Annotated in this window: 49 protein-coding genes and 1 riboswitch (1 of these 50 running past the window's edge); of the genes, 17 read left to right on the forward strand and 32 right to left on the reverse strand. The window is 64.8% G+C overall.

Annotation, left to right across the window (positions count from 1 at the left end):
- Window positions 1-511: 511 nt before the first annotated feature.
- Entirely contained in the window at window positions 512-1321 is an 810-nt protein-coding gene (locus tag EEB11_RS08340) for a sulfite exporter TauE/SafE family protein (protein ID WP_135430202.1), read from the reverse strand.
- Between the two features lie 298 nt (window positions 1322-1619).
- The gene (locus EEB11_RS08345) at window positions 1620-2165 is read right to left on the reverse strand and encodes a YaeQ family protein (protein ID WP_135430204.1); all 546 of its coding nucleotides are present in this window, start codon (window positions 2163-2165) and stop codon (window positions 1620-1622) included.
- Window positions 2166-2421: 256 nt separating this feature from the next.
- Between EEB11_RS08345 and EEB11_RS08350 the strand changes: the two genes are divergently transcribed.
- The 4 genes from EEB11_RS08350 to EEB11_RS08365 are packed head-to-tail and all read left to right on the forward strand — an operon-like array spanning window position 2422 to window position 9144.
- A complete protein-coding gene (locus EEB11_RS08350; protein ID WP_135430206.1) occupies window positions 2422-3435 on the forward strand; it encodes an AAA family ATPase in 1014 nt (337 codons plus the stop codon).
- Window positions 3432-4301 carry a DUF58 domain-containing protein gene (locus EEB11_RS08355; RefSeq protein ID WP_245298830.1) on the forward strand — a complete coding sequence of 290 codons (870 nt, stop codon included), beginning with the start codon at window positions 3432-3434 and terminating at the stop codon, window positions 4299-4301. The genes EEB11_RS08350 and EEB11_RS08355 overlap by 4 nt, the downstream gene beginning before the upstream one ends.
- The gene (locus EEB11_RS08360; protein ID WP_135430208.1) at window positions 4301-7072 is read left to right on the forward strand and encodes a DUF4159 domain-containing protein; all 2772 of its coding nucleotides are present in this window, start codon (window positions 4301-4303) and stop codon (window positions 7070-7072) included. Before EEB11_RS08355 ends, EEB11_RS08360 begins: the two co-directional genes overlap by 1 nt.
- Entirely contained in the window at window positions 7072-9144 is a 2073-nt protein-coding gene (locus tag EEB11_RS08365) for a hypothetical protein (RefSeq protein WP_210134404.1), read from the forward strand. The genes EEB11_RS08360 and EEB11_RS08365 overlap by 1 nt, the downstream gene beginning before the upstream one ends.
- An 8-nt stretch (window positions 9145-9152) precedes the next feature.
- Here EEB11_RS08365 and EEB11_RS08370 read toward each other — a convergent pair whose 3' ends face one another.
- Window positions 9153-9842 carry a DUF599 domain-containing protein gene (locus tag EEB11_RS08370; protein ID WP_135430212.1) on the reverse strand — a complete coding sequence of 230 codons (690 nt, stop codon included), beginning with the start codon at window positions 9840-9842 and terminating at the stop codon, window positions 9153-9155.
- 121 nt (window positions 9843-9963) lie between these two features.
- Between EEB11_RS08370 and EEB11_RS08375 the strand changes: the two genes are divergently transcribed.
- The 3 genes from EEB11_RS08375 (at window position 9964) to glcF (ending at window position 13891) form a co-directional block, all read left to right on the forward strand.
- Entirely contained in the window at window positions 9964-11397 is a 1434-nt protein-coding gene (locus EEB11_RS08375; RefSeq protein ID WP_135430214.1) for an FAD-linked oxidase C-terminal domain-containing protein, read from the forward strand.
- Window positions 11398-11505: 108 nt separating this feature from the next.
- Window positions 11506-12591, forward strand: a complete 1086-nt coding sequence (locus EEB11_RS08380) for an FAD-binding protein (protein ID WP_135430216.1) — start codon at window positions 11506-11508, stop codon at window positions 12589-12591.
- A 1-nt stretch (window position 12592) separates the two neighbouring features.
- Window positions 12593-13891 carry a glycolate oxidase subunit GlcF gene (glcF, locus tag EEB11_RS08385; protein WP_135430218.1) on the forward strand — a complete coding sequence of 433 codons (1299 nt, stop codon included), beginning with the start codon at window positions 12593-12595 and terminating at the stop codon, window positions 13889-13891.
- Between the two features lie 52 nt (window positions 13892-13943).
- Here glcF and EEB11_RS08390 read toward each other — a convergent pair whose 3' ends face one another.
- Window positions 13944-14282: a hypothetical protein gene (locus EEB11_RS08390; protein WP_135430220.1), complete on the reverse strand. Its 339-nt coding sequence runs from the start codon at window positions 14280-14282 to the stop codon at window positions 13944-13946.
- A gap of 218 nt (window positions 14283-14500) precedes the next feature.
- Between EEB11_RS08390 and EEB11_RS08395 the strand changes: the two genes are divergently transcribed.
- Together EEB11_RS08395 and EEB11_RS08400 are read left to right on the forward strand one after the other, a co-directional pair.
- Entirely contained in the window at window positions 14501-15352 is an 852-nt protein-coding gene (locus EEB11_RS08395; protein WP_135430222.1) for a trypsin-like serine peptidase, read from the forward strand.
- Between the two features lie 163 nt (window positions 15353-15515).
- Entirely contained in the window at window positions 15516-15980 is a 465-nt protein-coding gene (locus EEB11_RS08400; protein ID WP_135430224.1) for an Hsp20 family protein, read from the forward strand.
- Between the two features lie 69 nt (window positions 15981-16049).
- Here the strand turns inward: EEB11_RS08400 and EEB11_RS08405 are convergent, their stop codons facing one another.
- From EEB11_RS08405 to EEB11_RS08440, 8 genes are all read right to left on the reverse strand, one after another.
- Complete coding sequence (locus EEB11_RS08405; RefSeq protein WP_135430226.1) at window positions 16050-18017, reverse strand: YfbK domain-containing protein; 1968 nt, start codon at window positions 18015-18017, stop codon at window positions 16050-16052.
- On the reverse strand, window positions 18014-18553 hold the full coding sequence (locus tag EEB11_RS08410) for an RNA polymerase sigma factor (protein WP_135430228.1): 540 nt from the start codon (window positions 18551-18553) through the stop codon (window positions 18014-18016). Before EEB11_RS08410 ends, EEB11_RS08405 begins: the two co-directional genes overlap by 4 nt.
- A 377-nt stretch (window positions 18554-18930) precedes the next feature.
- Window positions 18931-19512, reverse strand: coding sequence for a peptidoglycan-binding domain-containing protein (locus tag EEB11_RS08415; protein WP_135430230.1), 582 nt, complete (start codon window positions 19510-19512; stop codon window positions 18931-18933).
- A gap of 146 nt (window positions 19513-19658) precedes the next feature.
- On the reverse strand, window positions 19659-21230 hold the full coding sequence (locus EEB11_RS08420) for a 5-guanidino-2-oxopentanoate decarboxylase (RefSeq protein WP_135430232.1): 1572 nt from the start codon (window positions 21228-21230) through the stop codon (window positions 19659-19661).
- Between the two features lie 3 nt (window positions 21231-21233).
- On the reverse strand, window positions 21234-22409 hold the full coding sequence (locus tag EEB11_RS08425; RefSeq protein WP_135430234.1) for a pyridoxal phosphate-dependent aminotransferase: 1176 nt from the start codon (window positions 22407-22409) through the stop codon (window positions 21234-21236).
- On the reverse strand, window positions 22406-23056 hold the full coding sequence (locus EEB11_RS08430; RefSeq protein WP_135430236.1) for a TetR/AcrR family transcriptional regulator: 651 nt from the start codon (window positions 23054-23056) through the stop codon (window positions 22406-22408). Before EEB11_RS08430 ends, EEB11_RS08425 begins: the two co-directional genes overlap by 4 nt.
- Before the next feature lie 129 nt (window positions 23057-23185).
- The gene (locus tag EEB11_RS08435; protein WP_135430238.1) at window positions 23186-24097 is read right to left on the reverse strand and encodes a cation diffusion facilitator family transporter; all 912 of its coding nucleotides are present in this window, start codon (window positions 24095-24097) and stop codon (window positions 23186-23188) included.
- Between the two features lie 146 nt (window positions 24098-24243).
- On the reverse strand, window positions 24244-24915 hold the full coding sequence (locus EEB11_RS08440; protein WP_245298831.1) for an SH3 domain-containing protein: 672 nt from the start codon (window positions 24913-24915) through the stop codon (window positions 24244-24246).
- A 187-nt stretch (window positions 24916-25102) separates the two neighbouring features.
- Here EEB11_RS08440 and EEB11_RS08445 point away from each other — a divergent pair, with 187 nt between their 5' ends.
- Window positions 25103-26089, forward strand: a complete 987-nt coding sequence (locus EEB11_RS08445) for a 2-hydroxyacid dehydrogenase (protein WP_135430240.1) — start codon at window positions 25103-25105, stop codon at window positions 26087-26089.
- Between the two features lie 32 nt (window positions 26090-26121).
- Here the strand turns inward: EEB11_RS08445 and EEB11_RS08450 are convergent, their stop codons facing one another.
- The 14 genes from EEB11_RS08450 to EEB11_RS08515 form a co-directional block, all read right to left on the reverse strand.
- Entirely contained in the window at window positions 26122-27129 is a 1008-nt protein-coding gene (locus EEB11_RS08450) for an NAD-dependent epimerase/dehydratase family protein (RefSeq protein WP_135430242.1), read from the reverse strand.
- Window positions 27130-27196: 67 nt separating this feature from the next.
- Entirely contained in the window at window positions 27197-28087 is an 891-nt protein-coding gene (locus EEB11_RS08455) for a DMT family transporter (RefSeq protein ID WP_135430244.1), read from the reverse strand.
- A 95-nt stretch (window positions 28088-28182) separates the two neighbouring features.
- Complete coding sequence (locus EEB11_RS08460; RefSeq protein ID WP_135430760.1) at window positions 28183-29109, reverse strand: 2-hydroxyacid dehydrogenase; 927 nt, start codon at window positions 29107-29109, stop codon at window positions 28183-28185.
- A 3-nt stretch (window positions 29110-29112) separates the two neighbouring features.
- Window positions 29113-30252: a rod shape-determining protein RodA gene (gene rodA / locus EEB11_RS08465; protein ID WP_135430246.1), complete on the reverse strand. Its 1140-nt coding sequence runs from the start codon at window positions 30250-30252 to the stop codon at window positions 29113-29115.
- Window positions 30253-30262: 10 nt separating this feature from the next.
- Entirely contained in the window at window positions 30263-32206 is a 1944-nt protein-coding gene (gene mrdA / locus EEB11_RS08470) for a penicillin-binding protein 2 (RefSeq protein ID WP_135430248.1), read from the reverse strand.
- Between the two features lie 10 nt (window positions 32207-32216).
- The gene (locus EEB11_RS08475; protein ID WP_245298832.1) at window positions 32217-32756 is read right to left on the reverse strand and encodes a rod shape-determining protein MreD; all 540 of its coding nucleotides are present in this window, start codon (window positions 32754-32756) and stop codon (window positions 32217-32219) included.
- On the reverse strand, window positions 32749-33732 hold the full coding sequence (gene mreC, locus EEB11_RS08480; protein ID WP_135430250.1) for a rod shape-determining protein MreC: 984 nt from the start codon (window positions 33730-33732) through the stop codon (window positions 32749-32751). The genes EEB11_RS08475 and mreC overlap by 8 nt, the downstream gene beginning before the upstream one ends.
- 74 nt (window positions 33733-33806) lie before the next feature.
- Window positions 33807-34844, reverse strand: coding sequence for a rod shape-determining protein (locus EEB11_RS08485; RefSeq protein WP_103334429.1), 1038 nt, complete (start codon window positions 34842-34844; stop codon window positions 33807-33809).
- A gap of 284 nt (window positions 34845-35128) precedes the next feature.
- A complete protein-coding gene (locus tag EEB11_RS08490; RefSeq protein ID WP_135430252.1) occupies window positions 35129-35854 on the reverse strand; it encodes an SGNH/GDSL hydrolase family protein in 726 nt (241 codons plus the stop codon).
- 184 nt (window positions 35855-36038) lie between these two features.
- Window positions 36039-37616: a 2-isopropylmalate synthase gene (locus tag EEB11_RS08495; RefSeq protein WP_135430254.1), complete on the reverse strand. Its 1578-nt coding sequence runs from the start codon at window positions 37614-37616 to the stop codon at window positions 36039-36041.
- Window positions 37617-38016: 400 nt separating this feature from the next.
- Complete coding sequence (locus EEB11_RS08500) at window positions 38017-38745, reverse strand: energy-coupling factor transporter transmembrane component T (protein WP_135430256.1); 729 nt, start codon at window positions 38743-38745, stop codon at window positions 38017-38019.
- Complete coding sequence (locus EEB11_RS08505) at window positions 38739-40316, reverse strand: ABC transporter ATP-binding protein (protein ID WP_135430258.1); 1578 nt, start codon at window positions 40314-40316, stop codon at window positions 38739-38741. Before EEB11_RS08505 ends, EEB11_RS08500 begins: the two co-directional genes overlap by 7 nt.
- Window positions 40309-40893, reverse strand: coding sequence for an ECF transporter S component (locus EEB11_RS08510; protein ID WP_135430260.1), 585 nt, complete (start codon window positions 40891-40893; stop codon window positions 40309-40311). The genes EEB11_RS08505 and EEB11_RS08510 overlap by 8 nt, the downstream gene beginning before the upstream one ends.
- A 57-nt stretch (window positions 40894-40950) precedes the next feature.
- Entirely contained in the window at window positions 40951-41559 is a 609-nt protein-coding gene (locus EEB11_RS08515; protein ID WP_135430262.1) for a YkoF family thiamine/hydroxymethylpyrimidine-binding protein, read from the reverse strand.
- Window positions 41550-41661: riboswitch (TPP riboswitch) on the reverse strand. It overlaps the preceding gene by 10 nt.
- A 152-nt stretch (window positions 41662-41813) precedes the next feature.
- On the opposite strand from EEB11_RS08515, the gene EEB11_RS08520 reads away from it, so the two are divergent.
- Together EEB11_RS08520 and EEB11_RS08525 are read left to right on the forward strand one after the other, a co-directional pair.
- Complete coding sequence (locus EEB11_RS08520) at window positions 41814-42467, forward strand: SDR family NAD(P)-dependent oxidoreductase (protein ID WP_135430264.1); 654 nt, start codon at window positions 41814-41816, stop codon at window positions 42465-42467.
- Window positions 42464-43990, forward strand: coding sequence for a cryptochrome/photolyase family protein (locus EEB11_RS08525; protein ID WP_135430765.1), 1527 nt, complete (start codon window positions 42464-42466; stop codon window positions 43988-43990). Before EEB11_RS08520 ends, EEB11_RS08525 begins: the two co-directional genes overlap by 4 nt.
- A 31-nt stretch (window positions 43991-44021) precedes the next feature.
- On the opposite strand, the gene EEB11_RS08530 is transcribed toward EEB11_RS08525, so the two are convergent.
- A complete protein-coding gene (locus EEB11_RS08530) occupies window positions 44022-45464 on the reverse strand; it encodes an MORN repeat-containing protein (protein ID WP_245298833.1) in 1443 nt (480 codons plus the stop codon).
- 164 nt (window positions 45465-45628) lie between these two features.
- On the opposite strand from EEB11_RS08530, the gene EEB11_RS08535 reads away from it, so the two are divergent.
- Entirely contained in the window at window positions 45629-47293 is a 1665-nt protein-coding gene (locus tag EEB11_RS08535; protein WP_135430268.1) for an NAD+ synthase, read from the forward strand.
- 135 nt (window positions 47294-47428) lie between these two features.
- On the opposite strand, the gene EEB11_RS08540 is transcribed toward EEB11_RS08535, so the two are convergent.
- Complete coding sequence (locus EEB11_RS08540) at window positions 47429-48373, reverse strand: 1-phosphofructokinase family hexose kinase (protein WP_135430270.1); 945 nt, start codon at window positions 48371-48373, stop codon at window positions 47429-47431.
- A gap of 190 nt (window positions 48374-48563) precedes the next feature.
- Between EEB11_RS08540 and wrbA the strand changes: the two genes are divergently transcribed.
- On the forward strand, window positions 48564-49157 hold the full coding sequence (wrbA, locus tag EEB11_RS08545; protein ID WP_135430272.1) for an NAD(P)H:quinone oxidoreductase: 594 nt from the start codon (window positions 48564-48566) through the stop codon (window positions 49155-49157).
- 79 nt (window positions 49158-49236) lie between these two features.
- On the opposite strand, the gene EEB11_RS08550 is transcribed toward wrbA, so the two are convergent.
- Both EEB11_RS08550 and EEB11_RS08555 read right to left on the reverse strand, forming a co-directional pair.
- Window positions 49237-50169, reverse strand: coding sequence for an MBL fold metallo-hydrolase (locus EEB11_RS08550; RefSeq protein WP_135430274.1), 933 nt, complete (start codon window positions 50167-50169; stop codon window positions 49237-49239).
- Between the two features lie 144 nt (window positions 50170-50313).
- A complete protein-coding gene (locus EEB11_RS08555; protein ID WP_135430276.1) occupies window positions 50314-50724 on the reverse strand; it encodes a metallopeptidase family protein in 411 nt (136 codons plus the stop codon).
- Window positions 50725-50826: 102 nt separating this feature from the next.
- Between EEB11_RS08555 and gltX the strand changes: the two genes are divergently transcribed.
- Window positions 50827-52158 carry a glutamate--tRNA ligase gene (gene gltX / locus EEB11_RS08560; RefSeq protein ID WP_135430278.1) on the forward strand — a complete coding sequence of 444 codons (1332 nt, stop codon included), beginning with the start codon at window positions 50827-50829 and terminating at the stop codon, window positions 52156-52158.
- A 104-nt stretch (window positions 52159-52262) separates the two neighbouring features.
- Here the strand turns inward: gltX and clpA are convergent, their stop codons facing one another.
- The gene (gene clpA / locus EEB11_RS08565) at window positions 52263-54581 is read right to left on the reverse strand and encodes an ATP-dependent Clp protease ATP-binding subunit ClpA (RefSeq protein WP_135430280.1); all 2319 of its coding nucleotides are present in this window, start codon (window positions 54579-54581) and stop codon (window positions 52263-52265) included.
- Between the two features lie 176 nt (window positions 54582-54757).
- A complete protein-coding gene (gloB, locus tag EEB11_RS08570; protein ID WP_135430282.1) occupies window positions 54758-55525 on the reverse strand; it encodes a hydroxyacylglutathione hydrolase in 768 nt (255 codons plus the stop codon).
- 64 nt (window positions 55526-55589) lie between these two features.
- On the opposite strand from gloB, the gene EEB11_RS08575 reads away from it, so the two are divergent.
- Together EEB11_RS08575 and EEB11_RS08580 are read left to right on the forward strand one after the other, a co-directional pair.
- Window positions 55590-56360 (forward strand): class I SAM-dependent methyltransferase, encoded by a 771-nt coding sequence (locus tag EEB11_RS08575; RefSeq protein WP_135430284.1) that lies wholly within the window; start codon window positions 55590-55592, stop codon window positions 56358-56360.
- Window positions 56361-56716: 356 nt separating this feature from the next.
- A protein-coding gene (locus EEB11_RS08580) for a F0F1 ATP synthase subunit delta (protein ID WP_135430286.1) crosses the window boundary here: on the forward strand, window positions 56717-56912 show its 5' end (the start). 365 nt of this gene lie beyond the right edge of the window; the window shows 196 of its 561 coding nt (coding positions 1-196); the start codon lies at window positions 56717-56719; its stop codon lies off the right edge, out of view.

Below are 56912 nucleotides of genomic sequence, written 5' to 3' on the forward strand. Positions count from 1 at the left end.
ACGGTTCGGCGTGCTTCAAGGCTTCTTTTCGAGCCCCCAGACGCGTCCACAACCAAGTTTGCGCCCGATCCGAGCCAGAATCCGCGCGCAGACCAAAACCGCGCCCGTCGCCCCCCTTGTCACCGAGTTCTCACACAGCCCCCGCCCTTTGTGAAGGGACCGACTGTTCCTTGTGGACGGGCCTAAGTTGATACTCGACAACGTCTTGCCGAGCACCCGCGGCGAATGACAGATCTATCGCCGAAGCCGTGGTCCATCTGCATCATAACCCATTGATCCTCATGAACCCTCTTCGTGACCCCCGTGGTCCACATTGGTTATAATTCATTGGGTTTCTTCGGCATCTGGCACTCCCCTACGGGCTGCCACTTATCCCTGTAAGATGATGATTTTTCCGATAATCCGCAGGGTCCAGAGCCTTCACTGACAACCCAAGCATGACAAAATGGTGCCCGAAAAGCACCCTACAGATAAAGACCAGGTTGGCGATGTTACGGCAAAGTTGATCGCCCTAGGCGTGACGCCAGACCTTCACGGCAGAAATCAACAGGATTGCGGCAAGCGCGGGAAGCAAGACCCCGTCAGGGATCACGCCCAATAGAAGCCCTCCGATGAACGTGCCGACGACGGAACCTGCAGCCATGACCAACAGAAATGCCCGGTTGCGCCCAAGAACGGCAAAGCTCTGGTCGCGACTGTAGCGGGTAAAGCCTACAATCATCGTCGGAAGGCTGACCGCGAGCGACAACGACCCGGCTAGTTTCACGTCGGCCCCGAACAGCAAAACCAATGTGGGGATAAGCAGTTCGCCTCCGGCAACGCCCATAAGCGATGCAACAACACCAATTCCGAAGCCTGCGACGACGCCTGCGACCATCTGCGCGGTGCCCGTGAGAATTGCGCCAGTCGAAGAAGGTTCATGTCCGAACAGAAGAACGGCGGCGATTGCGACTAACAAAACGGCAAGAACCTTGTAGAGCGTTTCCGACTTTAGCCGGGTTGCCCATCCTGCGCCAAACCAGGCCCCTGCAAGGCTTCCGGCAAGCAGGTTCACAACAATCGGCCAATGCGAAGCAATTTCGGAAAAGGGAACGGTCCCGGCCCGGAACGGTAACGCCGTTGCGACGACGACAAGGCTCATTGCCTTGTTCAAAATCACGGCTTCAAGCGCGGCGAAGCGAAACATACCGATCAAAATCGGAAGCCGAAATTCGGCTCCGCCAAGTCCGATCAAACCGCCAAGGGTTCCGATGGCTGCGCCGCCTATGAAGGCTGCGGGCTTACTGCGGTTCGGGACTTCGGCGTAGGTTTCTTTTATCATACCGATATAGCTACCCGGACATTTCGAACATGCAACGAAAAAAAAGATCCCCCGAAACCTTGCGGCAACGGGGGGCAGGCAGCTTCCATAGTGGCCCTGTGGACGATCGTCAGACGGCGGTTGCGGGGATGCCCAAAGGGGGGCGTCAGGGTCGATGCCTGCAGCGGTGCAGGCTTGGCGCATGGTGGCCCCTGTGGCGACCCGCAGCACGGTTCCAGCCGGGACATCGGGCCGTTCTGCCCCTGCCAGCCAGCCGAGAAGCTGCGCCCGGCCTGCCCGTTTTACAGGGATCTGCGTTCTATGCCGCACTCTTCCACATGAGCGGGGTGATGTTCACGATGCTGTCGCCGACGCTGACCATCACATCGCCATCCTGAATATTCACCTGAAGCTTCATCGCGCGGCTGGCGAGGGCTGCCAATGCGCCGGTGTCCTTTTCGGACAGTCCGATGACGTGCAGGTTTGCAAAGCGGGTGGTGCTGGTTTTGATCTTGTCCCACCACATCTCGGCGGTTCGTCCGCCATAGGGGTAGACCACCACCTTGCCGGCCTTGCTGCACGATTGCCGCATCACCTTTTCGCTCGGCAGCCCGAGTGCCACCCAGACATCCAGCTCGCCGCTCAGGCTTTTTTGCCAGATGTCGGGCTCGTCGTCGGTTGAAATGCCCTTGGTCATCTCAAGATTCTCATGCGCGTTCAGCGCAAAGGCGATGATGCGCACCATCAGGCGCTCTTCGGTTTCAGACGGGTGCCTGGCCACGGTCAGCTTGTGCGTCTCGTAATAGTGGCGGTCCATGTCGGACACAGAAAGCTCGACTTTGTAGATGGTGGCATTCTGCGCCATGATTGTTCCGCCCTCTTGAGGTTGAGGGTGCCTACTGCGTCTGGCCGTCTTGCGAAAGCCGATAAAGCGGGCGTGATCGCTGGTGCCCTGCGATTGACCGTATTGGATATGGTCAGCCTTTGGGCAGCCCTGCGGCCTTCCCGGCCTGTGCTCTGCCCCATCTCACGATCATTTGTCCCTTACCGGCTTTTGCCATTTGTGCCTTGCGGCATAACTCGCTCTAATGAGACCCGGTAACCCCAATGGAGGCGTCGACATGGCCATATCCCCCCCCGAAACCGATCTGGTGGAGGCTATTGAGCGGCTGGGCGACCGGCTGGGGCAGGCCAAGGCCTCGATCAACCGGCGCTTCATCGGGCAGGAGAAGGTGGTCGATCTGGTGCTGGCGTCGATGCTGTGCGGCGGGCATGCGCTGCTGGTGGGCTTGCCGGGGTTGGGCAAGACGCGGCTGGTTGATACGCTGGGCACGGTGATGGGGCTGTCTGCCAACCGCATCCAGTTCACGCCCGACCTGATGCCTGCCGATATTCTGGGGTCTGAAGTGCTGGAAACCGCAGATGGCGGGGCGCGGGCGTTCCGGTTCATCGAAGGGCCGATCTTTTGCCAGTTGCTGATGGCGGATGAGATCAACCGCGCCAGCCCGCGCACGCAATCGGCGCTGTTGCAGGCGATGCAGGAAAAGGAAGTGACCATCGCGGGCCAGCACCGCAAGCTGGGCCGTCCGTTCCACGTGCTGGCGACGCAGAACCCGATTGAACAGGAAGGCACCTATCCGCTGCCCGAAGCGCAGCTGGACCGGTTTCTGGTGCAGGTCGATGTGGAATATCCCACGCGCGCGACCGAGCGGGATATCCTGATTGCGACGACCGGGGCCGAGGAAGCGGAATCGACGCAGGTGTTTGCCGCCGATGAGCTGCTGGCTGCGCAAGCGGTGCTGCGGCGGATGCCGGTAGGTGAGGCCGTGGTGGAAGCGATCCTTGATCTGGTCCGCGCCTGCCGTCCGGGTGAGGCCGAGGGGCGCGATCTGGAGGGCAGCCTGAGCTGGGGCCCCGGCCCGCGTGCGGCGCAGGCCCTGATGCTGACGGTGCGGGCACGCGCGTTGCTGGACGGACGCCTGGCGCCGTCGGTTTCGGATGTGGCGGCGATGAGCCGGGCGGTGCTGACGCATCGGATGGCGCTGTCTTTTGCGGCGCGGGCACGGGGCGAGACGCTGGCGGGCATCATTGACCGCGTGACCAGCCGCACCCTGCGCCTTGAGGCCGCTGCGTGAGCCTTGACCTTCAGTCCCGCGCCGAGGCGCTTGGCCAGTCGTTGCCACCCCTGCTGGCGGAGGCCGAATTGCTGGCCGCCACGGTGATGATGGGGGAACACGGGCGCCGGCGCGCGGGGCAGGGGGATGAATTCTGGCAATACCGCCCCGTGAATGCGGGTGATTCGGCGCGGCTGATCGACTGGCGCCGGTCGGCGCGGGGGGATGCGCATTTCGTGCGCGAGCGGGAATGGCAATCGGCGCAATCGGTGACGCTTTGGGTCGATCCGGCGAAGTCGATGGCGTTTTCGGGCGATAAATCCCGCGCGCCCAAGGCTGACCGCGCCAAGGTGTTGGCGCTGGCCACAGCGGTGCTGCTGTTGCGGGCGGGCGAACGCGTCGGGCTTGCGGGCGACGCGGCGCCTCCGCGCCCCGGACGGTCGCAAATCGTGAAGCTGGCGGCGGTGCTGTCGGGGGCAGAGGAGGGCGGCGAATACGGCACGCCGTCCGCCACCGGCATGGTCAGTCATGGCCGTGCGCTGTTCCTGTCGGATTTCTTTGGCGATCTTAACGCGTTGGAGGCGGCCCTGACCGCCGCCGCCGACCGGGGCGTGCGGGGCGCGCTGGTGCAGGTGCTGGACCCGGCAGAGGAGGAATTTCCGTTCTCGGGTCGGACAGTGTTTGAATCAATGGGCGGGGGCGTGCGGCACGAAACCCAGCAGGCGGGCGATCTGCGGGACCGCTATCTCGCGCGGTTGGCGGAACGCAAGGACCGGCTGGCCACGCTTGCCCGCGCGGTGGGTTGGCATGTGACCACGCATCACACCGGGCAACCCGCGCAGGCGGGATTGCTTTGGATCTATTCTGCCTTGCAGGGGGGGCGCTGATGTTCATGCTGGGCCCCATCGGCTTTGCCACGCCCATGCTGCTGTTGGGGCTGCTGGCGCTGCCCGTGCTGTGGCTGCTTTTGCGCGCGGTGCCGCCCGCGCCGATCCGGCGACGTTTTCCGGGGGTGGCGCTGCTGCTGGGGTTGCAGGATGACGAGGCCGAGGCCGACAAGACGCCGTGGTGGTTGCTGCTGCTGCGCATGGCGGCGATTGCGGCGGCGATCATCGCCTTTGCCGGGCCGGTGCTGAACCCGGTTGAACGGCAGGCGGGCACTGGCCCGCTGCTGATTGCCATGGATGCGACATGGGCCGATGCGCGCGACTGGCCGCGAAGGCTGGACCGGACATCGGCGCTGCTGGACGAAGCGGCGCGTGATGGCCGCCCGGTGGCGCTGATCCGGCTGAGCGATGCGCCGGGCGAGGTGGCGTTTCAGGCCGCCGATGCCGTGGCGACGCGGTTGGCCGGGGTGACGCCGCAGGCATGGAGCCCACGCGATCTGGCCGGATGGGCGGGCGCGCTGCCCGAGGGCGGGTTTGACACGTTCTGGCTGTCGGATGGACTTGACCACCCGGCGCGCGGCGCGCTGATGGATGCGTTCGAGGCCAAGGGCACGGTGACCGTGTTCGAAAGCCCGCGCCCGGTGTTTGCGCTGCATCCGGCGATGTATGACGAAGGGGCGATCCAGCTTGCCGCCACCCGCCTGCCTGCGGCCGACCCCGTATCGGTCGAGGTGTCGGCGCGCGGCCCCGATCCGTCGGGGGTGGAGCGGGAGTTGGCGCGGATTGCGCTGGATTTCGGGCTGGGGGCCGAACGGGCCGAGGCGGCGCTGTCGCTGCCGCCGGAACTGCGCAACCGGATCACCCGGTTCGAGATTGCTGGCTTGCGGTCAGCGGGTGCGGTCAGCCTGACTGATGACAGCCTGAAACGGCGCAAGGTCGCGCTGATCGGTGGTGGCGCGGACCGCGAGGGGCTGCAACTGTTGTCGCCACTGCATTACCTGCGGCAGGCGCTGGAGCCGGTGGCCGACCTGATGGAAGGGTCATTGACCGACTTGCTGCTGGCCTCGCCCGATGTGGTGATCATGGCCGATGTGGCGCGGCTGTCGCAGTCTGACACCGATGCGCTGCTGGACTGGCTGGACACTGGCGGCCTGCTCTTGCGCTTTGCCGGGCCGCAGATGGCGGCGTCGGACATCAGCCGCACGGTGGAAGACCCACTGCTGCCGGTGCGGCTGCGTGAAGGCGGGCGGTCGGTGGGCGGCGCCATGAGCTGGGGTGAGCCGAAGACGCTTGCACCCTTTCCTGAAGACTCGCCATTCCACGGGCTGCCGTTGCCGGGGGATGTGACTATCACCTCGCAGGTGCTGGCGCAGCCCGACCCGGAACTGGCAGACCGCACGATTGCGGCGCTGGCAGATGGCACGCCACTGGTCACCCGCAAGGCGGTGGGGCAGGGGCAGGTGGTGCTGGTGCATGTAACGGCGAATGCCGAATGGTCCACCCTGCCGCTGTCGGGGTTGTTCATGTCGATGCTGGAGCGGATGGCCGTTTCCACCCGCCCCGTGGCACCCGAGGCTGCCGATCTGGTCGGCCAGATCTGGGTGCCAGAGGTGGTGCTGGACGCCTACGGCCAGCCGCAGGAGGCGGGCGATCTGCCCGGCCAACCGGGCGACGTGCTGGCGCGGGCCATGGCCACAGGCCCCGGTCCTGATCAGCCACCGGGGCTGTATGCCGGGGCGGACCGGCGGGTGGCGCTGAACGTGATCACGTCCGAGTCCACGCTGGCCGCCGCCACATGGCCACAGGGCACGCTGATAGAAGGCTTGGACACGCCCCCCGAACAGGCGCTGAAGGGCGCGTTCCTGTCGGGTGGGTTGATGCTGTTGATGCTGGATATTCTTGCGGCACTTTGGGTATCTGGCCGTCTGGGCGGCTTTGCGCGCGGGGCGGCGGCGTTGGCGGCGCTGGTGCTGATGGTGCCGCAAGCACAGGCGCAATCCGGGGCGCAGGACATGACCGATGACGCCAAGGCGCTGGAGGCGACAACGGGCCTTGTGCTGGCCCATGTGCTGACGGGCGATGCGCGGCTGGATGAAACGGCGGCGGCGGGGCTGCTGGGTCTGGGAGAGATCCTGTGGCAGCGCACCTCGATCGAGCCGGACCCGCCGGTGGGGGTGAATATCGAAACCGACGAACTGGCGTTCTTTCCGTTCCTGTACTGGCCGGTGTCTACCGCGCAGCCGCTGCCGTCGGCCACTGCCTACTCCAGGCTGAACGATTATCTGCGCACTGGCGGGATGATCCTCTTCGACACCCGCGATGCAGATCTGGCGGGCGGCACCTCGCCCGAGGGCCAGCACCTGCAACGCCTTGCCGCCGGGCTGAACATCCCGCCGCTAGAGCAGATCCCGGCCGATCATGTGCTGACCCGCACCTTCTATCTGTTGCAGGATTTTCCGGGTCGCCATCAGCGCAGCCCGCTGTGGGTGGAGGCAGCCCCGCCCGATGCTGAACAGGTCGACGGGATGCCGTTCCGCAACCTGAATGACGGGGTGACGCCGGTGGTGATCGGCGGCAATGACTGGGCCTCGGCCTGGGCGGTGGGGGCCAATGGCGCGCCCATGTTGCCGGTGGGGCGCGGCTTTGCCGGAGAGCGGCAGCGCGAGCTGGCGTATCGCTTTGGCGTCAACCTGATCATGCATGTGCTGACGGGGAACTACAAATCCGATCAGGTCCATGTGCCTGCCCTGCTGGAAAGGCTTGGCCAATGATGCAAAGCCTTGTGTTCGCGCCGCTGACTCCGTGGCCGATGATCTGGGGGGCCATGGCCTTTGCCGTGGTGCTGTTGGCGCTGGCGGTGATGCGCGGGCTGTCGGGCTGGGGGTTGCGGGCGGTGGCGGCGGGGCTGGTGCTGCTGGCACTGGCCAATCCGGCGTTGCAGGAAGAGGACCGTGCGCCGCAGTCCGACATCGTGATTGCGGTGGTCGATGACAGTGCCAGCCAGCAGTTGTCGGATCGCCCAGGTCAGACGGCACGCGCGTTGGCGGCTTTGGAGGCTGAGGTCGCGGCGCTGGACAACACCGAACTGCGCGTGACGCGCGTGGGCGACGGACCGGAGGATGCGGGCACTCTGGCGATGACGGCGCTGGCAGAGGCGCTGGCCGAAGAGCCGCGCGCGCGGGTGGCGGGTGCGGTGATCATCAGCGACGGGCAGGTGCATGACCTTGACATCGCGCCGAACCTGCCCGCGCCGCTGCATCTTTTGTTGACCGGTGAGCCGGAAGATTGGGACCGGCGCTTGATCGTGAAGAATGCCCCCGCCTTTGCCATCTTAGGCGAAGAGGTGATGCTGACCCTGCGGATCGAGGATCAGGGCGCGGTGCCTGCCAGCGTCAGCCCGATGGCGGAACTGACCATCGCGGTGGATGCCGATGCGCCGCAGACCTATAGCGTGCCGGTGGGTGAGGATCTGGAACTGCCGGTGACGCTGCCGCATGGCGGCATGAACGTGCTGCAATTCACCGTCGCCGCCGCCGAGGGCGAGTTGACCGACCGCAACAACGCCGCCGTGGTGCAGATCAACGGCGTGCGGGACCGGCTGCGCGTGCTGTTGGTGTCGGGTGAGCCGCATGCCGGCGAACGGGTCTGGCGCAACCTGCTGAAATCGGATGCGAGCGTGGATCTGGTGCATTTCACCATCCTGCGCCCGCCGGAAAAGCAGGATGGCATTCCGGTATCAGAACTGTCGCTGATCGCCTTTCCCACGCGCGAATTGTTCGTGGAAAAGATCGAGGAATTCGATCTGATCGTGTTCGACCGCTATTCGATGCGGGGCATCCTGCCGATGTCCTACATGGAAAACATCGTGAATTATGTGCGCGGGGGCGGTACGGTTCTGGTGGCCGCGGGCCCGGAATATGGCGCGGTGGACAGTTTGTGGCGGTCGCCCCTTGCCGAGATCCTGCCTGCCGATCCGACGGCGCGGGTGATCGAGGGCGGGTTTCAGCCTGCGCTGACCGACCTTGGCCGCCGCCATCCGGTGACCGAAGGGCTGGAAGATCTGGCCCCTGAGGGTGGCTGGGGCCGCTGGTTTCGCATGGTCGATGTGATCCCGCGCGCGGGCCAGGTGGTGATGGAAGGGCCGGAGGGGCGGCCATTGCTGATCTTGAACCGGGTAGAGGAAGGGCGCGTGGCGATCCTTGCGTCGGATCATGCGTGGCTCTGGGGCCGCGGCTATGAAGGCGGCGGGCCGCAGCTGGAACTGCTGCGCCGGTTGGCCCACTGGATGCTGAAAGAGCCGGAGCTGGAGGAAGAAACCCTGACCGGCACGGTGTCGGGCCAGATGCTGACCGTGATCCGCCGCAGCATCGAAGAGACCCCGCCGGGGGATGTGACGATCACCGAGCCTGATGGCACAGAAACGGCGTTGACGCTGGATGAGGTATCGCCCGGCCGGCATGAGGGCGTGTTCGAGGCCCCCAGTGTGGGCCTCTACCGGATGGAACAAGGTGGTCTGAGCCGCGTGGTGGCCATTGGCCCGTCCTCACCGCGCGAATTTGTGGAAACCATCGCCTCGGGCGCGCCGCTGGCCGACGCTGTGGCCGCCACCAATGGCGGCGTGTTGCGCCTGTCGGATGGCGCGCCGGATGTGCGCACGGTGCGTGACGGCCGGCCTGCCTCGGGGCGTGGCTGGATCGGGATCACCCCGCGCGGGGCTTATGTGACGCAGGATGTACGGGTGGCGGCATTGCTGCCGGGCTGGGCCTGGTTGATGCTGGTGGCAGGCTTTGCGATCACCGCCTGGCTGATCGAGGGCCGCAAGGGCGCACGCCGGGCAAGTTGACCACCGGGTCAGCGGGCCAGCATCACCTCGCGCGAGAGCGAGGCGAATTCACGCCGCAGCAGCACGAAGCAGGTGATCACTGTGGCCCCGATCAACGCCCATGGCCCAAGCAGCCATGTGATGGCAGCAAGGGCGAAATAGATCGATTGTAGCCCGCGGTTGAAACTTTTGGCGGCAGTGATGTTGATCTCTGCGGCCTGATCGGCGCGCGGATAGGCTTGCGGATCAGCCACATCATTCGGCACCGAGGCCATCAGGATCGCGCAATAGCCGAACAGCCTGTGAGCCCAGACAAATTTCAGCAGCGCATTGGCCAGAAACACCAGCACGAGGATGATCTTCAGCTCGACCCGGACCCCCGCCGCCTCTAGCGTCAGGTCATGGGCCAGCCCTTCCAGAGTGGTCACATTGCCAATCAGCGCCACGCCGCCGCCGATGGCGATCATCGAGGCCGAGGCGAAAAAGGCTGTGCTTTGGCGCAGAGAGTCGATGATATTGGCGTCGAAGATGCGGGGCGAGCGGGTGACGAACTGGCGCATCCATTCGCGGCGGTATCCGGCCATCAGGGCCGAGACCGAAGGCCGCGATGCTGGCGGGTGTTCGGCCAGCCAGCCCGTGACCGCCCATGTAAGGATCAGGACCGCAAGAGCGATTCCGTCCAGCGCGTCCAGCGAGAATGTGGCGAACAATGATGTCATGCGCGGACTGTAGCCAAAGCCCAAACGCTTTCCCACGCCAAAATTGGTGATTTCATTTTACCAATCCTTGGGTTAAGCTTATTGCTTGGATTAGTGTCACCACTTTGTCAGGGGAACGCCAATGGAAATGCCCGCGCCGAACAGCATGGTTTTGTCTGCCAAGCCGCAGATCGTGGCCCGGTTGCGCACGGTGCTTCCCCCAGATGCGGTGATCGAGGATGCGGCGGAAACCCGCGCCTATGAATGCGATGCGTTGACGGCCTATCGCTGCCCGCCGCTGGCGGTGGTGCTGCCGCGCACCACGGCAGAGGTGTCGGATGTGCTGCGCATCTGCCACGAGGCGGGCGTGCCGGTGGTGCCGCGCGGGTCTGGCACATCGCTGGCCGGGGGGGCGTTGCCGACGGCGGATTGCGTTATTCTGGGCGTGGCACGGATGAATGCGGTGCTCGAAACGGACTACGACAACCGCTTTATCAGGGTGCAGTCGGGCCGCACCAACCTGAGCGTGACCGGCGCGGTGGAGCAGGACGGATTCTTTTACGCGCCCGACCCGTCAAGCCAGCTGGCCTGCGCCATTGCGGGCAATATCGCGATGAATTCCGGCGGGGCGCATTGCCTGAAATACGGGGTGACGACCAACAACCTGCTGGGTGTCACGCTGGTACAGATGGATGGCACGGTGCTGGAAATCGGCGGCGCGCATATGGACTCGGGCGGGTTAGACCTTCTGGGCGTGATCTGCGGGTCCGAAGGACAGCTTGGCGTGGTGACCGAGGCCACCCTGCGCATCCTGCCCAAGCCAGAGGGTGCACGGCCGGTGCTGGTGGGGTTCGACAGCAACGAAGTGGCAGGCGAATGCGTGTCTGACATCATCAAGGCGGGTGTGCTGCCGGTGGCGATCGAATTCATGGACCGGCCTTGCATCGAGGCGACCGAGGCCTTTGCCAAGGCTGGCTATCCCGATTGCGAGGCCCTGCTGATCATCGAGGTCGAGGGCAGCCCCGCCGAGATTGACGAACAGCTGGCGTTGATCAAGGCCATCGCCCTGCGCCACAACCCGGTCGAATTCCGCGAGGCGGCGGATGAGGATCAGGCCAAGCGCATCTGGCTGGGCCGCAAATCGGCCTTTGGCGCGATGGGGCAGATCAACGATTACATGTGTCTGGACGGCACGATCCCGGTGTCATCGCTGCCTTACGTACTGCGCCGGATTGGCGAGATGTCGAAAGCCATCGGGCTGGATGTGGCCAATGTGTTCCACGCAGGTGACGGCAACATGCACCCGCTGATCCTGTTCGATGCCAACAAGCCCGGCGATCTGGAAAGATGCGAGGCGTTGGGGGCCGACATTTTGCGGCTGTGTGTCGAGGTGGGCGGCTGTCTGACCGGGGAACACGGCGTGGGGATCGAGAAGCGCGACCTGATGGGCGTGCAATTCGCGCCCGACGATCTGGAGGCACAGCTGTGGGTCAAGGATGTGTTTGATCCACGCTGGTTGCTTAATCCGGCCAAGGTGTTTCCGCTGGCTGTCACGGCCAGCCGTCGCGCTGCCTGAACCGCCGGGGGGCTGTCTGCCCCCCCCAAGCTCAGCGGTTTCTTGAACCGATGGCGAAACCGCTGAGTTCCCCCCTAGGATATTTTTGAACAGATGAAAGGGCAGGGAATGCGTCCTGCGAATGAGGCCGAGCTGGCCGAGGCGATCCGCGCAGCCAACGGGCCGGTGCTGGTGCGCGGTGGTGGCACGCGGACGGTTGGGGCGTGCACAGGTGAGGTGCTGGAGACTGGCGGTCTGTCGGGTGTCGCGCTGTATGAGCCGGGGGCGTTGACGCTGGTGGCGGGGGCGGGGACGCCTTTGGCCGAGGTGGAGGCGCTGCTGGCTGTCGAAGGACAGCGGTTGCCGTTCGAGGTGCCCGACATGCGCGGGCTGCTGGGGCGGTTGGGCGACAGCACTTTGGGCGGGGTGGTGGCGGCCAATGCCAGCGGCCCGCGCCGGGTGCAGGCGGGGGGGTGCCGCGACAGCCTGATCGGGGTGCGGTTTGTCGATGGCGCAGGCACGGTGATCAAGAACGGCGGGCGGGTGATGAAGAATGTCACCGGCTATGATCTGGTCAAGCTGATGGCCGGGTCATGGGGCACTTTGGGGGTGTTGAGCGAGGTCAGCTTCAAGCTGTTGCCGGTGCCAGAGGCGGGGGCTACGCTTGTCATTCGGGGTCTGTCCGATGCCCAAGCGGTGCAGGCGATGGCGTCGGCGCTGGGGTCACCGTTTGAGGTGAACGGGGCCGCGCATTGGCCGGGGCAGGGGACGTTCCTGCGGATCGAGGGGTTTGCGGCTTCGGTCGCGTACCGCGCGACGCAGCTTCAGCGGCATCTGGCAGCCTTTGGTACAGTGGAGATGGAAGAGGGCACGGCCCGATGGGACGCCATCCGCGATGTGGTGCCATTTCACGGACGCGAAGGCGATGTCTGGCGCATCTCGGTCAAGCCGTCGGACGCGCCGGGGCTGGTGGCGCGGATGGGGGATGCCGAAGTGCTTTATGACTGGGGCGGCGGGCTGATCTGGGCGCTGATGGTGCCGGGGGCCGATCTGCGGGCGCAGTTGGGAGCGTTTCAGGGCCATGCCACGCGGGTGCGCGGCGCGGGACCGGGCGCGTTCCAGCCCGAACCGCCCGGCGTGGCGGCGCTGACGCGTGGCTTGCGGGCGAAGTTCGATCCGCGCGGGTTTTTGAACGCTGGCCTGATGGGGGCATGACATGCAGACCACCTTTACCCCTGATCAGTTGAAAGATCCCGGCATTGCCCGCGCCAATGAGGTGCTGCGGTCCTGCGTGCATTGCGGATTTTGCACCGCGACCTGCCCGACCTATCAGGTGCTGGGTGATGAGCTGGACAGCCCGCGCGGGCGGATCTACCTGATCAAGGATATGCTGGAACAGGGCCGCCCTGCGGATGCGCAGACGGTCAAGCATATCGACCGGTGCCTGTCGTGCCTTGCCTGCATGACGACCTGCCCATCGGGGGTGCATTACATGCATCTGGTCGATCACGCGCGCGATTACATTGAGGCGACCTACAAGCGCCCGTTCATGGACCGGATGCTGCGCGCGGTGCTGGCCTGGATCATCCCGCATCCGATGCGGTTCCGGGTGGCGATGCTGGGGGCGAAACTGGCGCGGCCGTTCCGCGCGCTGGTGCCTGATGCGCGGCTGCGGGCGATGCTGGACATGGCGGCGGTGCCGATCCCGCCGGTCAGCCGCAATGATGACCCGCAGGTGTTTGCGCCCATGGCCCCCAAACGGATGCGGGTGGCGCTGATGACCGGTTGCGCGCAAAAGGCGCTGAACACCGATATCAACGATGCCACCATCCGCCTGCTGCGCCGGCTGGGGGCCGAAGTGGTGGTGGCCAAGGGGGCAGGGTGTTGCGGGGCGCTGACCCACCACATGGGCAAGACCGACCAGTCGCATGCCTCGGCTGCCGCCAACATTCGGGCGTGGATGGCAGAGAAGGCTGGCGCTGGCTTGGATGCCATCGTGATCAACACCAGCGGCTGCGGCACCACGATCAAGGATTACGGCCATATGTTCCGCACAGACCCGCTGGCGCAGGACGCGACCACGATCGCCGGGCTGGCAATGGATGTGTCGGAGGTGCTGACCAAGCTCACCTTGCCCGAAGGTGCGCCCAAGGGCATCAAGGTGGCCTATCACGCCGCTTGCAGCCTGCAGCATGGCCAGAAGATCAAGACCCTGCCCAAGGACCTGCTCAAACGCGCGGGGTTCACGGTGGTTGAGCCGGCGGACAGCCATTTGTGCTGCGGTTCGGCAGGCACCTACAATCTGCTGCAACCCGAGATCAGCCAGCAGCTGAAGGCACGCAAAGTGAAGACGTTGGAGGCAAAGGTGCCCGACATCATCGCGGCGGGCAATATCGGCTGCATGATGCAGATCGGGTCGGCCACCGGCGTGCCGGTCGTGCATACGGTGGAGCTGCTGGACTGGGCAACCGGTGGGCCCCGGCCCCGGGCGCTTGGCGCGTCAGGGCCGAAGTGATCACAGGGGCAGCGCCTTGCGGCAGGGAGGATAATCCCTGCCGGATCGGCGGTTACTTGGTATCCGCCGCCAGACCCAGGCCAATGCCGACATTCGCGCCGCTGCCGTCAAGGCCAAAGCCGACATCCGCGCCGACATAGCTGTCGCGCGCCAGATAGGCGATGCCGACATTCGGGCGGATCGTCTGTGATCCCAGCATGAAATCGACCCCGACCGTGCCGGCGAATTTCTTGCGTTCATCATCCGAGAACACCCGCAGGCCGACGCCGGTATCGCCTTGCGATCCGCCGCCCCAGGTGAAGCTCAGGCCAAGGCCCACGGTCGGGTCAGCCGCGACCGGGGTGGCCAGAGCCAGGATCAGGGGTAGGGGTGTCAAAAATCGGTTGGTCATTTGCTCGCCTCTGAGTTTATTTTTATTGTGGGCAATGTAACCCGAAGCACGGTTCCGGGCAAGCATGGGGCGCGGGGTTGGGGCTGTGGCCAAGTCTTTGGTGACAGCTGTGGCTTTTTGCGCCAGACACGGACATAAATCGGCCTGATTGGGCAGGCACTGCGCAAAGACGGGCGCGGCAAAAGCAGGCTGGGCGAATTACCGGCATCGGAGGGTTTATGCGGTTCGGTCAAGCCATTGGCACCCTTTTTCTGGTGCTGGCCCTGTGGGGTACAGGTGCGGCACTGGCGCAGGGCAATGGCTTGCGGTCGCTGCAGACCGGCGACGATTCACGCGGCTGGGAGGCGGTGGGGCGGCTTGATCTGGGCGACCGGGGCTTTTGCACCGGGGCGCTGATTGCCGAGGATCTGGTGCTGACGGCGGCGCATTGCCTGTTCGACAAGGAAACCGGCATCAGCATTGATGCATCAACAATCCAGTTTCTGGCCGGCTGGCGCAACGGGCGGGCGGCGGCGTATCGCGGGGTGCGCCGCGCGCTGGCACATCCGGAATATGTCTATGGTGGCGGCGACAACATGCAGCGGGTGCCGTTTGATGTGGCGCTTTTGCAATTGGATCAGCCCATCCGCCTGCCGTCGATCCGGCCCTATTCCACCGACGCACGGCCCGCCACGGGGGATGAGGTGGGTGTGGTGTCTTATGCGCAGGACCGGGCCGAGGCCCCGTCGCTGCAACAGGTCTGCCATGTGCTGGGGCGGCAATCCATGCTGCGGGCCGGGGTGGTGCTGAAACCCATCGGCGACGGGCTGGATACGCTGGTTCTGTCTTGTGATGTCGATTTCGGGTCGTCGGGCGCGCCGGTGTTTTCGCTGCGCGACGGCACCTTGCGCATTGTTTCGGTGATTTCCGCCAAGGCCGAGGTGGATGGCCGGAAGGTCTCGCTTGGCACGCCACTGGCCGACCACATCGCCTTTCTGCAAAGCAAGCTGGCCGAGGGCGGGTCGCGGTTGCGCCCGGCCAATGTGCGGGTTTTGTCGGGCGGGTCGGGCGGAAAATTCGTTCAGCCCTGAGCGCGCCGGGCCGGGCAGTTGCCCGTGGCCCGGATGCCCTTGAAACCGGGTTTTGCGCTTCCTACCTTTCCATCATCCGGGTGCCACAATGGGCCCGGACCCTTGACTGGCCGCCCCTGACCGGGGGGCCTTCCCACTGCATCGCTTTTGAAAAGGATGACCCATGCGTAATTTTGATCTTGCCCCGCTCTATCGTGCCACCGTCGGTTTTGACCGCATTGCCGATCTGGTGGATCGCGCCCTGACGACCGATGTGGCGCAACCAACCTACCCGCCCTACAACATCGAAAAGACGGATCAGGATGCCTATCGCATCTCGGTTGCCGTGGCTGGTTTCACCCCGGATGAATTGTCGGTCGAGGTGAAGGAAGGTGCTTTGCATGTCACCGCCCGCAAGGCCCCCGAGGCAGAGGGGAAAACCTTTCTGCACCGTGGCATCGCTACCCGCGCGTTTGAACGTCGCTTTGCCCTTGCCGACCATGTCCGCGTGACCGGGGCCGTGCATGAACACGGCATGCTGCACATCGACCTGGTCCGCGAAACGCCCGAAGCGTTGAAGCCCCGCCGGATAGAGATTGGCCGCGCGTCTGACGTGCAGGCCAAGGCGCTGGAAGGCACTGCGGTCTGATAACGGTCTGACGCTGGATCAATCGCCCGCCGGACATGGTCCGGCGGGCTTTTTTTGGGGTCGCTCTGCCTACTGCGCCAAGGATTGCGCCAGCCGCATCAGGCTGACCGCCTCGCCCCGATAGCCAAAGCGGTCCTCGCCCTGGTTCGCCTCTGCCAGCGTGATGGCCTCATCCCAACCCCAGGCCTCCAGATAGACCGATCCGCGCAGCAGCTGGCCAAAGCCGGCGATGGCTGCGGCAAAGCGTGCGTCGGGGTCAGCCTCGGTGCCCGCCACGATAGGCGCTTCTATCAGGGCGCTGACGGACTCGCCCGGGGCCTTGTAGCGCAGGCGCAGAAAGCCAAGCTCTGGCGCATCGGCCACAATGTCCCCGATTGCGGCTTCATCGGCCATCGCATCGGAAACCGCCGTGCCATAGCGCAGCGGGTCGTTCCGCAGGGCGGGGCTGCCGGGCGCTGTCACCTCGTAGATCGCCGTCACCTGATGGCCCGCCCCGATTTCGCCCGCGTCCACGGCATCATTGTTGAACTCCTCGCGCCGCAGGGCGCGGGTCTCATATCCGATCAGCCGGTATTCCGCGACTTGGGCCGGGTTCCATTCGATTTGCAGCTTCACATCATCGGCAATCGGAAACAGCGCCCCGGTCAGCTGTTCCACCAGCACCTTGCGCGCTTCCAGCAGGGTGTCGATGTAGGCGGCCATGCCGTTGCCGTTCTGCGCCAGTGATTGCATCACCGCGTCATTCAGAGTGCCCCGGCCAAAGCCCAGCACCGACAGGTAGACGCCGGTCTTGCGCTTGCGGGCGACAAACGCCTCCAGCCCTTCGGGATCATCGACGCCGAGGTTGAAATCACCATCGGTGGCAAGCAGAATGCGGCTGACTTCGCCCGCCGCTGTCATACCTTCGGCAAGGGTGTAGGCCAGCGTCAGCCCGGCGGCCCCCGCCGTCGCGCCGCCGGCATCCAGCCGGTCCAGCGCCGCCAGAATGGTGGCGCGTTCACTGGCCGGGGTGGGAGCCAGCACCTCGCCCGCCGATCCGGCATAGGCGACGATGGCCACCTGATCCTCGGGCCGCAGTTCGGCTAGCATCAGCCCCATCGATTGTTTGAGCAGAGGCAATTTGCCCGGCTCATTCATCGAGCCTGAGGTGTCTATCAGCAGCACAAGGTTCAGCGGTGGCCGCGCCGCCACCTCGGGCAACCGCCCTTGCAGGCCGATGTGCACCAGCCGGGTACCGGCATTCCACGGGGTTTGCATCACGGTCACGTTTGCGCGGAACGGCGGCTCTCCGGCTTCGGGGGCGGGGTAGGCGTAGGGGAAGTAGTTCACCATTTCTTCAACCCGCACCGCATCGGGGGCGGGCAAGGCACCGGCCATCAGGCTGCTGCGCACAAGGGCGTAGGATGCGGTGTCGACATCGGCGGAAAAGGCAGACACCGGCGCCTCTGCCGTCACCTGCACCGGGTTGGCACCTGCGTTGGCAAAGACCTCTTCGTCGGCGCCAGGCGCGGGGGCCATCAGGTTGGCTTCCGGCGCGGCCATGGTTTGCGGGGCCACTTCCAGCGACAGATCTGCCGCACCTGCCTGTGACGCAGTCGGGGCTTCGGCGGGGGCGGCCTTGCGGGTCATCATCGGCCCGGGGGCGGACCTTGTCAGCTCTGCCGGGGCCATCTCTGCCGGGGCCGCAGCGGGTGGGGCCTGCGCCGATTCTGGCGCAGCCATCCTGACCGTCGGCGCCTCGGCCTGCGGCAGCAGCACCACCAGCCCGACTGCCAGTGCTGCGGCAGAGGTGGTCGCGGTCAGCAGGGGTTTCAGGGTCAGGGCTTTCAGCATCTTGCGCACTCCGCTGGCAAACCCCGCCGTCGGGGCGCGGTCAGCAGTGGGACGCAGCGGCGGCGTCGATCCTTGGCGCGACAGGGCCGAATCCTCATAGGCCGCCATCGCCCGGTTCAACGCCTCGGCCCGGGCGGTGGGGTCGCTGGTGGGTGCTGTCTGCAGGGCGGCGCGCAGCTTGTCGAGTTCCGGATCGCGGGTCATGCCTTTGCCTCTTCGGTGGCCAGGACGCGCAGCCGTTTCTTCACCTCGGACATCCGCCAGGCAATCGTGCCTTCGGACAGGTCCAGGATCGCCCCTGCCTCGGCCTGGGTCATGTCTTCGCCCAGCACCAGCGCCACGGTGTCGCGCAGTTCCACCGGCAGGCGCGTCATGGCGTCCGCCAGCCAGTCTTGTGCCGCGCGGTCTTGGGCCATCGCCTCTTGCCGGGCGATTTCCCAATCCCCCCAACCCGTCGCCGCCCGCTCGCGCACGGCGGCGCGGCGGCGGGCGTCATGCGCGGCGTTGACCACCACACGGTAAAGCCAAGTGGTGAACCGCGCTTCGGCCCGCCAGCCGCGCAACCGGTGGGGCAGGGCGGCGCAGATGTCCTGCGCCAGATCTTCGGCTTCGGCGCGGCTGCCGGTCAACCGCCAGCCAAGCCCGAAAATCCGGTCATAATGCCGGGTCACCAGCGCCGCAAAGGCGGCGTGGTCGCCGCAGGCTGCGGCTTGGGCAAGCGTTTCATCAGAAGTGTCCATCAGCATCACTGTAGGTCAGACGCGCGCCGGGGGGCAATCCTTGGCGGTCGCTTTGGCAGATGGAGGGTAAATTGCGGTTTAAATAGGTGCCCCGACCCGGGGAAGGCCGGGGCACCGGACGCACCTTGCATTGGGGGACAACAGCAAGGCGGTTTGGCAAGATCATGGGAAGGCTCAATGCAGTACAGAAGGAAAAAATCCTGCGCCCCGACCCGAGAGCGGCCGGGGCGCAGGTCCCGCCTTGCCCCGGACCAGGGCAAGACGAGGGTTAAAATTACTTTTCGCGAAATAAGCACCCCGACCCGGGGAAGGCCGGGGTGCCGGGTGCGCCTTGCCATTGGGGACACGCAGGCAAGACGCGGAAAACCGTGGGCTGATCAGTAGATCAGGCTGTCATAGATGCCGTAGCTGCCGGCGCGGGTCTGCAACTGACGCTCGCCGCCGCTGTCGCGGGCATAGGCCACCACGGCCCGGTAGGTGCCGGGGCCGAAAGACGCGTCAATGCCTCCGGTGTAATAGCCAAAGGCGCGCAGCCGGCTTTGGATCGCGCGGCGCTGCGCTGCGGAATAGGTGTTGAAGGTCTGCGCCGCGACCGTGGCATGCACGGAATTGTTCGACCCGATCACCCGGCCGCTGGTGCTTTGATGGTGATCGTTACGCGGGCGGTATTGTTGGCTGTAATCGTTGCGCGGGCGATACTGCTGGTTGTAGTCGTCGCGGTGGTGGTACTGCGGCTGCGGCTGCCGGTGCGGTTGTGGCCGGTACACCGGCTGCGGCTGGGCCTGTGGCGCACGGGCCTGCGCATCATTGATCAGCGCGCCGATGATCACGGTGGCGGCGACGCCTTTCAGGAAGTTGCGCTCGTTCTTGCCAAGCGCCTGCGCCGGGGCAGCGGCGGTGACAGCGATGGACAATGCGGTGACAGCAGCGATGGCGGCAGTTTTCACATTTTTAAACATCGGGTTTCCTTTCCCAGGTATCGCGGGGCTGAGCAGAGCGCCGCTGTGATGGGAAAGGATATGCGCAGACAGGCCGCGCTAGGCAAAAACGCCGCAGTGCTATGGGATAGCGCCTTTGAAATCAATGACTTGTGATTGCGAGGATTTCAGGGTGCCCGCAGTTCGATCAGCCGTGGACCGTTACACTGCTGCTGCAGCGCGTCGCGCAGGGCATCGGGGTCGGGAAGCAGGCTGGCAAAGGGCAGCCCGCAGGCTTCGGCAAAGGGGCCAAGATCCAGCGGCGACGGATCGCACCCGATCACTTGGGTGCCCGCGCCTGCCATCGCCTCGGCAATCTCGCGGTAGCCTTGGTTGTTCCAGACGATGAAGGTGATGGGCAGGCCTTCGTCCCGGGCAGTGCGCAGCTCGGCAGCGCTGAACTGCAACCCACCGTCGCCGATCAGGCAGACCACCGGCGTTCCGGGCGCGCCAAGCGCGGCACCGATAGCCGCGCCCGGGCCAAAGCCAAGCGCGCCGTAACCGGTGGCGGCGTTGAACCAGCCGCCTGGGCGGTCGTGATCGTAGAACAGGTTGGCGGCATAGACCGGCTGGGTGCTGTCGCCTGCGATGATCGCGCCGGGCTGCGCGTCGCGGATCGCCTCGACGATGGCCAGCTGTGCCTGCATCGCCGGATGCAGCCCCGCCAGTTCGGCCCGCGCGGCGCGGCGTGCGGCCTCGGCTCGTGCCGGACCATCGGCCTGCCGCGCGACCACCGTTTGCGCCAACGCGTCCAGCGTCAGCCCGGCATCTGCCTGTATGCGCAGCGTGGCCCGGTGCCGCGCCAGCTGTTCGGCGCAGACATCCACCCGGATCATCCCCGTCAGATCAGGAAAGCCGCCGCGCACATACATGTCGTAATCCGTTGGCCCCAGTTCAGTGCCCACGGCCAGCACCTGATCGGCCCCGGCAATCAGCGCGCGCACCGCATCAAGGCTGGGCGATGCGGGCACGCCCAAGGCGTGCCCGAACATCACGCCGCGTGCGTTCACCGTCTGCACCACCGGCGCATCGAGCGCCTCGGCCAGCGCGCGCAGCGGACCCGCCGCTGCCCTGGCACCACCCCCGGCCAGAATGACCACCCGCTGCGCGGCGTTCAGCAGTGCCGCCGCATCGGCCAGCGTCGCCGAATCCGGCGCGCACAGCGCAAGCGGCATGGCAGGCGGCAAAGCCGCTGCCTCCAGCGCCATCACATCGGTCGGCACTTCGATATGCACCGGGCCGGGCCGCGCGCCCAGCATCAGCGCAAAGGCCCGGTCCAGCACCGGGCCCAAGGTCTCGGGCGCAGTCACCCGCAGCGTCGGGCACAGCGCCCGCACCATCCCGGCCTGATCGGGCAGTTCGTGCAGCAGGCCAAGACCTTGTCCCAGGGAATCGCGCCGGTTTACCCCCGACACCACCAGCATCGGCACAGAATCGGCGCGCGCCTGTGCCATCGCGGTCAGCGCATTGGTCAGCCCCGGCCCGGTAATCACAAAGGCCACCCCCGGCTGCCCGGTCACCCGGGCATAGCCATCGGCCATGAAGGCCGCGCCCTGTTCATGCCGCGCGGTCACATGGCGCACAGGTGATCCGGCCAGCCCCCGGTACAGCTCGACCGTGTGGACACCGGGAATGCCGAACACCACTTTGACCCCGCGCGCCGCCAGCCCCTCGACCAGACGCATTCCCACCGTTGCCATCGCTTACGCCCCCTGCCGTGCAAAGCGGGCGATCCGCGCCGCCGCTTCGTCGATCACCGTATCGGGCTGCGTCAGGCTGATCCGCAGCCAGCCCGCCAGCCCGTCGCCAAAGCTTTCCCCCGGCATACAGGCCACGCCTTCCGCCTCCAGCAGGGCCAGCGCAAACGCCTCGCCGCTCAGTCCGGTCGCCCGCACATCCAGCAGCGCGAACATGCCCGCATCGGGGCGATGCACCCGCAGCCCCGCCACACCGTCCAGCACTTCGGCCAGCATCTGCGCCCGCGCCGCGTACCGCGCAGCCATGCCCCGGGCCACGGGCGAGGGGGCGGCAATTGCATCTGCCGTTGCATCGGCCAGAAACGGCTGGTTGCCGAACAGCATGGTTTCGGCCAGCGGCAAGGCGCGGCTGATGAAGTCGCCCGGGCCCACACACCAGCCTGACCGGAACCCCGGTGCCGCATGGGATTTGGAAATGGAAGAGGCCGCGATCACCCTGTCTGCCAGACCCGGATGCGAAAGGGGTGAGACAAACTCAGTGCCATCGAACACCAGCTCTTCATACACCTCATCCGACACGATCCACAGATCATGTGCGCGCGCCACCTCACCCAAGGCCGCGATATCGGCGTCGCGCAGCACTGCGCCGGTCGGGTTGTGCGGCGTGTTCAGAAAGAGCACCCGGCTGCGGGGCGTGATCCGCGCCGCCACATCCGCCGCCTGCATGCGAAAGCCATGTTCGGCACGCAAGGGCACCGGCACCATCGTGGCCCCGCTGGCCCGGATGACGCCTTCATAGGTGGCATACATCGGATCGCCCACCAGCACCTCATCCCCGGCACCCGCCAAGGCGCGCAGCACCATGTAAAGCACGGTCTGCGTGCCCGGCAGGCACAGGAACTGATCGGTTTCAAACCGCCGCCCGCGCCGCTGTGTGTAGCGGTCGGCCAGTGCCCGCAGCAGCCCGGCCTCGCCGCGCCCGTTGGAATAGCCGGTGCGCCCCGAGGTCAGCGCCGCTGCCGCAACATCCAGCAGACGGGCGGGGGGCGGTGTGTCCGGCTCGCCGATGGTCAGCTCCAGCACCGGCCGGCCTTCGGCCTGCATCGCCCGCGCGCGGATATGGACCCCCCATTTGGCACCGCCCAGACCGGCCAGATCATCAAGAACAGAAGCGTATTTCATGGAACCTCGGCTGAGTTGGGGGCAGGGGGTGGGGGTGGCAGCGGCACGTTGAGGATTGCGGCGATGGCGGACAGGCCGATCTGCTCCATCTCTCCGGCGGCAAAGCTGTCGGACAGCGTACCGCCTTCCATCCACAGCCCGTCGATCACCGCATTGCAGGCAATCGACAGCACCCGCGCCTTGGCCGGGTCGCCCTTGCCGGGCAGCGCCTGAATCAGGGCCTGCAAACGGTCGCGATAGTTCAGATAGGTTGCCTCATGCACCGCATGCATCTTTGGGTCACGCCGCACATGATGCAGGAACCCGGCCCAAAGCCGCACCCGTTCGCCATCCATCACCGGGGGGCGCAGGCTGGCCGCGACAAAGGCCGCCAGCTGCGCCGCCGGGTCGTCGGTGGCGCAGCTGGCGGCCAGACTTTCCGCGGTCATCCGCTCCATCAGCGTGGCATATGCGGCGCGCGTCAGATCATCCTTGGACTGGAAGTAATGCCGGATCAGCCCCGCCGTGATGCCTGCCCGTGCGGCAATCGCCCGCACCGTCGCCGCCTGCGGGCCGCCTTCGGCCATCAGCTCCAGCGCCGCCGTGATCAGCGCCTCACGGCGATGTTCCTGCGTTTCCCGGCGATAGGGGCGGCGGTCCTCGGCCATGGGGCATCCTTATTATACATTTGTATAATTAGCAGGAAGCGCACAGGATTCCAAGCCGCAATGACATGTGGTTTTGACCGGGCGAGACCTGCAGAGCCTTGTGTGAAAAGAGCGCCTTCGTCGGCTGTGTCAGTCCGGCGCGGGGAGTGTGGCCAGTGGGCCGGGGGCCGCTGACACATCCTTGTGCACGATCACATCGGCCTGCGGATAGGCCTGCAGGATTGCGCGTCGCAGCCCGGCCCCGATGGCATGCGCCGCGCGCAAGGGCTGGTCGCCATCCAGCTCGATATGGATCTGCACAAAGATCCGGCTGCCAGCGGTCCGGGTCTTGATGTCATGGTAACCCTGCACCCCCGGCCAATCGCGCGCCAGGGCGGCGATCCCGGCAATCACCACCGGGTCGGCCCGCCGGTCCATCAGCGCGTGGAATGCCTCGCGCCCGATCCGCACCGCACCAAGCGCGAGCATCCCCGCCGCCGCCAGCGCCACCACCGAATCGACCGAGGTCAGGCCAAAGGCGCGCGACGCCCAAAGCGAGGCAATCGCCCCGATGTTCGGCAACAGATCGCCCAGATAATGCAGCCGGTCTGCCGCCACCACCTTGTTGCCGGTGCGCCGCGCCACGCGGCCCTGCCAGATGACCAGCCCCAGCGTCAGCAGGATGGACACCGCCATCACCCCCATGCCCACGCCTTCGCGCGACAGGGTTTCCGGCTCGGGTGCCAGCAAGCGCTGCACCGCCGCAACCCCGATCACCCCCGCTGAGACCAGAATGAACATCGCCTGCCCCAGCGAGGCCAGATCTTCCGCCGAGGTATGGCCAAAGGCATGGTCTTCATCCGCAGGCTTGGCCGCATACAGAATCGCCGCCATCGCCATCAGGCTGACCATCAGATCCATCGCACTGTCGGCCAGCGACGCCGCCACCGACAAAGACCCGGTCTGGCCCAGTGCCCAGAGCTTGAGGATCACCAGCACCCCGGCAACCGAAACCGAGGCAACGCCCGCCGACAAATTCAGCCGTGTCTGTTCGGATGCCATGTGCGCCCCCAAGCCTCGCGTCAGAAGGGGCATGCGCTACCCCAACCTTGCGGTCAAGCGCAAGGTGGGTGATCGGCAGACGGGCCCTCTCTCCGGTGTCTTGCCTGACATTGGATCAGGCCCCTGTTCCCTGTGAGAGAATTGACTCAGTCAATCACCTCGTCCGCCGTCACGCCCCACAGGCTGCTGACCGGGGCCCAGCCCTTTTGCCCGTCGATCGTGACGCGGCACCAGCCGTCCGCGCATTCGGTCAGCCGGGCCACCACGCCGCGTTGGGCCTGGAACGCGGCCAGCGAGGTGGTGTCGGGGCGGTTGAAGAACGTGGCCATATCCTCGTTCACCATCACCGACCGCACCCCCGAGACCAGCGCATAATGCACCCAGCCGCCGACGCCTTCGGCATCTTCGACCCGGCGCCAATGGCCATGCTCGGCGGTGACCTTCAACGGCATGCCGACCCGGGTGAACACCCAGTCGATCCGGTGCGACAACCCCGGCCCTCGCCGGGCATTGCCTTCGTTTGACTTGAGCGAGACATAGCGCGGCAAGGGCAGGTTGGTCACCGCCCCCTTGTTCGGGTCGCGCGGCACCGCCGCCGGCTTTGCCGCAGATGGTGCTGGCGGCCCCAAAGGGCGCATCGCGGGCTGTGGGGATGTTGCGGGCGCAGCCGCGCTTGCGGTGGTCGGTGCCAGCGGCGCTGCCTCAGCCGAGGCCGGCACCTGCATCAGCGCCGGGTTCGGTCTGGGCCGTACAACCTCCGACAGCGCAGGCCCCGCCCCCGCCATCAGGGCAATACCCGTCACCAATGCCTTCAGCATGTTGTTCACCATCCGCCTGTGGCCGGGTGTGCCCCCGGTCTGTTGGTTCCGCCCATCGCTACGGCCCGGCAAAGGGCCGCAATCCCTCAAGACTCCGGGGCTGATCGCTTAGGGTCTTGTGCCCCGTCCCGGTTGTCGTCACTTTGCCCTGAGGCGCGCGCCAAGATCAAGTCCACGGAGGCCCAAGATGCCCGCACAGCGGTTGAGTGTTGTAGTCACGCGACGGTTGCCCGAACCGGTCGAGACCCGGATGAAGGAATTGTTCGATGTCGAGCTGCGCGACCCGGACACAAAGATGACCCGCGAGGATCTGGCCAGTGCGATGCGCCGCGCCGATGTGCTGGTGCCCTGTGTGACCGATCAGGTGGATGCTGCCCTGATCGCGCAAGCCGGTGACAAGCTGAAGCTGATCGCCAATTATGGTGCGGGGGTGGACCACATCGACGTGGCCACCGCCCGTCAGCGTGGCATTCTGGTGTCGAACACCCCCGGCGTGGTGACCGAAGACACTGCCGATATGACACTGGCATTGATCATGGCGGTGACCCGGCGCATTCCAGAAGGGCTGCAGGTGATGCAGGCCGGCGAATGGCGGGGCTGGGCCCCGACCGCCTTTATGGGTGGGCGGTTGGGCGGCAAGCGGCTTGGAATCCTTGGCATGGGGCGGATCGGGCAGGCCGTGGCGCGGCGCGCCCGCGCCTTTGGCATGCAGGTGCATTACAACAACCGCAAACGCCTTCGCCCGGAACTTGAGGCCGAGCTGGATGCGACCTGGTGGGAAAGCCTGGACCAGATGGTCAGCCGGATGGACATCCTGTCGATCAACTGCCCGTACACGCCCTCGACCTATCACCTGATGAACGCGCGGCGGCTGAAACTGATGAAACCCACCGCCGTGATCGTGAACACCTCGCGCGGCGAAGTGATTGACGAAAATGCCCTGACCCGCGGCCTGCGGGCGGGCGAGCTGGGCGGCGCGGGCCTTGACGTGTTCGAACACGGGCATGAGGTGAACCCGCGCCTGCGTGAACTGCCCAACGTGGTGCTGCTGCCGCATATGGGCAGCGCGACGCTGGAGGGGCGTATCGAGATGGGTGAAAAGGTCATCATCAACATCAAGACCTTCGCCGACGGCCACCGCCCCCCGGATCAGGTGGTGCCGGGCCAGCTGTAACTTTCAGAAAATCGAGCGGCTGCGCGATACGCCTAGTTGCGCGCGTTCCAGCCGCGATACCAGTCGACGAACCGCGCCACGCCGTCGCGGATACTGGTGCGGGGCAGGGAGCCGACCAGCGCTTCGATCAGGCTGGCGTCGGCCCAGGTGGCGGGTACGTCGCCCGGTTGCATCGGCAGCAGGGTTTGCCGGGCGCGGCGCCCGGTTGCCGTCTCGATGGCCTTGATGAAATCACTCAGCTGTTCGGTCGTGCCATTGCCGATATTGACGACGCGGAACGGGGCCACGGGCGACAGGCTGTCCATCGGACCGGCCGGGGTGGTGCCGGGCACGGCGGTGATCAGGCGCGCGATGCCTTCGACCAGATCGTCGACGTAAGTGAAATCCCGACGCATGTCACCGTGGTTGTAGACCTCGATTGCCTCGTCGTTCAGGATCGCGCGGGTGAATTTGAACAGGGCCATGTCGGGGCGCCCCCAGGGGCCGTAGACGGTGAAGAAGCGGAACATCGTGGTCGGCAGACCGAACAGATGGGCATAGCTGTGGGCCATCGCCTCCGTCGCGATCTTGGTGGCGGCGTAAAAGCTCATCGGATGGGTGGCCTGGTCGGTCTCGGCATAGGGCATATTGGTATTGGCGCCGTAAGCTGAAGACGTGGAGGCGATCAGCAAATGCCGGGGCGGATGGGCGCGCGCGGCCTCCAGCACTTCATGCGTGCCGATCAGGTTTGACTGCACATAGGCCCGTGGGGTGTCGATCGACTGGCGCACCCCCGCCTTTGCGGCCAGGTGGATGATCACATCGGGGCGCAGGCGGGCGGTCAGTTCGGTCAGGCGACCTTCGTTCTCCAGCATCCCCTGCTCGAAGGCAAACCGGGGCTGGGCCTGCAGTATTTCCAGCCGGGCCTGTTTCAGGGCCGGGTCGTAACAGGTCGTCATCCCGTCAAAGCCGGTGACCTGCCAGCCATCCGTCAGCATCCGCCGGGACAGGTGAAAGCCGATGAAGCCGGCTGCCCCCGTGATCAGAACCTTGCCTGTCATCCCTGTCCCCACCCTTGTGCCGCCCAATCCTTAACGGCAGCGGAGGGCTGCGGTAAAGGGTGGCGTGTCAGTTGCCCACACCCAGCACCGGGGCGGGCGGGCGGCGGCGGGCACCCGACAGCGCATTGAAGGCCACCGCCGCCATCAGCACCGCTCCGCCGGTGAAGGTGCCTGCCGAGGCAGTTTCGCCCAGCGCCAGAAACACCCAGACCGGGGCCAGCAGCACCTCGACCATCGACAGCAGCGTCAGTTCCGCCGCTGGGATCACCCGGCTGCCTGCGGTATAAAGCGCCATGCCGGTGGCCAGAATGGCCGCGCCCATCGACAGCGATATCGCGATGTCGCGCCCCGGTACCCAGAGTGTATCGCCTTGCGCTGCCAGAACCAGCCCCGCGGCCAGCATCGACAGCACCCCGCCGATCACCACCGCAGGCAGCATGTCTGCCAGCTTGCCCCAGCGCAGGGCGATGGTGAAGCTGGCAAACCCCAAAGCTGACAGCAGGGCCGCCACGTTCCCTGCCAGCGCCCCTGACGCCAGCCCTTCGCGCACCATCAGAAACATGCCCACCGCGGCCAGAGCAATCGCGCCCCATGTCGCCGGACGCACGGTTTCACGCAGGATCAGCCAACCCATCAGCGCCGCCAGAAACGGCGAGGCGGAAAACAGGAACACCGCATTGGCCACCGTGGTCGCCTGAAAGGCAAAGATCGCGCCGCCAAAGGCCAGCACAAGGCCAAGCCCTCCCACAAGACCCGACCATCCCACCCGGCGCAACGGTGCCACCACCTGGCCCGAGCGCCACCAGATCACCGCCAGCAGCACCGGGATCATCCCGGCAGAGCGCCAGAACAGCACGGCCCAGGTGCCTGCCTGATCAATCTGCCGGATCAGCAGACCATTGAGCGACCACAGCAGCGCCGCCAGCAGCACCAGTTTCACCCCGGTTGAATATGGCATGCCCGCCCCCTGTGTCCCATTGCCATCAAAGGCAGGGCAGGGCGGGGCGTCTGTTCTGTCCGCGACGCGAGAGGCGTCGCAGGCAGCGCGCCGGGTCAGTAGCCCAAAGCGCGATCCACCCGGTGCAGCAGGGGCTCGCCCGCTTCGGCCCGGCGGATGTTTTCGGCGATCACGCCTGAGGCACTTTCGGGGCGGGTGTCGGCGGCGATGTGCGGGGTAACGGTCACGCGCGGATGCGCCCAGAAGGCGTGATCCTGCGGCAGGGGTTCCACCCGGAACACATCCAGCGTGGCGTGGCCGATCTGGCCAGAATCCAGCGCGTCCAGCAGGGCCGCGTCGTCGATCAGCGGCCCGCGACCGGGGTTCAGGATCACCGCCCCGCGCGCAGGCAGCGCCAGTGTCGTGGCGTTCAGCGTGTTCTCGGTTTCCGGCGTGCGTGGCAGAAGGGTCACCACGATCTGTGCCCCGCTCAGCGCCTGCCGCAACCCATCCTCACCCGACAGGCACTGCACCCCCGGCACCGATTTCTGCGTCCGGCTCCACCCGGTGACCGGGAAGTTCAGGCCCGCCAGCGCCTGTGCACAAGCCGTGCCCAATGCCCCCAGCCCCAGCACCGTAACGGGCCGGTTGCGCGCCAAGGGCGGCACCACGGGGGTCCACACATGGCCCGGGTTCACGATATGCGCATCCATCCCCAGATGATGCCGCAGGGCGTGGCCCACAACCCATTCGACCATGCTTTCGGTCAGGCTTGGGTCCACCATCCGGCAAAGGGGTTGCGTCAGCGTGGCATTGCCGACGATCCGCTCCACCCCGGCCCAAAGCGACAGCACGGCCTTGGTCCGCACAAAGGGGGTGAAATCCTGCAACGGGGCACTTGGGGCGTAGATGATGTAGTCCACCGTCCCCGGTGCCGCCTTTTGCACCACCTGCGCCTTGATCCCGGCGGCGTCCAGCGCCGCTGGCAGCACACCGCGATATTGGCCCCAAAGATCGGGGGCGGCGAACAGGACAGTGAGCATCATCTACCTCGGTCTGTGAACATGGGCGCTCTGGATCAGGCCGAAGGCCACCAAAAGCACCAGCATCGCCGATCCGCCATAGGACAGGAACGGCAGCGGAATGCCAACCACAGGGGCCAGCCCCATCACCATCGACAGATTGACCGCCAGATAAAAGAAGAAGTTCGCGGCAATGCCAAGGATCAACAGCACGGAAAACCGGTCTTTGTTCTGCATCGCCGAGACATAACAGAACAGCAGGATCAGCCCGTACAGCACCAGCAGGCTGAACACGCCGACAAAACCGAATTCTTCGCCCAGCGTGGTAAAGATGAAATCGGTGTGCTTTTCGGGCAAAAAGTTCAGCCGGCTCTGCGTGCCTTGCATAAACCCCTTGCCGCCCCAGCCACCCGAGCCAAGGGCGATCTGCGCCTGAATGATGTTGTACCCTGCCCCCAGCGGGTCAGAGGTCGGGTCAAGGAACGTGTCGATCCGGCGGAACTGATAGTCGTGAAGCAATTGCCAGTCGGTGCCCCGGCTGGCCATCACCGCCCAGATCGTGGCTCCGACCGCGCTGATGACAGCGCCGAAATACCACCAGCTGACGCCAGCCAGCAGCATCACCGTGCCGCCGATCATCAGCAGGATCAGCGCGGTGCCAAGGTTGGGCTGCATCAGCACCAGCACCGTCGGGATCACCGTCAGCACCACAGGGATCAACACCCAGAACAGGCGCGACGTCTTTTTGACATCCAGCCAGTCGTAATAGGCGGCCAGCATCATCACCAGCGTGATCTTGGCCATTTCCGATGGCTGCAACCGGAAGCCGCCGATGTCGAGCCAGCGTTGTGCGCCCATGCCGGTGACCCCGAAAAATTCCACCACCAGCAGCAGCAGAATCGAGACGACATAGGCAATCAGCGACATGTTGCGCCAGAACCAGATCGGCACGAAAGCGATGATGAACATCAAGACCGCGCCAAGCGCAAAGACCTGCATCTGCCGCCCGGCCCAGACATCCAGACGCCCGCCAGCAATAGAATACAGTGCCAGCCAGCCTACAGCCGATACCGCCGTCACAAGCACGATCAGCGGCCAGTTCAGGTGCAGCACCTTGCGCAGACCGGTGGGCACGAATTTGACGCGGTATTCCAGAAAGCTCATGCCCGGCCCCCTATGCGCGGCTGGAGTCGGGGGCGCGGCCTTCGGCATCGCGCAAGGGCAGCTTTTCCAGCATCGATTCAATCCGGTTGCGCTGGCTGGACGGATAGGCCGACAGGGGCGGAATCCCGCCGGTCAGCGCGCTCAGGATGGCGTCCCGCCCGACGGGGGCGGCTGCCGTGGACCCGCCGCCGCCATGCTCCACCACCACAGACACCGCATAGCGCGGGTTGGTATAGGGCGCATATCCCACGAACAGCGCATGGTCGCGCCTGTTCCACGGCAGCTGATCGTTGGAAATCACCCCGCGCGCCCGTTCGGCCGCGGTGATGTTGCGCACCTGGCTGGTGCCGGTTTTGCCCGCCATCAACAGCGCCTCGTCGGCGATGCGCGATGATTTCGCCGTGCCGCGTTCGGCATTCATCACCGCATACATGCCCGACCGGATCTTGCGCAGGATCTCTTCCGAGATGCCGATGCTGGGCGCCTCTTCCACCGGCACCTCCTTGCCATCAACCGACCGCACCAGCCGCGGCACCACCGCGCGGCCCGTCGCAATCCGCGCCGTCATCACCGCCAGTTGCAGCGGCGAGGTCAGGACATAGCCTTGACCGATGCTGGCGTTGATCGTGTCGCCGATCCGCCAATCCTCCTGCTGCCGTTCCTGCTTCCACGCGCGGTTCGGCATGATCCCTTCGGCGATCGCCGACATCGGCAGATCGTGGCGGATGCCAAGGCCAAAGCGTTTGCCCATCTCGGCGATCTTTTCGATCCCGACCCGCTGGGCGATGTCGTAGTAATAGACATCGCAGCTTTCAGACAGCGACTTTTCCAGATCCACGGCGCCATGCCCGGCACGCTTCCAGCAATGAAACCGCCGCCCGCCGAATTCCAGATAGCCGGGGCAGCGGACAGAGGTGTTCACCGTGATCATCCCCGCCTCAAGGGCGGCCAAGGCCGTGATCATCTTGAAGGTCGATCCTGGCGGGTACACGCCCTGCACGGTCTTGTTGGCCAGCGGGCGATGGTCGTTTTCCATCAGCCCGTTGTAATCGGTATGGCTGATCCCGCGCACAAACAGGTTCGGGTCAAACGACGGCGAGGACACGATGGCAATCAGATCACCATTGGTCACATCCATCACCACCGCCGCCGCTGATTCATCGCCCAGCCGCGCCTGCACGAAATTCTGCACATCTGCGTTGATGGTCAACCGTACATCTGACCCCGGATCGCCCTCTTCACGCTCCAGCTCGCGCATCACCCGGCCCACGGCGTTCACCTCGATCCGCCGCGTGCCCGCCCGGCCGCGCAGTTGGTCTTCCAGCCAACGTTCAACCCCGATCTTGCCGATCTGGAACTTGGGAATGCGCAACAGCGGGTCAGGGCTGTCCAGCGCCTCCAGATCGCGCTCGGACACCGGCCCGACATAGCCCAGCACATGGGCGAAATCGGTGTCGCGCGGGTATTGCCGGCTCAACCCCACTTCGGGCGACACACCGGGCAGCGACGGCGCATTCAGCGCCACCTTCGACAAATCTTCCCAACTCAGCCGGTCCGCCACCGTAATCGGCGCAAATGGGCTGGTGCGGTTCATTTCCTTGGCAGTGCGGTCCAGATCATCGGCGGTCAGCGGGATGATATGCGCCAGTTTGGCCAGCACCGCATCGACATCACCTGCATCCTCGCGCGTGATGACCACCCGGTAATTCTGTTCATTTCCCGCCAGCACCTTGCCGTTGCGGTCATGGATCACCCCGCGCGCGGGCGGGATCAGCCGAATCGAGATCCGGTTTTCTTCGGCCAGCAGCTTGAATTGATCGGCCTGATCGACCGAAAGATAGTGCATCCGCGCGCCAAGCACCGCGAACATCGCTGTCATTCCGCCACCCAACAACAGCGCACGCCGGTGCGTGCCGCGGGCAGCGTCTTCGGTTTCCTTCGGGCTGCGTCTCACGTCCTGCCCCTCACAAACGGCGTCCGTAACTGTCAACTTCGCCTGTCGCAGGCTTGCGCAGGTCAAAGGCCAGGCGGCTGGCCCCCACAACGACAGGATAGCACAGGATCGACCACAAAACCTGCATCAAGGCAAAGCCGAATGCCGGCTGCGGCAAAAACGATAGCGTGAACACCAGCCGGTAGGCCAGCAGGCACCCTATCATCAGCCCGGCCACCATGGCCCATTCCGCCACCAGCGTCAGTTCGCGCGTCAGCGCCACCCGGTTGCGCACGAATTCCACCGCGATCACCACCAGCGCGGTCCACAATCCCGGCGGGCGCAGCAGCACCATGTCTTCCAGCAGCAGCACCCCGGCCAGTAGCCAGACCGGCAGGTAATCCGGCCGCCGGGTCGCCCAGGCAAAGATCAGGCACAAGAGCAGGTCCGGCCCCGGCCAGTCGCCCGCCTCGGACCCCAAAGGCAGCAGCCGCACGTAAAGCATCAGCAGCGCGATGCCGACAAACAGCCCGCGATAGAACCAGGCGCTGGACCGCCACGCATCACCCACCGCTGCCATCCGTCTCGGTGCTCGCATCGGCTGCCGGCATCGCCTCGGGCTGGTTGCCCCGGGTGGGCAAGGCGTCGGTGTTCAGCGCCTCGCTGGTGTCCGGCCCTGCAGGCAGCACCGGCGGCGCAATCAGCGCGCCCGCATCGGTGATCGGCACCAGCTGATGGCTGCGCAGCACGCGCAGGAATTCCAGCCGCTGGTAATCCGCGCTCAGACTGACCCGCAGCCGCCGGTCATTGCCCAGCACCACCTGACCCACCAGTAACCCGGCCGGAAACATCCCGCCATCGCCAGAGCTGATCACCCGGTCACCGGGACGGACCACATCGGACTGTTCCAGAAACTCCAGCGGGGGCAGGGCGGTGTTGTCGCCCGACAGCAGGGCCTTCTGCCCCGAAGGCTGCACCGTCACCGGCACCCGGCTGTTGGTATCCGTCAACAGGATCACCCGGCTGGTCCGCTCGCCCACGCCGGAAATGCGCCCGACCACGCCGATGCCATCCATGGTGGCCCAGCCGTCCAAAATGCCGTCGCGGGCCCCCACGTTGATCAGCACCGATTGCCGGAACGGGCTGCCGCTGTCGGCCAGAACCTGGCCGGTCACATGGGTCAGCTTGGGGTCTAACCGCACCTGATTCAGGTCCAACAGGCGCGCGTTCTGCTGTTCCAGCTGCAGCGCCGCCTCTTTCCATGCTTTCATCTGCTGCAATTCGCGGCGCAGATCCTGATTTTGCGCATGCAGGCTGGCGTAGCTCTGGAACTGTTCCACCATATCGGCGGCCGTGGTGATCGGTGTCATCACCCAGTCGAACGACGGCACCACCCGGTCGATCAACGCAGCACGGAACCGCTCCACCCGGGGGCTGTCAATCCGCCACAGCAGGAACAGCCCCAACAACGACAAGACCAGAATCCCCACCAACACCCGCCGCAGCGGGCGGGAGAAGTCTTCCGGGTCTGTCCGTGTCTTTGCCATGCCGGTCTGCTACGTCCAATTCATACGCCCGGCCCCGCAGCGCCGCGTCATCCGTTCCGGTCATCAGACCCGGATCAGCTGTCGTAATCAATCACATGCCGCAGCTGTTTTTCGTATTCCAGCGCCTTGCCGGTGCCCAGCGCCACACAATTGAGTGACTCGTTGGCCACCGAAATCGACAGCCCGGTCTGTTCGCGCAAGGACAGGTCCAGATCGCCCAGCAGTGCGCCGCCCCCGGTCAGCATCACGCCCCGGTCAACAATGTCGGCCGCCAGGTCGGGCGGTGTTGCTTCCAGCGCCTGCATCACCGCGTCGCAGATCTGCTGCACGGGTTCGGCCAGGGCTTCCGCCACCTGCGCCTGATTGATCTCGGTTTCTTTCGGCACCCCGTTCAGCAGGTCACGCCCGCGAATGGTCATGGATGCACCCCGGCCATCATCGGGCATCCGCGCGGTGCCGATGCTGGTCTTGATCCGCTCTGCCGTCGATTCACCGATCAGCAGGTTCTGGTGGCGGCGCAGATAGTTGATGATTGCCTCATCCATCCGGTCGCCGCCCACGCGGACGGACCGCGCGTAGACGATATCGCCCAAGGATAGCACCGCCACCTCTGTTGTGCCGCCGCCGATATCCACCACCATGTTGCCGGTGGGGTCGGTGATCGGCATGCCCGCGCCAATCGCCGCCGCAATCGGTTCCGCAATCAGCCCCGCCCGGCGCGCGCCCGCCGACAGCACCGACTGCCGGATCGCGCGCTTTTCGACCGGGGTCGCGCCATGCGGCACGCAGACGATGATCTTGGGTTTGGAAAATGTCGTGCGCTTGTGGACCTTGCGGATGAAATGCTTGATCATCTCTTCCGCCGCCTCGAAGTCCGCAATCACCCCGTCACGCATCGGGCGGATCGCCTCGATGCTTCCGGGCGTGCGGCCCAGCATCAGTTTGGCATCTTCACCCACTGCCAGAACCTGCTTCTTGCCGTCCTTGCTGTGATAGGCCACGACAGAGGGCTCGTTCAGCACGATCCCCTTGCCACGGATATAGACCAGCGTGTTCGCTGTGCCGAGGTCGATCGCCATATCCGAGGAAAACAGGTTCGAGAGGATCGACATGCTGATGGTGTCCTTTTTATACGGCGACGACCCCTCGACTCGGGATTCCGATAGGGGCGAGTTCATATAAGGCTCAGTGTACACAGGCGAAAGAGCAAAGGATCGCCGTGGCGTCAATCCGCTGTGACACCGCAAAAATTGTCAGATTTCAACTTTTGACCGCGCATCATGCCACGATGGGCCATGGGGCTTGCACCTTTGCAATTATGCGCGGATATGCCCGGTTTTGCGCGTCTGGGGCGGGCAACCTGCCCTCAGTTCCGCAGCACCCGCCGGTAGCCGAATCACCTTGGTAAAGACCGGCGCGTGGATGCAGTCACCTTTGGGTCCGGCGCCGTTTTGATGACGGTGGCCATGCGCTTTGCCATCTCCTGGCTGCCCTTGACCGAAGGGTGAATGCGGTCAAAGCCGTGGAAACTGGTGTCACGATACGGCACAAGATCGGCCATCGGCACAAAGGTTACCCCCGCGTCAAACCCGGCCATCAGCGCCAGCCGCCGGTCCAGCTCATTGCCTGCCGGGCCGCAATGCTTGACCGGCGTCCCCATGCCGGGGTTGCGCAGATAGCCTGCATAAACCACCCGCGCCCCGCTTTCGCGGATGCGCGCCACATAGGCCGGGATCGCCCCGCCGCGCCCATCCTTTGTGACCAGCCGGTTCAGCACCCCGTCACAAAAGCCGCAGCCGCAGCCGAACAGAAGGTCGTTGCCGCCGCCGTTCATCACCACCCAATCCCAGTTTCCCGCGCGGTACTGCGCCGTCAGCCGCAACCCCGCAGCGCCCGAGAGTGGCAGCGGATGGAAATAGCGCGCCGCAAAAACCGACCGGTCCAGCACACTGCTCCCCAGCTCTTCTTCCAGCACATCCGCCACCGCCTTGTGGCTGGCCCGGTTGGTAGCCAGCATCGAATCCCCCACCACCAGAATCCGCGCGTCCTTTTCCTGCGACACAGGCTCGCCGCATGCCGCCAGCAACGCCAGCGCCAGCAGCGCGAAAGTGATCCGAATCATGATATGTCTGTTCCCGGTCTGATGAGTGCAAGACACACCACCCAACCTTGGCGACAAGGTGACGATCCTCGGTCACCCGCGTGACCACTCCAGACTTCTCTGACGGCTGGCATCTTGGCAGAGATACGAAAATCCAGGCAGTCACAGCCCCGGCCCTGTCAGACATCAGAACCGGGGCGACAGGTCATTTCCCGTGATAGCTGACCGTCTTGGTGTCATTGCCCGGCGCAGTTTTCTGGCGCCGCACGATCAGCTTGTTCAGCGCATTGATATAGGCGCGGGTGCTGGCCACAATCGTATCGGTATCGGCTGACGCCCCGGTCACAATCCGCCCGTCCTCCTGCAACCGGACCGAAACCGTGGCCTGTGCATCGGTGCCTTCGGTTACCGCATGCACCTGATACACCTCCAGCCGGGCCGAATGCGGGAACAGCATCTTCACGCAGTTGAATGCCGCATCGACCGGACCATCCCCGGTGGCGTCGATGTGGTGATCCACCCCGTCAATGCTCATCACCATATCGGCCTCTTGCGGGCCATCGGTGCCGCAGATCACCCGCAGTTTTTTCAGTTGCAGGAATTCATGCGCATCATTGGTCTGCTCATCGGCGACCAAAGCCACCAAATCCTCGTCATAGACCTCTTTCTTGCGGTCGGCGAGCGCCTTGAACCGCACGAACACATCGTTCAGCTGGTTATCGGCCAGTTCCACGCCCAGCTCTTTGAGCTTGGCGCGCAGTGCTGCTCGGCCGGAATGCTTGCCCATGGCGATGTTCTTCTGCACCAACCCGATATCCTCGGGCCGCATGATCTCGAACGTCTCGACGTTCTTCAGCACGCCGTCCTGATGGATGCCTGACTCATGCAGAAACGCGTTCTTGCCGACAATCGCCTTGTTGAACTGCACCTGAAAGCCCGAAACAGACGCCACCCGCCGCGACAGATTCATGATCTTGGTCGTATCAATCCCGGTGCGGTAGGGCATGATGTCATTCCTGACCTTCATCGCCATCACGACTTCTTCCAACGCCGTATTTCCGGCCCGTTCGCCCAAGCCGTTGATCGTGCATTCAATCTGCCGCGCGCCAGCCTCGACCGCCGCCAAAGAATTGGCCGTCGCCATGCCCAGATCATTGTGGCAATGGGTGGCAAAGATGATCGTGTCCGCCCCCGGCACCCGCTCCAGCAACATGCGGATCAGGTCGGCACTTTCGCGCGGGGCGGTATAGCCCACGGTGTCGGGAATGTTGATTGTGGTCGCCCCGGCCTTGATGGCGATTTCGACCACGCGGCACAGGTAGTCATGTTCGGTGCGCGTCGCATCCATCGGCGACCATTGCACATTGTCACACAGGTTGCGGGCATGGGTCACGGTGTCATGGATGCGCTCGGCCATCTGGTCCATGTCCAGATTGGGAATGGCGCGGTGCAGGGGCGAGGTGCCGATAAACGTATGAATGCGCGACGATTTTGCGTGTTTCACCGCCTCCCAGCAGCGGTCGATGTCTTTGAAATTCGCCCGCGCCAGCCCGCAGATCGTGCTGTTTTTCGCGCGTTTTGAAATCTCGCTGACCGCCGCGAAATCGCCTTCCGATGCAATCGGAAACCCGGCTTCGATGATATCGACGCCCATCTCGTCCAGCAGGCTGGCAATCTCCAGCTTTTCGTCATGGGTCATGGTTGCGCCGGGGCTTTGTTCGCCGTCGCGCAAGGTGGTGTCAAAAATGAAAACGCGGTCCTGCGGTGCCGTTGCAGATGTCATGGGTCTGTTCCTTGAAATGTCCTTGGCTTGTCCTGTGGGCGCTGTTCACCTCCGAGCGGTCGCGCCCAGGGGCACGCTCAGAGGCAGCTAAGGAGAAGCAGACCACGGGCGGCCGAGGGGGCAGGGGCCCCGTTCCAGCAAGCGATATGTGTGTCCCGTGTCATGGACGTGACGATAGTCGCTGGGTCGGGAATGTAAAGGGGGCAGTTGGCACAGATGTGCCTGCGGCCGTTTGGTGTGAGCTTTCGGGACATGGTGGCGCGCAATTTGGCAACAAGGGTCTGAAACGGCACGATATTGCCGGTATGATCGGCGTCTGGTCCGCGTATGGCGGGCGTATGGCTTGTGTCATGACGTTTGTGCACTCGCGGCGCGCAGGTTCTGCGGGGCCGGGCGCTTTCTAAACTGCCCAGAGGACCGCCAGCAGCACCCCGACCCCCAGCCCGAAAGCCACCCCATCCATCACCCGAAACCGCTGCGTCTCCCGCTGGCTGCGGGGCGCACCGGGGCGCAGGCCGCGGGCCTCCATCGCGAGGGCGGCGCGGGTGGCGCGGCGGATGGCAAAGGCCAGCAGCGGGATGGTCAGCCCCATCACCTCACCCGGGCCCGGCACCCGGCGCACCGCGCGGCCCAGCCGCATCGCGCGGGCCATGCGCAGCACCTGCATTTCCCGCCCAAGATCGGGCACCAGATGCATGGCCTGCATCAGCGCGAAACCGACCGAAGCAGGCAGGCGCAGATGCACCATCAGGGCCCGCACCAGCTGCCCCGGGTCGGTGGTCAGCGCGAACAGGGCCGACACCATCCCGCAGGCCAGCGCGCGGGTGAACAGCACCAGACCGGGCGAGATATCGGGGGCCGCCATGACCCCTTCCTGCGCCATCTGCAGGGCAAAGCCCGACTCCTTGTTGAACAGGACTGACGTGGTCAGAAAGCCGAAGCCGAACAGCGCAAAGGGCACCATCAGCGCCAAGAGCTTCAACAGCGCCACCCGCTGCACCCCCCACAATAGCCCAAAGGCCAGCGTGAGGGTCACAAGCTGAAAGCGCAGGTCAAAGACCAGAACCGACGCCGCGATCCAGATCAGGCACAGCGCGAGTTTCGGCAGCGGATGCAGGGTGCTTAGCATGTCACACGCTCCATCCAGTCCAGCAAGGGCGCGGCCTCTGGTGGGGCCAGACCGCAGCGTGAAAGCAGGGCCGCGTCACGCAGCACAGGGCGCGCCGGACCATCGGCCTGCACTGCGCCCCCGGCCAGCACGATCACCCGGTCACAGACTGCCAGCGCAAAGTCGGCGTCATGGGTCACTACCGCCAGCGCCCTGCCCGCCGCCGCAAGCCGCCGGATGTGGCCGGCGATCCGGGTCGTTCCGGCATGGTCAAGGCCCGCCGTCGGCTCGTCCAGCACCAGGGCTGGCCAGCGGTCGGTTGCGGTCAGCAACGCCAACGCCAGCCGCCGCTTTTGCCCTGCCGACAGGGTGAAGGGGTGCTGGCCCGCCACATGATCCAGCCCCCACCCGACCAACAGGGCAGGGACATCGGCGGCGGGGACGCCCATCGCCAGACACTCGGCCTGCGTGGTTTCCGCCGTGAAATGCGATTCCGCGTTCTGAAAGGCGATGGCCCCGGGCGGCCCGGTCCGCTGGCCCGCGCGCGGGGGGATCAACCCGGCGAGGCAGGCGGCCAGCGTCGATTTGCCGGCACCATTGGGACCAAGGATGCCCAACACCTCGCCCGCCCGCAGGCCCAGCGAGACATCGCGCAACACCACCGGACCGAATGGCGGCGCGCAATCCACCCGGTCAAGCCGCACCGTTTCGGCACCGATGGGGCAGGGCGGGGGTAATAGCAGCGGGGCCAGGTCGGCATGGGGGGGCAGATGCGCCACCAGGTTCGCCACCTTCACCAGATCGGGCACCGTTACCCCTTGCGCCTGCAGCGCCAGTCGCAAGCGGGTGGCGAGCGGGGTCCAGATCCCTTGCGCCGCCAAAGCCGCGCCGTGGCTGGCAAAAACCGCGTCGGGCGGACCCTCTGCCAGCCGCTGCCCATCCCGGCCCAGAACGATCACCCGGTCGATCCTGTCCAGGATCGGCCCCAGCCGGTGATCGACGACCAGCACAGTCTTTCCGGGTGCAAGCAGCATATCGGCCATGATCTGTGCAACTGCGGGTGCAAGGCTGGCGGTGGGTTCATCGGCCACCAGCAGCGCTGCACCCTGCGCCAGCACAGCGGCCAGTGCCACCAGCTGTTTTTGCCCGCCCGACAGGGTTGCAATCCGCCGCCCCTGCCAGCCCGGGGCCAGCCCGGCCTGCGCCATCGCCTCTGCCACGCGGGTCGCTATTTCGGCCGGAGGCAGGGCGCGGTTTTCCAGTGCGAAGGCGATTTCATCAGCAATGGTGAACCCGGCCAGTGTCTGTTCTGCATCCTGAAACAGGAAGGCCACCTGCCCGGCCCAGTCTGCCGGACGGCGACTTTCCACCGGCTGACCGAACAGATGCAATTGTCCCCGCCGCTCACCCGGAAGGGCGGCGGGGATCAGGCCGGTCAGGGCATGCAGCAGCGTTGACTTGCCACAGCCCGAGGGCCCCAGCAGCAGCACCCGTTCGCCCCGCGCCACAGACAGCGTCAGTGGCCCGACCGCATCACGGCTGGCAAAGGGATAGCGCACCGCCACCCCTTCGCAGCGCAGCACATCAGCCATGTGCGGTTCGCAGATCACGCTCAATCGCAAGGCCAGACAGAACCCCGGTCTTATACAGCGCCTTGACGATCAGATGCCCCAGCAGCCCGCCCAGCAGCGCGCCCGAGGCGCAGCGCAGCACGAACATCAGGATCAGCAGACCGGGGGCAAGACTGCCATAGTCAAACCGCACCCAGGTATAGGCAAAGGACGCCACCGCCGCCCCCACACCCGCCGCCATCAGTACCGGCAACGTCCAGCGGCGATAGCGGGTGGCGGCAAACACCGCCTCGGCCCCCGCGCCCTGCACCAGCCCGGTCACCAGCAGCAGCAACCCTGCCGGACTGCCCAGCAGGATCTGCACCGCCGCCGCCAGCACCTCTGACACCAGCGCCACGCCGGGTTTGCGGATGATTGCGGCGGCGATGATCGAGACGATGAACCAAAAGCCCATCACAACATCCATCGTCACCGCGCCGAAGATGGCCTGCAGGATCAGCCAGACCTGCACCCATCCCAGATAAAGCACCCCGAACACCGCGCCGAGCACGGCCACGATCAGGGTTTCACGCAACGTCCAGACAGCCGTATTCGGCATGGAAAGCTCCATTTCATTTTGGTTGGGGAAAGCGGCGACAGCCGCCAGAGGAAGGGGTCAGACCTTGCTGGGGCTGTTGGCCGACAAGGTCACATCAAGGGCCACATGGCCCGCCTGCGCGCCAAAGCCGGTGAAGGCCTGCGACAGGGTTTCAAACACCGGCCCGGCATCGCCGCGCAGCTTGGTGCAGAAATTCTTGCTCCGCTCGAACGTGCCAGAGGATTTCAGAAAGTCGATGCAGCCATAGATCTCGTCCATATGGTGCCCAAGCCCCAGCGGATAGAGCGAGAACTGTGCCGCAACCGTCTGGCCGGTCAGCGCGGCGGCAGTGACCCCGGCCTGAGCCGCGGCAATCCGGTCGGGCAGGGGCGTGCCGGGTGGCAAGCCGCCAAGCGGGGTGCAAATCGGGTCATCCGGTTCCCCCGGACAACCGCGCGACACCGTGGCGTGCAAGGTACAGTGCACACCACCGCGCGCGGCGGCGACAAACAGATCGCGCATCGCGGGGAACAGGATTTCGGGCGGGCCGACCAGCAGGGTCGACAGATCGTCGGTTTCAATCCGCAGCTGGTCGCGCCACGGGTCAAGCGCCGACAATGCGCCAAGAATGATGCCGATGAAGTCATCGGACATGGGATACAGGGATATCTGTGCGCCGGAAAACATCTCTACCTCGCTCCGCTGGCATTACCCAGATCAGCTAAAGGGTTCGCGGGGTAGCCCCCGACATCTCAGCCCCGGCAGTACGGAGCGCCCCTGTTCAACAGCAGACATTAGCAGAAGAAATCGCGGGAGCAAGACCGAGTTTTCTGGGGGGACGTTCTTTTAGGGGCGTGTGTATAAAGGTAGTGTCAGGCGCAGGGTGCTTGCCGGGCTGCGACTTTCGCCTATCTGCAACGTCCTGACAAATGGAGCGGAAAATGCGGACATTGGTGATCGGCAGTTCGGGTGGCATCGGGTCGGCCTTGCTTGCGGCCTGCGCGCCGGATGGGGTGGGCCTGTCGCGCCGTGACGACGGGTTCGACCTGACCGACGAGGCAAGCATTGCCCGCGGGATGGAAGCGCTTGACGGCAGCTTTGACCGCATCGTGGTCGCCACCGGCGCGCTGGAGCTGAACGGGGCCGCCCCCGAGAGGGCGCTGCGCAGTCTGGACCCGGCGGCGATGGCAGCCCAGTTCGCGTTGAACGCCATTGGGCCGGCACTTGTGCTGAAGCATGCGCTGCGCCTGTTGCCCAAGGACCGGCCCAGCCGGTTTGCTGCCCTGTCGGCACGGGTGGGCAGCATCGGTGACAATCGTCTGGGCGGATGGCATAGCTACCGCGCGGCCAAGGCCGCGCTGAACCAGCTGATCCACACCGCCGCAATCGAAGCGGCCCGCAGCCATCCGCAGGCGGTTGTGGTCTGCCTGCACCCCGGCACGGTGGCCACGCCACTTACGATGAAATATGCAGGCAGCCATGCGACGATCGCCCCTGATCAGGCGGCACAGAACCTGCTGCGGGTGCTGGATGGCCTGACCCCTGCCGACAGTGGCGGCTTCTTTGACTGGCAAGGCAAGCCGGTGCCATGGTGAAGCGCCTTGTCCTGATCCTGGGGGATCAACTGGCCCATGATATTGCCGCCCTGCGCTTCGCCGATCCGGCGCGCGATGTGGTGGTGATGGCCGAAGTGCGGGGCGAGGGCACCTATGTGCCGCATCATCCGCAAAAGATTGCGCTGATCCTGTCCGCCATGCGCCATTTCGCGGCAGACCTGCGCCATGCCGGGTGGGAGGTTGCCTATACAAGGCTTGATGACCCGGACAACACGCAGACGATTCCCGGCGAGCTTTTGCGCCGCGCGTCAGAGCTTGGGGCCACCGAGATCCATGCCACCCGTCCGGGCGAATGGCGGCTGATCACCGCGCTGGATGAGATGCCGTTGCCGGTGACACAGCATGCAGATGACCGGTTCTTGTGTTCCGACGCCGACTTCGCCGCATGGGCCGAGGGTCGAAAGCAGTTCCGCATGGAGTGGTTTTACCGCGAGATGCGGCGCAAGACCAGATTGCTGATGGACGGGGACCAGCCGGTTGGTGGGAAATGGAACTTTGACCACGACAACCGCAAAGCGGCAAAGCCCGATCTGTTCCGCCCGCGCCCGCCACGCTTTGTGCCGGATTCCGTAACGGCGGAGGTCCTGGATCTGGTCGACGCGCAATATCCCGATCACTTTGGCCGCCTGCGGCCCTTTGGCTGGGGCGTCACCCGCGCCGATGCGCTGACCGCGCTGGACTGGTTCATCGATCACGCTTTGCCACGCTTCGGCGATGAGCAGGATGCGATGCTAGCGGATGACCCCATCCTCAGCCATTCGCTGTTGTCGCCCTATCTCAATATCGGGCTGCTGTCGCCGATGGAGGTTTGCGCCGCTGCCGAAGCCTCGCATCGCAAAGGCAAGGCACCGTTGAACGCCGTCGAAGGCTTCATCCGCCAGATCATCGGCTGGCGCGAATATGTGCGTGGGATCTATATGCTGCATGGGCCCGGGTATGCAGATCAGAACGTGCTTGGGGCTGACCGCGCGCTGCCCGCGCTGTACTGGGGGGCAAAGACCGACATGGCCTGTCTGTCCCATGCGGTGGCCCAGACCCGGGATCTGGCCTATGCGCATCACATCCAGCGGTTGATGGTCACCGGCCTGTTCGGGCTGATCGCCGGGATCAGTCCGCAGGCGCTGCATGAGTGGTATCTGGCGGTGTACATCGACGCCTTTGAATGGGTCGAGGCCCCCAACACCATCGGGATGAGCCAGTTTGCCGATGGCGGCGTGCTGGGGTCAAAGCCCTATGCGGCGTCGGGGGCCTATATCGACCGGATGTCGGATTATTGCGGCAGCTGCCGTTACAAGGTGAAGGACAAAACCGGGCCGGACGCCTGCCCGTTCAACCTGCTGTACTGGCATTTCCTGCTGCGCCATCGCGACCGGTTTCAGGCAAACCCGCGCATGGCCCAGATGTACCGCACCTGGGACAAGATGGATGAGACCCGCAGGCAGGACACCTTGTCTGAAGCCGATGCCTTTCTGCATCGGCTGGAGTCTGGCAAACGCGTCTGACGTTGCGCGCGGGGGCGCGGGATGTGGTTGGTCAGGGTGAAGGCGCAGCCTCTGTGGGGGGGGCGTCGGTTTCGACCCCATCCGGCTCGGCTGGCGTGGGGGCCATCAGGATGCCGTTTTCCCACAAGCCTTCGGCGGTCTGGCCGCTGGTATAGGTCAGTTTGCCCGGTCCGGCGCGGCGACCTTTGACAAAGCTGCCCTCATAGACATCGCCATTGGGATAGGTGGCGGTGCCAGTGCCTTCGATCTCGCCCGCGCTCCAGTCGCCGGAGTAGCGAAAGCCGTCGGGGCCGGTAATTTCGCCGTTGCCCTGACGCAACCCTGCGACGAAGTCGCCGGCGTAGACCGACCCGTCGGGATAGGTGGCGACACCTTTTCCCTGCCGCTGGCCGTCGACGAAGGTGCCTTCAAAGCTGTAGCCATCTGTCAGGGTCAGCCGCCCCTCTCCGTCGGGGCGCGCGGCTTTGAAGCCGCCGGTATAGGTTGCACCATTGGCATAGCTGGCGGTGCCGGTGCCTTCGATCACGCCACCCGCCCAGGTGCCGTCATAGGTGGACCCGTCAGCGTAGGTGATCTTGCCTGTGCCTTCGGCCTGATCGTCCTGCACCTCGCCGTCATAGACCGAGCCGTCGGGAAAGGTGATGCGTCCGGTTCCGGTCAAGCGACCATCCACCCAGTCGCCGTCCAGCAGGGTGCCGTCGCTGGCGCGAAAAATGCCCTTGCCGTTGCGCCGGTCGGCCTGAAACAGTCCTTCGAACACATCGCCACTGGCATAGGTGGCCTTGCCCTGTCCCTGCCGCTGGCCTTCGGCAAAGCCGCCTTCATAGAGGTCGCCATTGGGCTGGGTCAGCAGGCCGGTGCCGTTGATCTGGCCGGCCACCCAGTCGCCGACATAGGTCAGCCCGTCTGGCATGGTCAGCGTGCCGGTGCCCTGCCGCTCGCCCGCTGCCAGCGTCCCGTCATAGACGGCCCCGTCGGGATAGGTGATTCTGCCGCTGCCCTGTTTCAGGCCCTCGGCCCAGCCGCCGTCATACCGATAGCCGCCCGGGCCGTCCTGCACGCCCTGACCGTGGTGTTTGCCGTCGACAAACGCGCCGGTATAGACTGACCCGTCGGGATAGCGCGCCACACCTTCACCGGTCATCTTGCCGCCGGACCAGTCACCCTCATAGCTGCCGCCATTGGCATAGGCGATCTTGCCACGCCCTTCGGGCTTTCCCGCAGCGAACTGCCCTTCATAGACCGACCCGTTGGGATAGCGTGCAACGCCTTGCCCCAAGATCTCGCCTGCCTGCCATTCGCCGGTGTAGCTGTAGCCATTGGGCAGCGTGTAGGTGCCGGTGCCATGCTGACGGCCGTTCAGGAAGGTGCCCTCATAGAACGAGCCATCGTCATATTGCTTGGTGAAGATCTCGCCGTCCTGCGCCATTGCGCCCCAGGGCAAGGCAAGGCCCAGCAGGAGTGCCCCCGTCATCGTGCATAGCCTGTGGCGCATTCCGTCCCCCTGCCGATCTTTGTGGCAAAGCCTAGCGGTGCCGGGTGGCCCTGACAAGCAGTGCGGTCCTGCTGTCGCAATCACTTTCCCTTGCCGGACAACCTGCTAGAACAACCGCATCTGCAGTCGAAAAAGGTGCCGCCATGGCCGATGTGTTCCGCCTGACCCTTGCCCAGCTGAACCCGACCGTCGGTGATCTGCGCGGCAATGCCGCAAAGGCGCAGGCCGCCTGGGAACAGGGGCGGGCCAAGGGGGCCGATCTTGTGGCGCTGACCGAAATGTTCATCACCGGCTATCAGACCCAGGACCTGATCCTGAAACCGTCGTTCCAGCAGGCGGCCATCGCCGCGATCCACCAGCTTGCCGTCGACTGTGCCGATGGTCCGGCACTGGCCATCGGCGGGCCGGCGCTGCAGGAGGGGCGGCTTTTCAACGCCTATTACATCCTGCACGGCGGGCGGGTCACGGCGACGGTGCAGAAACACCATCTGCCCAACGATTCGCTGTTTGATGAAAAGCGCCTGTTCACCTCTGCCGATGTGCATGGGCCTTTCACCATCAACGGGGTGCGGATCGGGTCGCCGATCTGTGAGGATGCCTGGCATCCGGATGTGGTCGAGACGCTGGCGGAAACCGGGGCCGAGATCTTGCTGGTGCCCAATGGCAGCCCCTACCACCGGGGCAAGCCGAACCTGCGGCTGAACCTGATGATATCCCGCGTGGTCGAAACGGGGCTGCCGCTGGTTTATCTGAACATGGTCGGCGGGCAGGATGATCAGGTTTTTGATGGGTCAAGCATGGTGCTTAACCCCGGCGGTCATCTGGTTGCGCAGTTGCCGCAGTTTGACGAACATGTCACCCAGATTGTCTTTCGGCGCACTTCCGATGGCTGGCGCGCCGACCCGGGCGAGATTGCCGAGATCCCCCCGATCGGTGAGGCGGATTATCGTGCCTGCGTGCTGTCGGTGGCCGATTACTTCGCCAAGACCGGATTTTCAAAGGCGGTGCTCGGCCTGTCTGGCGGAATTGATTCGGCCATCGTGGCCGCCATCGCCGCCGATGCGCTGGGGCCGGAAAATGTGCGTTGCGTGATGCTGCCATCGGAGTTCACCAGTGCTCATTCGCTGGAAGATGCCGAGAAATGCGCGCGTGCCCTGGGGTGCCGTCTGGATACCGTGCCGATCACCGCCGCGCAAAAGGCGGTGGGCGAGACGCTTGCGCCTTTGTTCGCCGGAACCGACGAAGGCATCACCGAAGAGAACATCCAAAGCCGGCTGCGCGGTGTGATGCTGATGGCGATTTCCAACAAATACGGCGAGATGCTGCTGACCACCGGCAACAAATCGGAAATGGCGGTCGGCTATTGCACGATCTATGGCGACATGAACGGTGGCTACAACCCGGTCAAGGACATGTACAAGACCCGCATGTTCCTGACCGCCCGCTGGCGGAACGAAAACCATCGCGACTGGATGAAAGGCCCGGCGGGCGAAGTGATCCCCGAACGGATCATCACCAAGCCCCCGTCGGCCGAACTGCGGCCCGACCAGACCGATCAGGACAGCCTGCCGCCCTATGACGTGCTGGATGCGATCCTTGAAGGGCTGGTGGAGCGTGAGGCGTCGGTGGCCGAGCTGGTCGCCGAAGGATTTGACCGCGATACGGTCAAGAAGATCGAACACCTGCTGTATATCGCCGAATACAAACGCTTCCAGTCCGCGCCCGGCACAAGGCTGACACAAAAGGCGTTCTGGCTGGACCGCCGCTATCCGATTGCGAACAGGTGGCGCGACCCCAGCGGTGCATAGCGCCAGATCGGGGCGCAGTTTCCGCCAACCCCCACAAGGGCGAGGGGAGCCGACTGTCCTTTAAGCCCGCGCGGTCATGCTGGCAAAATGCGTCCCTCCGCCCTTTTGGGGGAGGGACGGGGTCTGCGCAGCCGGTCAGATCTTGCGCGCCGCCGCCTCATGAATCAGGCGCATGACGTCTTCGGCGCGGCAGAGCATGGTGGCGTCGGTCATCACCGCCGCCGCGGCTGCCGCCGAGGCCATGGCGAGCGCCTGTGCACTGTCCTGACCGCGCGCGAGGCTGAGCACGAAGGCGGCGACAAAACTGTCGCCGGCACCCACCGTCGATTTCACCGGCACCTTCGGCGCGGGCGAGAACAGCCGCTGTCCGGCTTCGGCCAGCACATTGCCTTCGGCTCCGCGCGCGATGATCACCCGTTTCGCCACGCCACGCGCCACCAGCTCGGCCGCGAAATCCGCCGTATCGGTGAGGGTTTCCAACCTGCGCCCGGCCAGCTCTTCCCCTTCTTCGCCATCCATACGCAGCACTTCGAGCCGGGGGATGGGGGTTTGGACCGCTTTGGTCAGCGCAGCACCCGAAGTGTCGAGCACGACCAGCGACCCTTCCATACTGGCCGCCAGCTGTGCGGGGAAGTCGGCAGGCACGCCCGGCGGCTGGCTGCCCGAGATGACACTGTAGCCCCCGGGTCGCGCTGTTGCCGACAGCAGGGTAAACACCCGCGCCCGCTCTGCCGCGCCCCAGACCGGGCCGGGCAGCATGAAACGGAACTGTCTGCCCGAAGACTCCTCGGTCACCGTCAGGCTTTGCCGCGTCTCACCGGGGCCGAGGATGGACAGGAAGGTTACCCCTTCGGCGCGGATCAGCCCGGCCAGCCGGTCGCCGGTCAGCCCGCCAAGCGCCACCAGCGCAAGCGAGTCGCCCCCCAGCGCCTTGATCGCCCGGCTGACATTCAGCCCGCCGCCGCCGGGGTCCAGATGCGGGTCGGTGCAGCGCAGTTTGTGGCCGGGAATGATGTTGGTCACCCCGGTCGCCATATCCAGCGCGGGGTTCAGCGTCAGCGTCAGGATCGGGGCTTGCATGGCAGTGTCCTTGTGATGTGACGGCAGGGTAGCGCCAACCGCGTGCCTCGGGAAGCGGTGCCTTTGCCTTGCATTTTAGCTATGCGCTTTGTGCGGCTGCACACGATGTCTGCGCTTTCGCTTGGAATATGCAGAGGTGAGGTCCACATCTAGGCTGTATTCAATTGAACCAAAGCCCGGAGGCTCTGTCATGTCTGTCAAGCTCGCGATCCTGTTCTATTCCACCTATGGCACCAATCACCAGATGGCGGAAATCGCCGCCGATGCCGCCCGCGCTGCCGGGGCAGAGGTCAAGCTGCTGCGCATCGCCGAAACCGCACCAGAGGCGGTGGTGAACGGTCAGGATGCGTGGAAAGCACAGGTTGAAAAAGTTGCCGATATTGCGGTCGCCACCCCGGGAGATATGGAATGGGCCGATGCCTATCTGTTCTCCGCTCCCACGCGCTTCGGGGCCGCCCCCAGTCAGCTGCGTGCCTTTATCGACACGTTGGGCGGGCAATGGGGCAGCGGCAAGTTGGCCAACAAGGCGGTCAGCGCCATGACAAGCGCGCAGAATCCGCATGGAGGGCAGGAGGCCACCATTCTGGGCCTTTATACCACCTTCATGCACTGGGGTTCGGTCATCGTGGCCCCCGGTTACACCGATCAGGCCCTGTTCGCGACCGGTGGCAACCCTTACGGCTACAGCCACACCCAAGGGGCCGAATTCGACGACAAGGCCAAGGCGTCCATCGGCCATCAGGCCAAACGCACGGTGGAGATCGCGGCCAAGCTGAAGGGCTGATGTTGAATTGGGGGGGCGGGTGATCCGCTCCCCCTCTACTGCGATTTTCAGCCCGGGGTTTCCCGGGCTTTGCTTTATATCAGCCGTTCAGCATCATCTGATAGCTGACCGGCACATAACGGAAGCCGTCGTCCACTGCCTCTACATAGCCTACACCGGGGAAGGGCATGTGGTAGCCGACAAACGGCACCCGGTCTGCCGCCAGCATGCCGAAGACCGCCTTGCGGGTCGCCGCCGCCGCTGCCTTGTCCATGTCAAACCGCACCTCCCAATCCGGTTTTTGCAGCGACCAGACGTAGTGGTTGGCGGTATCGGCGGCCAGCAGCAGGCTTTGCCCGTCACTTTCCAGCATATAGGCCATATGGCCGGGGCTGTGGCCAAAGGCGGCCATCGCGGTGACGCCGGACACGACCGACCCACCGTCGTCAAGCATGGTCATTTGTTCGGACAGCGGGGCAACCTTGGTGTCAAACCCTTCATTCCCTGCCGTCAGCCAGTGATTATGCTCCACCGATCCGGTCACATAGCGCGCGTTGGGGAATGTCGCCCCGGCGTCGCCCGCGAGGCCACCGATGTGGTCGCCGTGCATGTGGGTCAGCACCACCACGTCGATCTGGTCAGGCGTGTACCCCGCCGCAGCCAGAACCCCGGTGATCGCCTCGGTCGCAAGCCCGGTGTCGAACAGCACCAGCTCGGCCCCGGTGTTCACGATGGTCGGGGTAAAGAAATTCTGGCTCATATCCGCCGGAATGAAATTCGCCTCGGCCAGGGCGGCGAAGTCTTCGGGCGACGCATTGAGCCCGAAAGTTTCTTGCGGGTTTTCCAGCGGGCGGCTGCCCACCAGCAGGGTCGTCACCTCGAACCCGCCCAGCTTGAAGCGGTTGAAGCCGGGCATGGTTGCCCCCATCATCTCTGCGGCGGCATGTGCGGGGCGGGTTAGCAGGGCAGGGGCGAACGGCACGGCGGCGGCGGCAAACAGGGCCGAACGGCGGGTCAGTCTGGGCGTCGTCATGGAAATCCTCCAGTGTTGCAGTCCTGCAGGCAGGTAGCCCCGATCTGAGCGCCCGCCAATCACGGACCCGTCATGGCCTGTGCGTTGCTGCGATAATAGCCGTGCGCAGGCGCGCAATGTCAGGGCGACGGCATGCGACGCAGCCTATTCCCACCATGGATCAATCCGGGCGATATCGGCATCACTCCACCCGAAATGATGCGCCAGCTCGTGCACCAGCACATGTGTCACCAGCTCTTGCAAGGATACATCGCCCCGGTCCACCCATTCATCCAGGATCGGGCGGCGGAACAGCCAGATCACATCGGGCTGCATCGGCTGGTCGCTGATGGATTTTTCGGTCAGTGGAACGCCTTCGTACAGCCCCGTGAGTTCAAACGGATCGTCGATGTCCAGCGATTCCAGAATCTCATCCGGGGCGAAGTCTTCGATCCGCAGCCGGATCTGCGTGGCAGCCGCGCGGTACGGGCCGGGCAGGCCCGCGATTGCGTCATGCGCAAGCTGTTCGATCAGGGTAAGGTCGGGGGCAATGGCGCCGGGCGAGGTCTGGGTCATGGGCCGGATATAGGGGCCACTGTGCGCCGGTGTAAGGGACCTGCGCAAACTGGACAATCGACGGGCTCTGTGACAGGGAGAAGCGGTTGCAGGAGATGCCCGATGACCCGCCCTACCATCACCCGTTTTGCCCCCTCGCCCACCGGCTATATCCATGTCGGCAATCTGCGCACCGCGCTGATGAACTACATGATCGCCCGCAAATCCGGCGGCCAGTTCATTCTGCGGCTGGATGACACCGATCAGGAACGGTCCAAGCAGGAATATGCCGATGCGATCATGGCCGATCTGGACTGGCTTGGCCTGCACTGGGACCGGGTGGAACGCCAGTCGCTGCGCATGGACCGCTACCGCGAGGCGGCCGAAGACCTGAAGGCCAAGGGTCGGTTCTATGAGGTGTTCGAGTCGCCGGTCGAGCTGGACCTGAAGCGCAAGAAGCAGCTGAACATGGGCAAGCCGCCGGTCTATGATCGCGCCGGGCTGAACCTGTCGGACGATGACAAGGCCAGGCTGCGGGCTGAAGGGCGCGCCGGGTATTGGCGTTTTCTGTTGAACCAGAACCGCATTGAATGGACGGATGGCATCCTTGGCCCGGTCTCGATTGATGCGGCATCGGTCAGTGACCCGGTGCTGATCCGTGCCGATGGGCAGGTTCTGTATACTTTCGCCTCTTCAGTCGATGACATCGACATGGGTGTCACCTTCATCGTTCGTGGCGCGGACCACGTGACCAATACCGCCACCCAGATCCAGATTATGGAAGCCATGGGAGGCACCCCGCCCGATTTCGCGCACCATTCGCTGCTGACGGGGGCCAAGGGCGAGGAGTTGTCCAAACGTCTTGGCACTTTGTCCCTGCGTGATCTGCGCGCCCGGGGGGTGGAGCCGTTGGCGCTGCTGAGCCTGATGGCGCGGCTGGGATCGTCAAAGCCGGTGGAACTGATGGGTTCGATGGACGATCTGATCGACGGGTTTGAGGTGGGTAGCTTTGGCTCTGCCCCCACCAAATTTGATGCCGAGGACCTGTTCCCGCTGACCCGGCATTATGTGCAGGCCCTGCCGTTTGACGCAGTGCAGGACCGGATCGCCAGTCTGGGCGTGCCGGCCGAAAAAGCCGAAGGATTCTGGACCGTCGCGCGCGGCAACATCACCGTGCTGGAGGATCTGGAGGGCTGGTGGACGCTGTTCCGCGACGGTGCGACCCCGCTGGTGGCAGAGGAGGACCGGGAGTTCATCGCTCAGGCCTTCGATCTTCTGCCAGCGCAACCGTGGACGCGCGACACCTGGGGCCAGTGGACGATGGCGGTGAAAGAGGCCACGGGCCGCAAGGGCAAGGGCCTGTTCATGCCGCTGCGCAAGGCGCTGACCGGGCAGGAACACGGGCCGGAAATGGCGGATGTGCTGCCATTGCTGGAAAAGCGCCCCAGCCTGTGAACGACTGACGTTTTCAGCGATCAGAGCGCATTGGCTGTCGCACCGTCGCAATCAAAAAGGCCCCTGCTTTCACAGGGGCCTTTTCAAATGTCAGGTGTGCCGGATCATTCTGCCGTCAGAAGCGGTGGTTTGGAGCCTGTGATCCGCGGCTTTTGCGGCTCGTCGATTTCCAGCACGATGCTGTCATCCTTCACCGTCACACGAACCACTCCACCCTTGACGAGTTTGCCGAACAGCAGCTCTTCCGCCAGCGGCTTCTTGATGTGTTCCTGGATCACGCGGCCAAGCGGGCGCGCGCCCATTTTGTCATCATAACCCTTGTCACCCAGCCAGGTCGTCGCTTCGGGCGTAAGTTCGATGTGAACCCCACGATCCATCAGCTGTGCTTCAAGCTGCATCACGAACTTCTCGACAACCTGGAAAATCACCTCTTTGCCAAGGGACGAGAAGGAGATCACCGCATCCAGGCGGTTGCGGAATTCAGGGGTGAAGGTCCGTTCAATCGCAGCGGTGTCTTCGCCGGTGCGCTTTTCGCGGCCAAAGCCGATGGCTTCTTTCTGCATGTCAGCAGCCCCGGCGTTCGAGGTCATGATCAGGATCACATTGCGGAAGTCGACGGACCGGCCGTTGTGGTCGGTCAGTTTGCCGTGGTCCATCACCTGCAGCAGGATGTTGTAGACATCCGGATGCGCCTTTTCCATCTCATCGAGCAGCAGCACGCAATGCGGATGCTGGTCGATGCCATCGGTCAGCATGCCGCCCTGATCAAAGCCGACGTAGCCCGGAGGCGCGCCGATCAGGCGGGACACCGCATGTTTTTCCATATACTCCGACATGTCGAAACGCAGCAGTTCCACGCCAAGGCTAGAAGCAAGCTGCTTGGCCACCTCGGTCTTGCCCACACCCGTTGGCCCGGCAAACAGGTAGTTGCCGATGGGCTTTTCGGGTTCGCGCAGGCCCGCACGCGCCAGTTTGATGGCCGAGCACAGCGCCTCGACCGCCTTGTCCTGACCAAAGACCACGCGCTTGAGCGTCTTTTCCAGATCGCGCAGGGTTTCTGCATCATCTTTGGAGACGTTTTTCGGTGGGATGCGGGCGATCTTGGCCACGACAGCCTCGATCTCCTTGGTGCCGATCACCTTGCGGCGCTTGGAGTCGGACAGCAGATGCTGAGCGGCCCCAGCTTCGTCAATGACGTCAATCGCCGAGTCGGGCAATTTGCGGTCGTTGATATAGCGGCTGGCGAGTTCGACCGCCGATTTGATCGCATCAGCGGTGTAGCGCAGGTCGTGGTGCGATTCAAAATGCGGTTTCAGACCCATCAGGATCTTGATCGCATCAGGGATCGACGGTTCGTTCACGTCGATCTTCTGGAACCGGCGTGACAGGGCGCGGTCCTTTTCAAAGTGTTGACGGAACTCCTTGTAGGTGGTGGAGCCCATGCAGCGCAGCTTGCCGCCCTGTAATGCGGGCTTGAGCAGGTTCGACGCATCCATCGCACCGCCGGAGGTGGCCCCGGCCCCGATCACGGTGTGGATCTCGTCGATGAACAGGATCGCGTCGGGATGATCCTCCATCTCTTTCATAACCGCTTTCAGCCGTTCTTCAAAGTCGCCGCGATAGCGGGTGCCGGCCAGCAATGCGCCCATGTCGAGCGAATAGATGGTGGCACCGCCCAGAACGTCGGGCACCTGCTTGTTGATGATCTTCCACGCCAGACCTTCGGCGATGGCGGTTTTGCCCACGCCGGGGTCGCCCACCAGAAGTGGGTTGTTCTTGCGGCGGCGGCAGAGCACCTGAATGCACCGCTCCACCTCGGCATCGCGTCCGATCAGCGGATCGACATCGCCTTTGCGCGCCTTGACGTTCAGATCGACGCAATACTTCGACAGCGCCGACTCCTTGGCTTCCCCGGCTTCGGCCTTGGGGGTTTCGTGGTGTTCTTCGGCACCCTGAACCGGGCGGCTTTCGCCAAAGGACGGGTCTTTTGCCACGCCATGGGCGATGAAGTTGACCGCGTCATAGCGGGTCATGTCCTGTTCCTGCAGGAAATAGGCCGCATTGCTTTCGCGCTCGGCAAAGATGGCGACGAGCACATTGGCCCCCGTCACCTCATTCCGGCCCGAAGACTGCACATGGATGGCCGCGCGCTGGATCACGCGCTGGAACGCAGCCGTTGGCACGGCTTCTGATCCTTCGACATCGGTGACCAGAGTGGACAGGTCATCGTCGACGAATTCCATCAGGGTTTTGCGCAGGTCGTCCAGATTGACCGAGCAGGCCTGCATCACGCGGGCGGCGTCGGGTTCATCGAGAAGGGCCAGAAGCAGATGCTCCAGCGTTGCGAGTTCGTGGCGACGGGCGTTGGCCAAGGCCAAGGCACCGTGGATGGCTTGCTCGAGAGTGGTTGAAAACGAAGGCACTTGCTGCGTGCTCCTGTTCCTCGGGGCAGGTTCAGGCGAAGTTCCGCCCTTACCAACCGTTGCCTCATACTCTTAAAGTTCGGTTTTATTTGCCGTACTTCAAGCAGAATATTTACGCTTTGGGCATTGGTGACATTTGTCACATCAAATGTGATCAGCCGTTGGGCGTTTCAGCTTCAGAACCTGTCCTTGCGCTTGCGAATTTCGGCGAAGGCATCCACATCGGACGATCCGGGCATTCCTACGGCAGCCTTGAGATCTGGCAAAGCGGCACGCAGGAAAGGGTTTGTCGCGAGTTCTTCGGACAGGGTCGAGGGAACTGTGGGGCGAACATCCTCGCGCGCCGCAGCAGCCTTCGATGCACGTGAGATAAGCGCAGGATTGCCCGGTTCAAGGGACAAGGCGAAGCGGATGTTCGATGTGGTGTATTCATGGCCCGAACAGACCAGTGTTTCCGGTGGCAGGGCGGCGAGTTTCGACAGGCTGGCCCACATGGTTTCCGGGGTGCCTTCAAACAGGCGTCCGCAGCCGGCGGCCATCAAACTGTCGGCAGTGAACACCAAAGCAGAGTCGGGGAAGTGAAAGGCGATGTGGCCCATGGTGTGGCCGGAGACGTCGATGACCGTGCCGGTTTCAGATCCGATGGTGACGGTGCCCCCTTCACGCAGCGCAGTGTCGAGCCGGGGCAGGCGGTGAGCGTCGGCTTGTGCACCCCAAACCTTGGCGCCCGTGGCGTCGCGCAGGGCGGCAACACCGGCGATATGGTCATCGTGGTGATGGGTGATCAGGATGTCGGACAGCTGCCAGCCGCGGCTTTCCAACGCGGCGACGATCGGCGCAGACTCGGGCACGTCGATCACGGCAGTGGCACCAGTGGCTGGATCGTGGATCAGAAAGGCATAGTTGTCTTTCAGGCAAGGGATCGTCACAAGATCAAGGGGCATGGTTGTCCTGTCGGTTGACTGTGTCGAGAATGGCCAGCATGGCCCGGAACAAGGATGGTCCGCAATGCATCTTGATGTGCTAGATCTGCGCAACTTTTACTATCGCACCCAGCTTGGGCGCGTGGCGCAGCGGGCCATCCGGGATCAGGTGGTGCAGTTCTGGCCGCCGGCGGCGGGGCAGACGGTGGCGGGCTTCGGTTTTGCGGTGCCGCTGTTGCGGCCCTATCTGCCAAAATCGCGCCGGGTGATCGGGCTGATGCCGGGGCCGCAGGGGGTGATGCCTTGGCCTGCGGGCATGCTCAATGTGTCGGTGCTGTGCGAGGAAACCGCCTGGCCGCTGTCAACCGGGCTGGTGGACCGGCTGGTGCTGATGCATGGGCTGGAAACATCGGAACATCCGACGGCGGTGCTGGAAGAGGCGCACCGGGTGCTGGGGCCGGGGGGGCGGGCGCTGTTCATCGTGCCGAACCGGTCTGGCCTGTGGGCGCGGCGCGATGGCACGCCGTTCGGCTTCGGGCGACCCTACAGCGTCAGCCAGCTGGAGGCGCAGCTGAAACGCCACGGCTTTACCCCGGACCGCGCGGTGGCAGCCCTGTTCGCGCCACCCTCTACCGGGCGCTTCTGGCTGCGCACGGCCGAGTTCTGGGAGCGGATCGGCAAGCGCGCGCCCTGGCTGGTGGGCGGGGTGCTGATGGTCGAGGTGACAAAGCAGGTCTATGCGCCTACGCAAGGCGGGCTGGCGGCGGCGGTGCGCCGTCCGCTGCGGGTGCTGGAAGGCGTGGGCCAGCCGGTGCCGACCCCTTGCAAAGGCGCGCCCAACAGCGCCGGGCAGTGACGCGGGGGTGGCAGCGGCCCTCGCGTCCCAAAAGCCGCGCACCTACTTACTCGCAAAGAGATTCGTGCGGCGTTTTATTCTATGACAGATCGTGGCATCCGAACGGCTGGGATGGCGCGATTTTAACCAGACAGCCTGTGGCCTGCGGTGCCAAAGAGTCGCAGGTGTGCAGGTGCAGCGTAAACATATCGGAAACCTGCAGCGATGGATCACAAAGTGGCGACCAACACGGTTGCGGGGTTGCAAAGGCTCTGCTAGAGACGCGCAAAATCAAGACGCATACGCCTAGTGTGCGCCATTGGCGGCCTCTGATCTGCCGAGCGCAGGGTGGGGCCAAAGACAACGGAAGGGATGACGTGTCCGAACCAGCTTCGATCTCCTCCGGCATCGCCGCGCGCTACGCCACCGCTCTGTTCGAGCTGGCAAAGGAAACGGGGGCCCTGGTGGCTCTGGAATCCGACGCAGACGCGCTGACTGCCGCACTGTCCAGCAGCGCCGATTTCGGGACGTTGATTTCGTCGCCCGTGATTACGCGTGAAGATCAGGCCCGGT

Source organism: Pseudotabrizicola sediminis (assembly GCF_004745575.1).
GTDB classification, from domain to species: domain Bacteria; phylum Pseudomonadota; class Alphaproteobacteria; order Rhodobacterales; family Rhodobacteraceae; genus Pseudotabrizicola; species Pseudotabrizicola sediminis.

Excerpts from the sequence above, each read along its gene's own strand:
- gltX (WP_135430278.1), top strand. The coding sequence starts at position 50,827 with ATGACCCGCCCTACCATCACCCGTTTTGCCCCCTCGCCCACCGGCTAT.
- EEB11_RS08515 (WP_135430262.1), bottom strand. The coding sequence starts at position 41,559 with ATGTTTTCCGGCGCACAGATATCCCTGTATCCCATGTCCGATGACTTC.
- EEB11_RS08420 (WP_135430232.1), bottom strand. The coding sequence starts at position 21,230 with ATGGCAACGGTGGGAATGCGTCTGGTCGAGGGGCTGGCGGCGCGCGGG.
- gloB (WP_135430282.1), bottom strand. The coding sequence starts at position 55,525 with ATGCCCCTTGATCTTGTGACGATCCCTTGCCTGAAAGACAACTATGCC.
- EEB11_RS08445 (WP_135430240.1), top strand. The coding sequence starts at position 25,103 with ATGCCCGCACAGCGGTTGAGTGTTGTAGTCACGCGACGGTTGCCCGAA.
- EEB11_RS08415 (WP_135430230.1), bottom strand. The coding sequence starts at position 19,512 with ATGTTTAAAAATGTGAAAACTGCCGCCATCGCTGCTGTCACCGCATTG.
- EEB11_RS08440 (WP_245298831.1), bottom strand. The coding sequence starts at position 24,915 with ATGCTGAAGGCATTGGTGACGGGTATTGCCCTGATGGCGGGGGCGGGG.
- EEB11_RS08555 (WP_135430276.1), bottom strand. The coding sequence starts at position 50,724 with ATGACCCAGACCTCGCCCGGCGCCATTGCCCCCGACCTTACCCTGATC.
- EEB11_RS08425 (WP_135430234.1), bottom strand. The coding sequence starts at position 22,409 with ATGAAATACGCTTCTGTTCTTGATGATCTGGCCGGTCTGGGCGGTGCC.
- EEB11_RS08435 (WP_135430238.1), bottom strand. The coding sequence starts at position 24,097 with ATGGCATCCGAACAGACACGGCTGAATTTGTCGGCGGGCGTTGCCTCG.
- EEB11_RS08345 (WP_135430204.1), bottom strand. The coding sequence starts at position 2,165 with ATGGCGCAGAATGCCACCATCTACAAAGTCGAGCTTTCTGTGTCCGAC.
- EEB11_RS08485 (WP_103334429.1), bottom strand. The coding sequence starts at position 34,844 with ATGTCGATCCTCTCGAACCTGTTTTCCTCGGATATGGCGATCGACCTC.
- EEB11_RS08490 (WP_135430252.1), bottom strand. The coding sequence starts at position 35,854 with ATGATTCGGATCACTTTCGCGCTGCTGGCGCTGGCGTTGCTGGCGGCA.
- EEB11_RS08460 (WP_135430760.1), bottom strand. The coding sequence starts at position 29,109 with ATGCTCACTGTCCTGTTCGCCGCCCCCGATCTTTGGGGCCAATATCGC.
- EEB11_RS08505 (WP_135430258.1), bottom strand. The coding sequence starts at position 40,316 with ATGGCTGATGTGCTGCGCTGCGAAGGGGTGGCGGTGCGCTATCCCTTT.
- EEB11_RS08365 (WP_210134404.1), top strand. The coding sequence starts at position 7,072 with ATGCAAAGCCTTGTGTTCGCGCCGCTGACTCCGTGGCCGATGATCTGG.
- EEB11_RS08575 (WP_135430284.1), top strand. The coding sequence starts at position 55,590 with ATGCATCTTGATGTGCTAGATCTGCGCAACTTTTACTATCGCACCCAG.
- wrbA (WP_135430272.1), top strand. The coding sequence starts at position 48,564 with ATGTCTGTCAAGCTCGCGATCCTGTTCTATTCCACCTATGGCACCAAT.
- EEB11_RS08370 (WP_135430212.1), bottom strand. The coding sequence starts at position 9,842 with ATGACATCATTGTTCGCCACATTCTCGCTGGACGCGCTGGACGGAATC.
- EEB11_RS08375 (WP_135430214.1), top strand. The coding sequence starts at position 9,964 with ATGGAAATGCCCGCGCCGAACAGCATGGTTTTGTCTGCCAAGCCGCAG.
- EEB11_RS08510 (WP_135430260.1), bottom strand. The coding sequence starts at position 40,893 with ATGCCGAATACGGCTGTCTGGACGTTGCGTGAAACCCTGATCGTGGCC.
- rodA (WP_135430246.1), bottom strand. The coding sequence starts at position 30,252 with ATGAGCTTTCTGGAATACCGCGTCAAATTCGTGCCCACCGGTCTGCGC.
- EEB11_RS08495 (WP_135430254.1), bottom strand. The coding sequence starts at position 37,616 with ATGACATCTGCAACGGCACCGCAGGACCGCGTTTTCATTTTTGACACC.
- EEB11_RS08540 (WP_135430270.1), bottom strand. The coding sequence starts at position 48,373 with ATGCAAGCCCCGATCCTGACGCTGACGCTGAACCCCGCGCTGGATATG.
- EEB11_RS08430 (WP_135430236.1), bottom strand. The coding sequence starts at position 23,056 with ATGGCCGAGGACCGCCGCCCCTATCGCCGGGAAACGCAGGAACATCGC.
- EEB11_RS08340 (WP_135430202.1), bottom strand. The coding sequence starts at position 1,321 with ATGATAAAAGAAACCTACGCCGAAGTCCCGAACCGCAGTAAGCCCGCA.
- EEB11_RS08400 (WP_135430224.1), top strand. The coding sequence starts at position 15,516 with ATGCGTAATTTTGATCTTGCCCCGCTCTATCGTGCCACCGTCGGTTTT.
- EEB11_RS08500 (WP_135430256.1), bottom strand. The coding sequence starts at position 38,745 with ATGCTAAGCACCCTGCATCCGCTGCCGAAACTCGCGCTGTGCCTGATC.
- glcF (WP_135430218.1), top strand. The coding sequence starts at position 12,593 with ATGCAGACCACCTTTACCCCTGATCAGTTGAAAGATCCCGGCATTGCC.
- EEB11_RS08380 (WP_135430216.1), top strand. The coding sequence starts at position 11,506 with ATGCGTCCTGCGAATGAGGCCGAGCTGGCCGAGGCGATCCGCGCAGCC.
- mreC (WP_135430250.1), bottom strand. The coding sequence starts at position 33,732 with ATGGCAAAGACACGGACAGACCCGGAAGACTTCTCCCGCCCGCTGCGG.
- EEB11_RS08405 (WP_135430226.1), bottom strand. The coding sequence starts at position 18,017 with ATGACCCGCGATCCGGAACTCGACAAGCTGCGCGCCGCCCTGCAGACA.
- EEB11_RS08535 (WP_135430268.1), top strand. The coding sequence starts at position 45,629 with ATGGCCGATGTGTTCCGCCTGACCCTTGCCCAGCTGAACCCGACCGTC.
- EEB11_RS08390 (WP_135430220.1), bottom strand. The coding sequence starts at position 14,282 with ATGACCAACCGATTTTTGACACCCCTACCCCTGATCCTGGCTCTGGCC.
- EEB11_RS08520 (WP_135430264.1), top strand. The coding sequence starts at position 41,814 with ATGCGGACATTGGTGATCGGCAGTTCGGGTGGCATCGGGTCGGCCTTG.
- EEB11_RS08530 (WP_245298833.1), bottom strand. The coding sequence starts at position 45,464 with ATGACGGGGGCACTCCTGCTGGGCCTTGCCTTGCCCTGGGGCGCAATG.
- EEB11_RS08410 (WP_135430228.1), bottom strand. The coding sequence starts at position 18,553 with ATGGACACTTCTGATGAAACGCTTGCCCAAGCCGCAGCCTGCGGCGAC.
- EEB11_RS08360 (WP_135430208.1), top strand. The coding sequence starts at position 4,301 with ATGTTCATGCTGGGCCCCATCGGCTTTGCCACGCCCATGCTGCTGTTG.
- EEB11_RS08395 (WP_135430222.1), top strand. The coding sequence starts at position 14,501 with ATGCGGTTCGGTCAAGCCATTGGCACCCTTTTTCTGGTGCTGGCCCTG.
- EEB11_RS08550 (WP_135430274.1), bottom strand. The coding sequence starts at position 50,169 with ATGACGACGCCCAGACTGACCCGCCGTTCGGCCCTGTTTGCCGCCGCC.
- EEB11_RS08350 (WP_135430206.1), top strand. The coding sequence starts at position 2,422 with ATGGCCATATCCCCCCCCGAAACCGATCTGGTGGAGGCTATTGAGCGG.
- EEB11_RS08450 (WP_135430242.1), bottom strand. The coding sequence starts at position 27,129 with ATGACAGGCAAGGTTCTGATCACGGGGGCAGCCGGCTTCATCGGCTTT.
- EEB11_RS08455 (WP_135430244.1), bottom strand. The coding sequence starts at position 28,087 with ATGCCATATTCAACCGGGGTGAAACTGGTGCTGCTGGCGGCGCTGCTG.